Origin of the sequence: Pedobacter mendelii (genome assembly GCF_014635725.1) — a bacterium.
Classification (GTDB): domain Bacteria; phylum Bacteroidota; class Bacteroidia; order Sphingobacteriales; family Sphingobacteriaceae; genus Pedobacter; species Pedobacter mendelii.
Map to the genome: position 1 here is coordinate 1 of NZ_BMDJ01000009.1, position 57,671 is coordinate 57,671.

The 57,671-nt window shown below is 35.4% G+C and carries 59 protein-coding genes (1 of these 59 running past the window's edge); 26 read left to right on the top strand and 33 right to left on the bottom strand.

Annotation, left to right across the window (positions count from 1 at the left end):
- Positions 1-165: 165 nt before the first annotated feature.
- From tssD (IEV50_RS14445) to IEV50_RS14485, 9 genes are all read right to left on the bottom strand, one after another.
- Complete coding sequence (gene tssD, locus IEV50_RS14445; protein WP_025141859.1) at positions 166-561, bottom strand: type VI secretion system tube protein TssD; 396 nt, start codon at positions 559-561, stop codon at positions 166-168.
- A gap of 312 nt (positions 562-873) precedes the next feature.
- On the bottom strand, positions 874-1,446 hold the full coding sequence (locus IEV50_RS14450; protein WP_188415631.1) for an NAD(P)H-dependent oxidoreductase: 573 nt from the start codon (positions 1,444-1,446) through the stop codon (positions 874-876).
- Between the two features lie 120 nt (positions 1,447-1,566).
- Complete coding sequence (locus IEV50_RS14455; RefSeq protein WP_188415634.1) at positions 1,567-2,955, bottom strand: DUF5458 family protein; 1,389 nt, start codon at positions 2,953-2,955, stop codon at positions 1,567-1,569.
- 24 nt (positions 2,956-2,979) lie between these two features.
- Positions 2,980-3,426 (bottom strand): hypothetical protein, encoded by a 447-nt coding sequence (locus IEV50_RS14460; protein WP_188415636.1) that lies wholly within the window; start codon positions 3,424-3,426, stop codon positions 2,980-2,982.
- Between the two features lie 56 nt (positions 3,427-3,482).
- Positions 3,483-5,999: an ATP-dependent Clp protease ATP-binding subunit gene (locus tag IEV50_RS14465; RefSeq protein ID WP_188415639.1), complete on the bottom strand. Its 2,517-nt coding sequence runs from the start codon at positions 5,997-5,999 to the stop codon at positions 3,483-3,485.
- A 6-nt stretch (positions 6,000-6,005) separates the two neighbouring features.
- Positions 6,006-8,381: a type VI secretion system protein TssR domain-containing protein gene (gene tssR / locus IEV50_RS14470; protein WP_188415641.1), complete on the bottom strand. Its 2,376-nt coding sequence runs from the start codon at positions 8,379-8,381 to the stop codon at positions 6,006-6,008.
- 25 nt (positions 8,382-8,406) lie between these two features.
- Positions 8,407-9,372 carry a PKD domain-containing protein gene (locus IEV50_RS14475; protein ID WP_188415643.1) on the bottom strand — a complete coding sequence of 322 codons (966 nt, stop codon included), beginning with the start codon at positions 9,370-9,372 and terminating at the stop codon, positions 8,407-8,409.
- Between the two features lie 36 nt (positions 9,373-9,408).
- On the bottom strand, positions 9,409-9,894 hold the full coding sequence (locus tag IEV50_RS14480) for a type VI secretion system transmembrane protein TssO (protein ID WP_188415645.1): 486 nt from the start codon (positions 9,892-9,894) through the stop codon (positions 9,409-9,411).
- Positions 9,895-9,911: 17 nt separating this feature from the next.
- Positions 9,912-10,427: a hypothetical protein gene (locus IEV50_RS14485; protein ID WP_188415646.1), complete on the bottom strand. Its 516-nt coding sequence runs from the start codon at positions 10,425-10,427 to the stop codon at positions 9,912-9,914.
- Between the two features lie 173 nt (positions 10,428-10,600).
- Between IEV50_RS14485 and IEV50_RS14490 the strand changes: the two genes are divergently transcribed.
- Together IEV50_RS14490 and IEV50_RS14495 are read left to right on the top strand one after the other, a co-directional pair.
- Entirely contained in the window at positions 10,601-11,035 is a 435-nt protein-coding gene (locus tag IEV50_RS14490; RefSeq protein WP_188415648.1) for a GPW/gp25 family protein, read from the top strand.
- Positions 11,036-11,062: 27 nt separating this feature from the next.
- Entirely contained in the window at positions 11,063-12,934 is a 1,872-nt protein-coding gene (locus tag IEV50_RS14495) for a type VI secretion system baseplate subunit TssF (RefSeq protein WP_188415656.1), read from the top strand.
- A gap of 68 nt (positions 12,935-13,002) precedes the next feature.
- On the opposite strand, the gene IEV50_RS14500 is transcribed toward IEV50_RS14495, so the two are convergent.
- The gene (locus IEV50_RS14500; RefSeq protein WP_188415663.1) at positions 13,003-13,941 is read right to left on the bottom strand and encodes a type VI secretion system baseplate subunit TssG; all 939 of its coding nucleotides are present in this window, start codon (positions 13,939-13,941) and stop codon (positions 13,003-13,005) included.
- A gap of 116 nt (positions 13,942-14,057) precedes the next feature.
- Between IEV50_RS14500 and IEV50_RS14505 the strand changes: the two genes are divergently transcribed.
- Positions 14,058-14,951: a TssN family type VI secretion system protein gene (locus IEV50_RS14505; RefSeq protein ID WP_188415665.1), complete on the top strand. Its 894-nt coding sequence runs from the start codon at positions 14,058-14,060 to the stop codon at positions 14,949-14,951.
- Between the two features lie 23 nt (positions 14,952-14,974).
- Entirely contained in the window at positions 14,975-16,114 is a 1,140-nt protein-coding gene (locus tag IEV50_RS14510; RefSeq protein ID WP_188415667.1) for a hypothetical protein, read from the top strand.
- 262 nt (positions 16,115-16,376) lie between these two features.
- On the opposite strand, the gene IEV50_RS14515 is transcribed toward IEV50_RS14510, so the two are convergent.
- Both IEV50_RS14515 and IEV50_RS14520 read right to left on the bottom strand, forming a co-directional pair.
- Positions 16,377-16,775 carry a hypothetical protein gene (locus IEV50_RS14515; protein ID WP_188415669.1) on the bottom strand — a complete coding sequence of 133 codons (399 nt, stop codon included), beginning with the start codon at positions 16,773-16,775 and terminating at the stop codon, positions 16,377-16,379.
- A 209-nt stretch (positions 16,776-16,984) separates the two neighbouring features.
- Positions 16,985-17,500: a DinB family protein gene (locus IEV50_RS14520; protein WP_188415671.1), complete on the bottom strand. Its 516-nt coding sequence runs from the start codon at positions 17,498-17,500 to the stop codon at positions 16,985-16,987.
- A 377-nt stretch (positions 17,501-17,877) separates the two neighbouring features.
- On the opposite strand from IEV50_RS14520, the gene IEV50_RS14525 reads away from it, so the two are divergent.
- Positions 17,878-18,756: an alpha/beta fold hydrolase gene (locus tag IEV50_RS14525; RefSeq protein WP_229746747.1), complete on the top strand. Its 879-nt coding sequence runs from the start codon at positions 17,878-17,880 to the stop codon at positions 18,754-18,756.
- A 74-nt stretch (positions 18,757-18,830) separates the two neighbouring features.
- On the opposite strand, the gene IEV50_RS14530 is transcribed toward IEV50_RS14525, so the two are convergent.
- Positions 18,831-19,403, bottom strand: a complete 573-nt coding sequence (locus IEV50_RS14530) for a hypothetical protein (protein ID WP_188415673.1) — start codon at positions 19,401-19,403, stop codon at positions 18,831-18,833.
- Positions 19,404-19,636: 233 nt separating this feature from the next.
- On the opposite strand from IEV50_RS14530, the gene IEV50_RS14535 reads away from it, so the two are divergent.
- Positions 19,637-22,147: a zinc-dependent metalloprotease gene (locus IEV50_RS14535; RefSeq protein WP_188415675.1), complete on the top strand. Its 2,511-nt coding sequence runs from the start codon at positions 19,637-19,639 to the stop codon at positions 22,145-22,147.
- A 69-nt stretch (positions 22,148-22,216) separates the two neighbouring features.
- Here the strand turns inward: IEV50_RS14535 and tssD (IEV50_RS14540) are convergent, their stop codons facing one another.
- Complete coding sequence (tssD, locus tag IEV50_RS14540; RefSeq protein ID WP_188415677.1) at positions 22,217-22,714, bottom strand: type VI secretion system tube protein TssD; 498 nt, start codon at positions 22,712-22,714, stop codon at positions 22,217-22,219.
- A gap of 176 nt (positions 22,715-22,890) precedes the next feature.
- Here tssD (IEV50_RS14540) and IEV50_RS14545 point away from each other — a divergent pair, with 176 nt between their 5' ends.
- Positions 22,891-23,115 carry a CDGSH iron-sulfur domain-containing protein gene (locus IEV50_RS14545; RefSeq protein WP_188415679.1) on the top strand — a complete coding sequence of 75 codons (225 nt, stop codon included), beginning with the start codon at positions 22,891-22,893 and terminating at the stop codon, positions 23,113-23,115.
- Positions 23,116-23,190: 75 nt separating this feature from the next.
- Here the strand turns inward: IEV50_RS14545 and IEV50_RS14550 are convergent, their stop codons facing one another.
- The 3 genes from IEV50_RS14550 to IEV50_RS14560 form a co-directional block, all read right to left on the bottom strand.
- On the bottom strand, positions 23,191-23,487 hold the full coding sequence (locus tag IEV50_RS14550; RefSeq protein WP_188415681.1) for a Dabb family protein: 297 nt from the start codon (positions 23,485-23,487) through the stop codon (positions 23,191-23,193).
- 150 nt (positions 23,488-23,637) lie between these two features.
- Positions 23,638-24,441, bottom strand: coding sequence for an AraC family transcriptional regulator (locus IEV50_RS14555; RefSeq protein WP_188415683.1), 804 nt, complete (start codon positions 24,439-24,441; stop codon positions 23,638-23,640).
- 162 nt (positions 24,442-24,603) lie between these two features.
- Positions 24,604-25,479 carry an oxidoreductase gene (locus tag IEV50_RS14560; protein WP_188415685.1) on the bottom strand — a complete coding sequence of 292 codons (876 nt, stop codon included), beginning with the start codon at positions 25,477-25,479 and terminating at the stop codon, positions 24,604-24,606.
- A 145-nt stretch (positions 25,480-25,624) separates the two neighbouring features.
- On the opposite strand from IEV50_RS14560, the gene IEV50_RS14565 reads away from it, so the two are divergent.
- Complete coding sequence (locus IEV50_RS14565) at positions 25,625-25,819, top strand: hypothetical protein (RefSeq protein ID WP_188415687.1); 195 nt, start codon at positions 25,625-25,627, stop codon at positions 25,817-25,819.
- Between the two features lie 8 nt (positions 25,820-25,827).
- On the opposite strand, the gene IEV50_RS14570 is transcribed toward IEV50_RS14565, so the two are convergent.
- From IEV50_RS14570 to IEV50_RS14580, 3 genes are all read right to left on the bottom strand, one after another.
- Positions 25,828-26,382 carry an NUDIX domain-containing protein gene (locus IEV50_RS14570; protein WP_188415689.1) on the bottom strand — a complete coding sequence of 185 codons (555 nt, stop codon included), beginning with the start codon at positions 26,380-26,382 and terminating at the stop codon, positions 25,828-25,830.
- A gap of 41 nt (positions 26,383-26,423) precedes the next feature.
- Entirely contained in the window at positions 26,424-28,841 is a 2,418-nt protein-coding gene (locus IEV50_RS14575; RefSeq protein ID WP_188415691.1) for a TonB-dependent receptor, read from the bottom strand.
- A 63-nt stretch (positions 28,842-28,904) separates the two neighbouring features.
- Entirely contained in the window at positions 28,905-31,394 is a 2,490-nt protein-coding gene (locus tag IEV50_RS14580; RefSeq protein WP_188415693.1) for a TonB-dependent receptor, read from the bottom strand.
- Positions 31,395-31,611: 217 nt separating this feature from the next.
- Between IEV50_RS14580 and IEV50_RS14585 the strand changes: the two genes are divergently transcribed.
- On the top strand, positions 31,612-32,541 hold the full coding sequence (locus IEV50_RS14585) for an NAD(P)-dependent oxidoreductase (RefSeq protein ID WP_188415695.1): 930 nt from the start codon (positions 31,612-31,614) through the stop codon (positions 32,539-32,541).
- Positions 32,542-32,554: 13 nt separating this feature from the next.
- Positions 32,555-32,779: a hypothetical protein gene (locus tag IEV50_RS14590; RefSeq protein ID WP_188415697.1), complete on the top strand. Its 225-nt coding sequence runs from the start codon at positions 32,555-32,557 to the stop codon at positions 32,777-32,779.
- Between the two features lie 66 nt (positions 32,780-32,845).
- On the opposite strand, the gene IEV50_RS14595 is transcribed toward IEV50_RS14590, so the two are convergent.
- From IEV50_RS14595 to IEV50_RS14605, 3 genes are all read right to left on the bottom strand, one after another.
- A complete protein-coding gene (locus tag IEV50_RS14595; protein WP_188415699.1) occupies positions 32,846-33,163 on the bottom strand; it encodes a hypothetical protein in 318 nt (105 codons plus the stop codon).
- Positions 33,164-33,398: 235 nt separating this feature from the next.
- Entirely contained in the window at positions 33,399-34,223 is an 825-nt protein-coding gene (locus IEV50_RS14600) for a DUF8758 domain-containing protein (protein ID WP_188415702.1), read from the bottom strand.
- Positions 34,224-34,928: a DUF488 domain-containing protein gene (locus tag IEV50_RS14605; protein WP_229746748.1), complete on the bottom strand. Its 705-nt coding sequence runs from the start codon at positions 34,926-34,928 to the stop codon at positions 34,224-34,226.
- A gap of 449 nt (positions 34,929-35,377) precedes the next feature.
- On the opposite strand from IEV50_RS14605, the gene IEV50_RS14610 reads away from it, so the two are divergent.
- On the top strand, positions 35,378-35,854 hold the full coding sequence (locus tag IEV50_RS14610; RefSeq protein ID WP_188415706.1) for an OsmC family protein: 477 nt from the start codon (positions 35,378-35,380) through the stop codon (positions 35,852-35,854).
- A gap of 59 nt (positions 35,855-35,913) precedes the next feature.
- Here IEV50_RS14610 and IEV50_RS14615 read toward each other — a convergent pair whose 3' ends face one another.
- Positions 35,914-37,791 carry a M1 family metallopeptidase gene (locus IEV50_RS14615; protein ID WP_188415708.1) on the bottom strand — a complete coding sequence of 626 codons (1,878 nt, stop codon included), beginning with the start codon at positions 37,789-37,791 and terminating at the stop codon, positions 35,914-35,916.
- A 298-nt stretch (positions 37,792-38,089) separates the two neighbouring features.
- Here IEV50_RS14615 and greA point away from each other — a divergent pair, with 298 nt between their 5' ends.
- Positions 38,090-38,563 (top strand): transcription elongation factor GreA, encoded by a 474-nt coding sequence (greA, locus tag IEV50_RS14620; RefSeq protein WP_188415710.1) that lies wholly within the window; start codon positions 38,090-38,092, stop codon positions 38,561-38,563.
- 83 nt (positions 38,564-38,646) lie between these two features.
- On the top strand, positions 38,647-39,045 hold the full coding sequence (locus tag IEV50_RS14625; RefSeq protein WP_188415712.1) for an HIT family protein: 399 nt from the start codon (positions 38,647-38,649) through the stop codon (positions 39,043-39,045).
- A gap of 63 nt (positions 39,046-39,108) precedes the next feature.
- Here the strand turns inward: IEV50_RS14625 and IEV50_RS14630 are convergent, their stop codons facing one another.
- Positions 39,109-39,954 (bottom strand): hypothetical protein, encoded by an 846-nt coding sequence (locus tag IEV50_RS14630; RefSeq protein WP_188415714.1) that lies wholly within the window; start codon positions 39,952-39,954, stop codon positions 39,109-39,111.
- Between the two features lie 182 nt (positions 39,955-40,136).
- On the opposite strand from IEV50_RS14630, the gene IEV50_RS14635 reads away from it, so the two are divergent.
- Positions 40,137-40,757 carry an RNA polymerase sigma factor gene (locus IEV50_RS14635; protein ID WP_229746749.1) on the top strand — a complete coding sequence of 207 codons (621 nt, stop codon included), beginning with the start codon at positions 40,137-40,139 and terminating at the stop codon, positions 40,755-40,757.
- Complete coding sequence (locus tag IEV50_RS14640; RefSeq protein WP_188415716.1) at positions 40,754-41,956, top strand: porin family protein; 1,203 nt, start codon at positions 40,754-40,756, stop codon at positions 41,954-41,956. Before IEV50_RS14635 ends, IEV50_RS14640 begins: the two co-directional genes overlap by 4 nt.
- Here IEV50_RS14640 and IEV50_RS14645 read toward each other — a convergent pair.
- From IEV50_RS14645 to IEV50_RS14670, 6 genes are all read right to left on the bottom strand, one after another.
- A complete protein-coding gene (locus IEV50_RS14645) occupies positions 41,953-42,840 on the bottom strand; it encodes a pirin family protein (RefSeq protein ID WP_188415718.1) in 888 nt (295 codons plus the stop codon). The two genes, IEV50_RS14640 and IEV50_RS14645, sit on opposite strands and share 4 nt — an antisense overlap.
- Positions 42,841-42,943: 103 nt before the next feature.
- Positions 42,944-44,044: an NADH:flavin oxidoreductase gene (locus IEV50_RS14650; RefSeq protein WP_188415720.1), complete on the bottom strand. Its 1,101-nt coding sequence runs from the start codon at positions 44,042-44,044 to the stop codon at positions 42,944-42,946.
- A gap of 13 nt (positions 44,045-44,057) precedes the next feature.
- A complete protein-coding gene (locus IEV50_RS14655; protein WP_443094344.1) occupies positions 44,058-44,306 on the bottom strand; it encodes an ArsR/SmtB family transcription factor in 249 nt (82 codons plus the stop codon).
- 286 nt (positions 44,307-44,592) lie between these two features.
- Positions 44,593-45,183 carry a hypothetical protein gene (locus IEV50_RS14660; RefSeq protein WP_188415724.1) on the bottom strand — a complete coding sequence of 197 codons (591 nt, stop codon included), beginning with the start codon at positions 45,181-45,183 and terminating at the stop codon, positions 44,593-44,595.
- A gap of 146 nt (positions 45,184-45,329) precedes the next feature.
- Entirely contained in the window at positions 45,330-46,589 is a 1,260-nt protein-coding gene (locus IEV50_RS14665; protein ID WP_188415725.1) for an MFS transporter, read from the bottom strand.
- A 17-nt stretch (positions 46,590-46,606) separates the two neighbouring features.
- A complete protein-coding gene (locus tag IEV50_RS14670) occupies positions 46,607-47,041 on the bottom strand; it encodes a MarR family winged helix-turn-helix transcriptional regulator (protein WP_188415727.1) in 435 nt (144 codons plus the stop codon).
- Between the two features lie 214 nt (positions 47,042-47,255).
- On the opposite strand from IEV50_RS14670, the gene IEV50_RS14675 reads away from it, so the two are divergent.
- On the top strand, positions 47,256-48,014 hold the full coding sequence (locus IEV50_RS14675) for a lysophospholipid acyltransferase family protein (protein ID WP_188415729.1): 759 nt from the start codon (positions 47,256-47,258) through the stop codon (positions 48,012-48,014).
- Positions 48,015-48,024: 10 nt separating this feature from the next.
- On the opposite strand, the gene IEV50_RS14680 is transcribed toward IEV50_RS14675, so the two are convergent.
- Together IEV50_RS14680 and IEV50_RS14685 are read right to left on the bottom strand one after the other, a co-directional pair.
- Positions 48,025-48,774 (bottom strand): LytR/AlgR family response regulator transcription factor, encoded by a 750-nt coding sequence (locus IEV50_RS14680; RefSeq protein WP_188415731.1) that lies wholly within the window; start codon positions 48,772-48,774, stop codon positions 48,025-48,027.
- Between the two features lie 60 nt (positions 48,775-48,834).
- A complete protein-coding gene (locus IEV50_RS14685; RefSeq protein ID WP_188415733.1) occupies positions 48,835-49,866 on the bottom strand; it encodes a sensor histidine kinase in 1,032 nt (343 codons plus the stop codon).
- 245 nt (positions 49,867-50,111) lie between these two features.
- Between IEV50_RS14685 and IEV50_RS14690 the strand changes: the two genes are divergently transcribed.
- The 10 genes from IEV50_RS14690 to IEV50_RS14735 form a co-directional block, all read left to right on the top strand.
- Positions 50,112-50,372, top strand: a complete 261-nt coding sequence (locus IEV50_RS14690) for a hypothetical protein (protein WP_188415734.1) — start codon at positions 50,112-50,114, stop codon at positions 50,370-50,372.
- A gap of 1 nt (position 50,373) precedes the next feature.
- Positions 50,374-51,282 carry an ABC transporter ATP-binding protein gene (locus tag IEV50_RS14695; protein WP_188415736.1) on the top strand — a complete coding sequence of 303 codons (909 nt, stop codon included), beginning with the start codon at positions 50,374-50,376 and terminating at the stop codon, positions 51,280-51,282.
- A 2-nt stretch (positions 51,283-51,284) separates the two neighbouring features.
- Positions 51,285-52,085 carry an ABC transporter permease gene (locus IEV50_RS14700; RefSeq protein WP_188415737.1) on the top strand — a complete coding sequence of 267 codons (801 nt, stop codon included), beginning with the start codon at positions 51,285-51,287 and terminating at the stop codon, positions 52,083-52,085.
- A 268-nt stretch (positions 52,086-52,353) separates the two neighbouring features.
- Positions 52,354-53,946 carry a M28 family metallopeptidase gene (locus IEV50_RS14705; protein WP_188415738.1) on the top strand — a complete coding sequence of 531 codons (1,593 nt, stop codon included), beginning with the start codon at positions 52,354-52,356 and terminating at the stop codon, positions 53,944-53,946.
- 598 nt (positions 53,947-54,544) lie between these two features.
- Positions 54,545-55,030, top strand: coding sequence for a hypothetical protein (locus IEV50_RS14710; RefSeq protein ID WP_188415739.1), 486 nt, complete (start codon positions 54,545-54,547; stop codon positions 55,028-55,030).
- 30 nt (positions 55,031-55,060) lie between these two features.
- Positions 55,061-55,711, top strand: coding sequence for a hypothetical protein (locus tag IEV50_RS14715; RefSeq protein WP_188415741.1), 651 nt, complete (start codon positions 55,061-55,063; stop codon positions 55,709-55,711).
- A 104-nt stretch (positions 55,712-55,815) separates the two neighbouring features.
- The gene (locus IEV50_RS14720; protein WP_188415742.1) at positions 55,816-56,469 is read left to right on the top strand and encodes a sensor histidine kinase; all 654 of its coding nucleotides are present in this window, start codon (positions 55,816-55,818) and stop codon (positions 56,467-56,469) included.
- A 3-nt stretch (positions 56,470-56,472) separates the two neighbouring features.
- On the top strand, positions 56,473-57,114 hold the full coding sequence (locus IEV50_RS14725) for a response regulator transcription factor (protein WP_188415743.1): 642 nt from the start codon (positions 56,473-56,475) through the stop codon (positions 57,112-57,114).
- Positions 57,115-57,226: 112 nt separating this feature from the next.
- A complete protein-coding gene (locus tag IEV50_RS14730; RefSeq protein WP_188415744.1) occupies positions 57,227-57,604 on the top strand; it encodes a BlaI/MecI/CopY family transcriptional regulator in 378 nt (125 codons plus the stop codon).
- Positions 57,601-57,671, top strand: partial view of a M56 family metallopeptidase gene (locus IEV50_RS14735; protein ID WP_188415745.1) — the 5' portion only. It continues 1,456 nt past the right edge of the window; only the first 71 of its 1,527 coding nucleotides appear in the window; its start codon is at positions 57,601-57,603; its stop codon lies beyond the right edge, outside the window. Before IEV50_RS14730 ends, IEV50_RS14735 begins: the two co-directional genes overlap by 4 nt.

Consider the following 57,671-nt stretch of genomic DNA (forward strand, 5'->3'; position numbering starts at 1 on the left):
TAATGAAAAGCTGCACTGAAGTACATCAAATTCTTTTGCGCCTAAATTTAATCGGGTTTTAAATGCCATGATAATTTTTTTTAATGTTGAAAGATGAATAATTGTGATTGGCGCATAGCGCTAAGTATTATGGTTTAGTTAAAGCACTGCGCTTTGAACCAAAACTTAAGCTTTAGGCCAATCGTTAAGGTGCTCTGCATTTCCTAATTTGAGCTTTCTGGCCGAAATTTGGAATTTAAGCGTCATCGGGTGGTCGCCAACAATGTTTATCCCTTCGGAATATTTAACAATGTAGCCATCCTCGAAATTAACTTCTTTCATTTTGGCATCTTCTTCTGTTTTCTTAATCAGAAGGGTTCCTGTAATGGGTTTGTACTGGTTATTCACCATCGCCTCGATAATTGAAGTGTCTTCAGTTGATTCGATCTCAATGTCGATGGTACCGCCGTAAACTCCGGAAGAAGGTCTTCCTTTAGCATCTACATCACGGTTTAACGCATAGGCGCAATGAAGTACATCGTACTCCTTGCCCGAAAAATTTAATCTAGCTTTGAAAGCCATAGTTTTAAAATTTAAAGGTTAATAATTGGATAGTTGTAGCCTTCGCTACAATACCACAACTACCAAATATCAAGCCAATTGTAGTCTATATTGCTCATAACTAACAGATAACAATGTGCAGAAATATCAAAAATAAATTTAAAAACTTGTTTAAAACATTGCAAACAAAGGATTATAAATAATTTCTTTTAAAAATTTGTTGAAAAAAAGCTATTGTTCCATTAGAAAACAGTTAAACTTCCTGTAGTTTTTAAGTACAATTTGTAGCTTTTTTATACTACATTCCTAAAAAGGGTTATTATTTTTAAAAATCTAAATTAGCTGAGCCCCAAATTTTTCCATTTTTGCCAGCCACTTTTGACTGTAGTGATTTTCTAAAGAATGTAATTCGCCAATCGTATTGGTAAGTACCGGACTTACACGACATTTCTCGAAAACTAATTTTTTGATGGAGAGATAGGTTGTTTTTTTATTTGCCTTCCATTCTTTAAAAGTAGTTTCATCTAAAATAGATACTATTCTTGCCGATCTGCCGCTAAAATTATTATTTACGTTTTGTTGCTGAGTAGTAAAAATCTGGTCTGGCATAAAAAGCCTATCAAAAAAGCCTTTAATTTTTGCTGGAATATGATCTACATACACAGGGCAAAAAAGCACAATATGATTACTCTGCCTAATCATTGTTAAGGCTTTTTGCAAATCAGGTTCCAACTCGGCAATTTGCCTGTTGTTGAATAATTTGTTCGAGTTGAAGATAAGGTCGATTATGGATATCTCCCGAACTATTGCTCCCGCACTTTCCGCACCTTTTTTATAGGCATTAATCAGGAAATTTGTAGATGCAGTTTTTTCAATATCTCCATTCAGAATAAGTACTTGCTTCATTTTTTTGATTAATCTGATCTGGTAGATGCGTTACAAAATTATAAAGAATTTGTTAAGTGTTATGCATATCCCAAAAAAAAACCCAACACTAAGGTTGGGTTTTTATTTTCAGTTATCAAATTATTGCTGATTATACTCTGTATTCCAGGTGGTATTTTCGTCTTCACCTTTATGCCCGTCTAATTTTACAACAAAACTTTTGGCTGGAAAGTATGGTGTAATGTGAATATCCAGATGGATTCTGTCTTTTTGAACTTCGTCTCTCTCAAAACGCATAATTTTAAATCTTTCAATTAAGCGGTCTGCACCCTGAATACCATCCAAAAATTTAACAATCTGGCCTCTAAGATCTTGTTCTGTTTTTGATGTCCAGTTTTCGAAGGCTCTTCTGTTTAAGAAATCGAATAATACTTTGGTAATATAATCGAAAACGCGAACTACAGAATAGGTTTGTAGCCCTATATTATCGCCATTGAATAGCGTTTTGGCTGAAAAGGCCATTACTTTTCCATATTCGTTTACCATAGGTACTAAACCTACTTTTTCTAAATGAGATATTTCGCTTTTCTTTAAATCGAATTTTACCCCATCTACTTCGTTTATAGCACCGTGTTTTTTACCAGCAGTAACTTGCGACATCAATGTGTAGTACATTTTACCGGCAAGTGCTGCCGATCCTGGAACCGTTAAATCATCTTCTTCTCCAACTTCGGCTACTTTTCCGCGGCCTACTAACCAGTTACAGGTCATGATTACGTTCGATCTAAATGCATCGCCACCAGTAAAGTTTGCGGCGGTAAACAGGTCAAGCACGTCATCCGGCTGATCAAGATCAGCAAAATCTGTTACCAGCATCGCTTTATTATTATGGGCTATTTTGCCCCATCTTTCCAAAACTTTATTAGAACCCATGTAACCAGGAACAACCATTAAAGAATAGTTTTTACGAAGATCTAAACGATCGTAGTTTTGTTTTAATTCATCATCAACGTATTCAATAAAACGCGGATTATCCAGATCTTTAATCTGATCCATTGAAGCATTTAAAAGCACTACGTTTTTAAGTTTATCAGATTCCGTATTTTTGTAGAATAAGTGTACAGATCTATAAGCTTGCTCTAGTTCGCGGCTGCTTTTAAGGGCAGTACCTATGTTCATTTTTAAGTTTTCTTCTGCAGCACTTAGTTTTTCGGTGCTTTTTTCAACCATTTCTGATACAGAATCTGATGACTGAAGAACATCTATCCAAAGCTGGATTTTCTTTTTCAGTTCTTCACGTTCTTTTTTCTTTTCATCGCCAGTTAAAAAGATTTGTTTACGAGCTTTTCTTTCAGGATTTAGATTTTGAAGGCCGTCTACGGTAGCTTCAAGCAAGTCGAAACCACCCACGCGAGCAAGTTTTTCCAAATTTTCTTTTAGCGATACTTGCTCAACAGTTTTTGTATCGGCCGGTTTAAACCCCGGCTGGCTTGTATTTTGATCTGATTTTAGTTCTTGAGGACTTGACATATTTTTAGGAAAATTAGATGGTAATTATTTATTTTGCTCAAGCTCATCGACAAAATTCTTCAATGCGCTTATAAATGCAGCTTTGGTTTCAGCGTCATCTAGCGTAGTTTTTAACGCTTTGTTTGACTTCAGCTGTTTAATCACATTAAGCGATAATTCTCTTTCTATGTTAACATTACTGAGGTAATTGCTCTGATTAATGATGTTTTTAACACTAAAATCGCCCATATCCTTAAAGTTTAAGGTTTCTAGCACATTTGAGCCATCCTCTTTTTCGAAGGCTACTTTTACATTTGGTTTATAATGTTCAAATACTTCTCCTACTGTTTTCAATCCCTCTACCTTTTCCGGTTTGATGGGATCATTGTCTGTAAGCTTTTGAACAAAAAGCGTTTTGTTGTGAGCAATTTCTGCGAAAGCTTCTGATGTGTCGATCTTCCTTTCGTTACCACCAATTTCATAATTAAACATAGTATGTAGTTTTAGGTTTATAGTAAAATTTATATAAGATTATAATAGTTAACATTTTAACTCAATTTTTGTTCCAATTTAACAATTTCTGGTTGAATGATCGTCCATTCCAGTTTTTCTGCATCAACTTGCTTAGTTACTTTAATTTTCGATCCTTTTTTTAGTTCACCAGAGATAATATATTTAGAAATAGGTCGGCGCAATAAATTTCGAATCACGGCAGACAATTGCCTTGCTCCATATTTTGGGGTGAAACCATCAAGAGCAATCATTTTCTTTGCATCTTCTTCAATTTCGAATTCGATTCCTAAGCGATTAAGAGAATCAACAAGACTTTTCAGCTGAATTTCAAATATGCGAACCACATTTCTTTCATCAATAGGAGCGAAAGGAACAATTTCTGAAATACGAGCCAAAAACTCTGGGCGGAAATGTCCTGCCATTACTTCCATAAGCTGATTGGATGCCGGAATAACTCCTTTGCCAATCTGTTCTGCAATCCACTCACTCCCAATATTAGAAGTAAAAAGAATCAGTGCATTGCTAAAATCACCCTCTTTACCAAGTCTATCATGCATATGTCCTTCATCCAGAATTTGTAGAAAGGTGTCAAAAACTGATGGATGTGCTTTTTCTATCTCATCAAAAAGTAAAACTGAATATGGCTGTTGCCTGATTTTGTTTACCAGCAGGCCACCTTCTTCATAACCAACATAGCCTGGAGGCGCACCATATAATAGGGCTGCACTATGCTCTTCCTTAAACTCAGACATATCAAAGCGGATCATCGCTCTTTCATCATTGAATAAAAATTCGGCAATAGATTTGGCTAATTCTGTTTTTCCTGTTCCGGTTGGTCCTAGAAGGAAAAAGGAGCCAATTGGCTGGCCTTTTTTATTGAGTCCGCTTCTCGATTCGAGAATAGCATCTGAAACAGCCTTTAAAGCCTGATCCTGACCAACTACCCGTTTTTTTAAATATTGCTCCATATTGAGCAATTTTTCCTTTTCTCCAGCTTGCAATTTTCCCATGGGGATGCCGGTTTTGTAAGCTACTATAGAAGCAATATCCTGTTTGGTAATGCGATCGCTTTTTTGTGAAGCATAATTTTTAAGCTCTTCTAGGCTTTTTTTGATATAAGCATCGTATTCCTCGCTTGTTTCAAAACTATCGGTCTGAGTTTCATCAGTTAAACGCCCAAGCAATACCGGGCTAAGTTTGTTTTGCAATAACGAAAACAGCCATTTATAATCGGCAAGTTGTTCAGTTGAATTAGTTTCATCGGCGGTTTGCAAAGTACCAAGCTCTGCCTGTAACCCTTCAATTACATTATCCGAAGTATCATTCATCATTTTCATTGCAGCCATTGTACGGTCAAGTAAATCGAAAGCAGAATCTGGCAGTCTGCGATCTTTCATATACCGTTTGGCCAGACGTACACATTCTCCAAGTGCATCGGGCTCAATAGTCAGTAGGTGATGCTCTTCGTATTTTACTGAAAGTTTCTGAAGCATCTTTATGGTACTCTCTTCGTTGGGTTCGTTAACCTGCAATACTTCGAACCTCCTGCTAAAAGCCTGTTCAGGGTCGATGATTTTCCTATACTCATCTATTGTAGTAGCACCGATAACGGTAATTTCACCTCTTGCCAGCTCGGGTTTTAGCAAATTGCCTATTCCGGCACCAATTGGCCCTTTGTTATCTAAAAGCGTATGGATTTCATCGATAAAAAGCACAGCCTTATCAAATTTTTTAATTTCTGCGATGATGTTTTTCAAGCGATCTTCGATCTCTCCCTTGTACGAGGCACCTGCAATAAGGGAGCCTAAATCGAGTTCGAAAAGCTGTACAGCCTTAAGACTGTCGGGTACATGCTGGTCTACAATATCCATGGCGAAACCATCAACTAAGGCTGTTTTTCCAACACCTGCATCACCAGTAAGAATAACATTAGGCTTAGTTCTGCGGCAGAGAATTTCCATCATCATCCTGGTTTCCTTATCTCGGCCAATTATGGCATCTGTTTTACCCTCCCTTACCATTTGCAGCCTATCTATACAATATTTATGCAGGGCATTACCTGTACTTTTTTGTGTTTGATCGGTAGGAGCAGCCTCTGGAGAGAGCGCTCTAGATATCTCCTCATCCTTAACATAAAGATCAAGGATTTCCCTTTCTTTAATCGGGAATGACTTTAGCTGATCGGGCTGAAAACCAATACCTGGTTTTGAAAGTGCTGTTAACACACATATAGGTGTAATGAGATCTAGGCCTAGCTTAATGCGGACATTATCGGCCTCCTCAAAAACAACAGCAATTTCTGGCGAACCTGCTATTGTTTCGCTAAAGCCCGAATTTTTTTCAAGCTCATCAATGCGCACTTCAGCCCATTCGCTAATATATTCTTCATCTTTGCCGATGGAAGTTAAAAAAGCCCGTAGGCCAACTTCCTTGTGCATGAGGCCTTTTAGCAAATGAGCTGGTGAAAATACTTTGTTCCGGTATTCTTTTGCAATCGACTGGGCAACATGCAGGGCTGTTTTTACCGATTCGCTTAAGTTTGTAATTGCCATAATACCCTAATTGGTTTTAGGCAGAACTGCCTGATTAAAATTATTTTCTGTGATGTAATAATATATTTTGCCGTTGGAAAGAAATTGTTGCTCAATCTGGGTTGAGCGTTTAATTTGCTGTACAGACTGGGTAAGTAATTTTATATAAGTTTCGAACTGCTCAAGTGGCATTTTTGAGTTGTCTTTCAAATCTTCTACCTTGTATTGCGATAAAAAATCATTATTAACCGGAAGCCCGGTAACTAGTTTGATATAGCTGGCCAAAGTCATTGCTTTCAGTTCACTTGTAGAGATTTTGATATCCAGCAGCTGCTTAGGCATTCTGGTGTAATTCTTTACCAGTTTACTTCTAAATGAAGATTGATCAGCCTGAAGATTTTCACCCAGCATTATTGAAAAAATATCTACAATTTGCTTGTATTCCATATTATTTAAAACGATTGCATATTGTAGGCTGGTACGATTATTTTTGACTAAATCTGTGTTAATCTCAGCCGCAGAATAATATTTAAAAGCATTATGCGGCATGTGGTCTGCAACTTCATTGCCAACAGGTTGTGGTAATAAAGCCTCCACCTGTGCAGATAAATTTTGTCTAGAAATACCTGTTAAACGGAAGGCACTATCTAAAGAACTTATTTGGGTAATAATATCCGTATTCGTTTCCTTTACAAAGCGGCGAAGTGCAATTGTCATGCTCTGATTAGTATTTACCGTTCCTTTTGTTGGGAAAACTACACCACCCTGTATTAAACTGTTTTTAGGATAATCAAGATAGTAAGAAATAGAATCCTGTAGGCTTGTGTTGTATGGCTGGAAACTTTTAAGACCTTCTCCTTTCACCATTGTGCTTTTTCTGTATTCTGCCGAGCGGATAGCTGATTCGGAAACCAGTTTACGAGATTGAATAACAAAGTTATTGAATGATTGGTTAAAGTCGCTATATACCTGCAAAGCTAAAATCCTCGAATCTGTTAAGGCAACCTGCTCACTAAGAGCATTAACCAGGCTATTTTCCATACCATCTATATTCCCAGTACTGCCTACTAAAATAATTAAGTTGGTTTCGTACTTTTTCCCTTTAAAAAGATTTAATCCAGATTTGAGTGCTTCAAAAACTGGCTGATCTGAAATCTCTCCATTACATTTTTCAGTATTTTTTGCTTGGTTGGAGAGAAAAGTCATCAGTTTACGATAATCATCCTGTATTGGGCTGGCGAAAAGACCAGGTACGGAGCATCCCGTATTTCCACGGTAAACGATGCCTCCATAACTTACTTTAGTGCCTTTGCCAAAATCGTTCATAATGTTTTCGAACGACGAGATGGTATTTGTCATTCCGGAAAAATATTTGGTCATAGCACTTCCGCCATCTACCACAAAAACTACATTGATTTTGTTTTTATTTTTTCTTAGTTGAATATAATCCTGATAAGAAAGTGCTGAACCATTTATTGTTAAAAGCTTATTGTCTTTTTTATTATAAACATCTTTTGCTAATCCAACTGAATAATTGCCATCATTTTCGGCTACCACAGGTAGGCTACGCAGAATGATATTATCGCGCTGCAACAGTGGATCTACAACGAAAGTTGAACCTGTACTTATTCCAGTTCCAACTGCTACAGTAGTAGAATCGTCAACATCATAGTTGCCTGGCTTTGCAGCGGTAATGTACAATCTATCGCCCCAACTGTGAATTGCATCAGCAGAAACCCACCCGTAAATGCTTTTTAAAGCAGTGTCCGCTACCAGCTGATCATCAGAACCGACAAGGTATTTTTTACCATCCTCGGATTTTTTATAGATGTAAGCAATTTCATTCAATCGTATTTTTGAACGACGATCTTTCAGCTCGGGTGTATTGTATACTAAGATAGAATCTGTCGTATCAAAATAAAACTTTGGTTCGGTCAAAGGGTTTTTTCCATTGATTATACCAATCGCTTTTTCTGCATAACCGTTTTTTTGATTGGAAAATGATCTTTGCCAAAGTAATAATTTAGACTTAGCAATCCAGCCGTAACTTATTGCACTTTTTTTATCTGTAATCTTTCTTCCCCTTATCATACCAGCTCGATATTTGATAAGCTTCAGGTAACCATTTTCTTCTTTTGATATGTAAAATGGCTCCATGAAATTGAGTTTTTTCATAATCAGACTTCCGCCGGGTGCTGTAGTTGTATAATTGTCGCTACGATCTGAAAACACGATCCACGGCAAACTGCTGCCGCTAGTTGATTCATTTACATTAATGCTTTCGGCAGGGCGAGCATATGCTTTGGGCATATATTTTACTTTTTTGCCAAAAGATGCTGGTGATTGTGCTTGGACAAAAGCGCTAACCAGTATTAAAATAGAGAGGAAATAATATTTTTTCATAAGAATATGTATGAGCTTTAACAGATTATTGAGTTTTTGCAGCAGCTTCGGTTGCAGGCTGAGCAGCACCTGAATGTTGTTTAATATTTAATAAACTGGCACACGATGAATTCGGTTTGATGGTGAGCTGGGCTTCATCTATCGCAATTTCACCGCCAAAAGTTAGTCCCATGCAATAGGAATAAATGTCGGTTTGCTTTTTCTTACCATTCATTTCTACATTTACACTAACCTTTTCGTTGTTGCACATATATTTATTTATCAGGTAATAATAATTGGAATTAAAATCGGCTCCATTGGCAATCGCCTGCAAACGTGCTCGGATATCATCAATGGTTTTTCGTTCGCCATCGCCTGGTGCAACAAGATCCTCAACAATTTCTGAATTTGGGTCGGTTACAAAAATAGTATGGTAAACTGGTCTGCGACTTTTATCTGTACGAAGCCTCACGATATATTTTCCAGGAGCCCTATATGTGTACAAAGCTGTTTTTCCTTTTACATCTACACGTCCGGTTTCACCAAACGACCACTCAAAGTCTTTGCCGTTACCGTCGCCTTCGAGTCTTACCTCCTCGTTAACCACCCCGGCCGTTGGTCCGCTTATGGTAAGAACACTGTCTACAATGTTACGTACTGTATCTCTTACATTTACCGGAAACTGCTCACGCAGTTCGCCATCAACAGTAAGGCGTACAATATATGCGCCCGGTTTGTTATAGTGATAGGATCCATTTTGTGTACTGGCTTTTTCGCCATTTCCAAATTCCCATATCCATTTTGATGATTTTGGCGTGTTATCAGTGTAAACCAAATCTTCGTTGAGGTATATTTCATCTTTAAGGATTCGTGCCGCGATAGCTCTTTTTTCAAAAAGAGAACTTTTAAAGAGAAAAATAAGGCCCGTTAAAAGCAGTACAGCCAAGAGGATGTATAAGATAACGTAGCCCTGCGAATTTGAACTGACTTGTTTTGTATTGTTATCAGACATAGGTAGCGTTTTTAAAAGGTTTTTTTTAAGGTTTTTTTATTTTGATGATAAAGTTTGCTGTAATTGTCGCCTGCTAATAACGCAGTCGTCTAAAGATTTTTTGAGCTGGTCTACATCTCTTAGGTTACCCTTTAACTCTTGCTTATCGTAAAATAAAATGTTGTAGAGCTGTGCTGTTTGAACAAATGTTTTATACCTTGAATCTGAAGCTTTTCTATCGTATGCGGCCTTAATGGATCCCAAAGAGTTAAGGATGTCGCTTTTTAAGAAAACAGCTTGAACATTTGGGTCGAATCGTACAATTTGTTTATAGGTTGTATCTATTGTTGGCATGGTTTCTTTAACCATATCTTCATAGGCTTCATCTTGTGCAATCTTTAATTCTAGTGCTTGTTTTGAAATTTCATAGCGAGAAGTAGAACTGTAAAAAATGCCGAAACTTAATAAGCCCAATGTGAAAATAAATAGGGCTGTAAAAAAAAGAAACTGCTCACGCCTTTCCTTTATGCTTAGTTTTATCATGGTTTAAGTTTTTAAGTTTAATAACGCCCTCCACGAATCTTTTTTACTGCAGATCGGTTCACCCTCAAACAATCATTTAATTGGTCGCGGTAACTTTCTATACTGTATCTGGAAGTAAAAAGCGAATCCTGAAGATTAGCCATTGCGCCTATGTTGTTGTTTAGTTTCTCATAAAGATCAAAGCTGAGACTAGCTTTGGGTTTTTTGTCAATAAGATCTTTTATCTTATAATTGGCTGATTGAATATCTTCAAGCAAAATACCTTGTTTGCTTAATTCATCAGAATTATAGCTGCGATACTTCGACAATTCTTTAAATCGCAATAATACGAGGTCGAAATTGGTGTTAATCTCTTTCCTTAAAAAGGATAATTTTTCTGTTTCTTTTACTTTTTTGTCCAACAATGCGTACTCATAATCAGACGCTACAAAAAACAAATAAATACAGGAGATAGAGAACAGCGTTAAAAAAACAAAGCTGAGAATAAAACGGGTATAAGATTTTCTAATCTCGAGGGCATTAATCGGTTTCATAGTTGGTTTTGGTTATTTTTTAAGAACTTATAATTAATTTGAATATTTCAAACCCTCTAAAATCACCTAAACCTTTTCAAATTAATCCTGTTCTATAACAATTCGTTTTATTTGTTGTTTGATTTATAAATCGAATTAATACTATATTTAACAAACTTTAAGCCAAAGTACTTATGTCTGATAATTTTTTACAAAAACCTTTTCGTTTTGGTTCGGTTTTTTCAGGTGCTGGTCTTCAGGCAACTGACTTGGGCAACTCCATTTCTAATCATATCGAACTGATTATTTTTACTCGATATGGCGAACATAGGCATAACAGTAACTTTGGATGCGAAATTTGGGAGCTTGATTTTGAATTAATCGTGAGTGAAAGCTTATGGGAAGAAAAATTCCGCCGCTCGCTACTTAAATCTATCAGTGCCTATGAGTCTAGGATAGATAGAGTAGACGTAGAAATACACATTACAGAAGTAGAAAATGTTTACCCCCTCAGAAGGATTACTGAAATAAAAAAAAAGGTAGACATCAGCGTACGAGGAATTATTAAAACAACAGGAGAAAAATATTTTTTTAATATTGCTCTATTCCTAAGTCCATTGTCTACTTAAAAATATAATGACCAAAATATTCTACACATGAAGCCAGTTTTTTATTCGTCTAAAGAAGAGATCCGTAACAGAATTTTAAAGAATGCAGAAGATTTTTGGAATATAAAAGATAACCAAGATTTCGATCCTTTGGTAAAACTGATTATTGAGGCATTAAGCAACGAACTGTTTAATGTAACTAACGATGTTAAAAACCTCGAAAACAGAATCTTTGATAAAATTAGCCGCATCCTTGCTCCTGAGCATTTGACATCAGCGCTACCTGCCCATGCCATTATGCATGCACGGCCGGTTGAGCATCAGGATATTATTTCGCCATTTACCCAGTTTGCTTTTAAGAAAGAGATTCAGCAAATTAATGAAAAAGAAAAGGCAAAAAAAACAGACATTATTTTTAGTCCGCTGCATCATGTAAAATTACAAAAAACAAAGATCAAGTATATTGCAACTGGTCACAGCCTATTCCTCATTGAGGATCTTCGCCGGCAGCCTCTGCTCAATACATCACCAGGTCATTCTTTCGAAAAAAACGTTTTTTACATTGGCTTCTCTGGTTTGGAAAACTGGATGGATTTCAATAGACTAAATATTTTTTTCGACTGGAAAAATTTTGCTGTACCTGAAAATGCTTATGATCTGCTTTCGCTTGGCAAGTGGTTTTATCAAAATAATGAAATTACTGCATATACAGAACGTTTTATGGAAGAGCCTGTTACCGGGAAAGACCAGGCACCTTTTTACCACAAACAGTTACTCAACTTAATACGCGAAGATGTAATGCAATATTACAGCAATCGTTTTATTACACTTGGCGATTTGAATGACTTTACCATTTCAGAAAATGAACAATTACCTGAAGATTTTAAAAGCATATTTCCTCCAGGCAGTTTAAATCAGATTGATGCTAAAGTAAAGTGGTTAAAAGTTGTTTTTCCTGCAGCCATCACCGCGGAAATGTTGCTTGAGTTACAGGTTTATATCAATGCTTTTCCGGTGGTTAACAAAAAACTTAATCAGGTAAAGCATCGGCTGAAAACCATGAGTAATGTAGTGCCAATTAAAACTGAAACGCTTGAGCAGATATTAGCTGTTGAGAGCCTGAATGATAATAAAGGAAAGAGTTATAATGAAATACCCTATACCAATGAGAACGAAAAGGGAGACGGATCTTTCTCTATACGATATGGAGGAACAGAAAGGTTTGATACGCGTAACGCTAAAGAACTGGTTGATTATCTTTTTGAACTTTTACGTGATGAAAAAGCCGCTTTTTCTGCGTATGGGCCTGATTTTTTAAATACAGCACTTAAAAACCTTGAACAGAATATTGCTTTAATTGAACAAAAAAGTCGTTCTGCTTTGAAAGCGGTTAAAGAATTACCAAGTTATATTGTAGTTAAACCAATTGATGACGCAGATATTGTTTTTCTTGATATTTGGGTAACTCAAGCAGAGGAGGCCAATAACATTCATGCCGGCAGTAAACTAATATTATACGATAATAGCCGTATCCAGGCTGAAAGTGTATTTCTTTTGAGTCAGAGCAAGGGAGGCCGTTCTAAACTAAATGCCACTAATCGAGTTCAGGCCTATAAATACGGCCTAACCACAGCCGATAGGATTATCACTAAAGCTGATATAATTAATTTCTGCCGATACGAACTAGGGGACAAGGTGCAGGGTATTATACTAACCAATGGAATTATAATGGATCATAAACCGAATTCAGGCTTTATACGTACAACTGATATTATGATAGAACCTGCAGACCGACTTAAATTAAACAAGCAGGATTGGGATGAGTTACTTGATTTAACGCTATCTAAGCTAAAATTGCGGAGTAAAATGAATGTACATTATAGAATATTTTTGAAATCTTCAAATCAAGTTCGTATTTAACAGAAAAGTTCGATTTTAATATTTGTTCTTTTTTATCGACTCAAAAACTCAATATCATGAAATTGGTTTTACAAATATACGGTATATCCGAGAAATGCACTTTCTCCATCTGGGCTCAATATACTTTCCTGATAATCTTTTGCTGTAATCAATTCCACTTCAATTTCAGCATCAAAGGGCATTAAGTAACTTATCGCCATATCCAGTATAATTCTATTTTGCTGCCCAGGAATAAATTTAATCAAATCCTGAGGGGTTACCGGGCCTATGTTAATGTTAAACATTTCCTGTTCGGGTAAAAACCGATCGCCAATAATGGTATCAATTCCTAGGGCACTTTTGCCCAGTTGCATTTGCAGCTCGTTCGCTATAGGAAGTGGTTTCAAAGCTGCGGCATTATCTACTACTGTTATGGGTAGGTTAAATAATGCTGTAAGTACTTTTGATACGAATACAATGTCTCTCCTTTTTTGCTGAATCTCGGGTAATAGATGCATCCAGATGATGCTTTGTTCTTTATTAAGCAGGCTAAATTCATCCCAACCCATTTCAAAAATCTGATTGAATTCGGTATAGGTAGTTTTTTTATCGAGTCTATTTTCATATAACTCTGTCATGATGCGAACATGGTTCAGTTCTACATCAAAAGGACTAAAAAAAAGCCTTGCTTGTTTTTCTTCTTCTCTACGTTCGCGGATGTCTTTAATCATCCCTTCTTCATTCATTCCTGAACTACCTCTTGGTGGTTTATGGAAAAGGCCTTCAGGTAAAATATCATACAAACCTTCTCTATTGGTGTTTATCAGAATTCGGTTCTGCCTTCTTCGTTCGGAATAATAAGTTGTAGTACTTTCAATATCTTTAGCGAATGCTCTTTTTTCTGCTCCAATAGGAATAATTTCTATCTGGTCTGCTTCTGTTATTTTGCGTTCGATAAGATCGGCTGCATAAGCAATTGCTTTATAGTCAGTAAACAACTCGTTATTTATCAATTTTCTTTTTTCCATTAAACTTTAAGCACGTTTATTTGTTGAAGATTAAATGTTATTTTTGAAAAAATAATGGTCATAATCAAATAATAAAGATACTATATTTGTAATACATCATACCGATTTTTTTTTGCATGGACGTTCAATCATTTTTTATTCGTTTTCTTTTATTCCCGCTGGTTTTTTTGGTCTCCGCGGCAATACTTTCAATTGTTAATAAAAAGAACCAGTTCCTCAATAACAAAAAACTTATCGTAAGTGTTCTAATAGTTGGTATCATTTTGGCAATTCCGGGTTTTCTTGGTTTTCTAGATTTCAATTTTATGCCTTGGGGCTATATCATTTGCTGTATCTTCTACGTATCTATGGGTATTATCTTCGTCTATTTACTTACGAAATACCATGCAGAAGCCTTGCTTGAGCGTAAGGTTTTTATCTTCTTTGCCACTTTGATATCATCGATTTTATCAGTTTATTTATATCAACTGGCCTTTAACTGGTTAAGTAATATCAATTTTGGCTGGCTGGGTGCCGGCAGTATTGCCTGGTTCTTTGTGCCACTCATATTTTGGTGGGCCTATGTTGCTTTGTTAAGTATCCCTTCAGAAATTTATAAAATTTGGCAATATCCAGATACTCCGCTAGACATCAATATGGATCATGTTGATTTCAACCGATTATTAGTATTAGAGTTAGAACTTTATAAAAAAAGTACAGACCCGGAACCCCTGAAAGTAAAAGTAAAGGCGGTAGAAAACATGAATTTCGGATTATGGTTTCATAAGTTTATAGATGACTATAACCTTAAGTTTGCCAACAGTCCTGTAGCCTTTCGTGCCAATGATCAAGAAGGGTATAAATGGATTTTCTTTATAAAAACCTCATTTTTTAAACGTAATATTTTTATTGATCCTGACCTGGATATAATCGAAAATGGAATTTCTGAAAAGATGACGATTTATGCCAAACGCGTATCCGAAAATGTTAACCGTCCACATGAAGTGGGCGAAAGTGCTATCTTTATCTAAATCTACACTAAAAAAATAGTCTAATGATCAAGCCTTTAAGATATAAATCTATAAACTGGATCAATGGAATGAAGCTTTCCAGTGATCATTTCACCCTAAGCGATCTGTATATTCAAGATTTCGTACGTGATGCAGTATCTATTAATCTAAACAATAGCAACTACGGATTTTTACCTCCATTTGTTGGTTATAAAAGTTCACACGACATAGAGATCGTAGAAAAGGCAACCAATCATCTTGAAATTCGTATTAAGTATTGTAATGCAGTTACGCCTGAGGGTTGCCATATCGATATTCCGCAAAGTGATAATATGGATTCGCTAATACATAACCATTATTTTGGTCAGAGTGAACCTCGAAATTATGTGATTCTGCTTGTGGTAAGCCCATTTAACCGTGTTCCATCCGGAACGCCGGACCCTGAAGAAAATCCAATTAGATACCCTGAACTTACTAAATCTTATTCTATCGCCGTATTGCCGGAGAGCGAAATGAGTACGCAAGCACCAGATAGTTATTTTTTAACAATAGGACAGGTATACTATGAAAACGGCAGGCTTACGGTAAATAGGGATTACATTCCACCGAGTGCTACAGTAACCAGCCATCCGGCTTTAATTAGATATTACGAATCATTTAGCCTATTGTTAAACGATATGCAACTTGCTTGTTTTAAAATTATCGATAAAACTGGCGGTCGTGATAACATTACACCCCTGGGTAAGAATATACGCCTTATTTCGGAAAAAATCGTTGATTTTATTGCGGGTATTTTTTATGAATATCGAAATATTGCCCACCGCGAATCGCCTGTAGTACTGGCCGGTTATTTTTCTAGCTTAGCACATGTATTTTTTACTGCTATAAAACTCGTAGATACCCGCGAACGAGAGGAACTTTTAAAGTATTTTTACGAGTGGAAAGATGTAACACCTGGCAACTTCGAAGAGCTTCTTGCAAAAACAATTGAGCTGGTTTATGAACACAGGCAGATAAACAATAGCATGGTTACTGCAAACGAATTTATGAGTGTTATGGTTGCTTTATGGAATAAATTGAGCGGTTTAGAATACATTGGACAACGTAAAGAAAACATTGTAGTAGCTGAACAACAGATTGTGCAACAGGTGCAGGCACGTAAAAGCTGGACACTTCTGGATTAATTAAGATTTATAAGACAGCAACGTTTAAAAAGATAATTGTTAAACACAAGGGTGTTTAAACGCCTTTGGTATTAGCAACATAAAAGCAAAGTGTAGGAAATATTTAAACGGATTAAAGTACAGTAGTATTAAATCTTTAAAAATTTATATTGCTAAGTATTCGTTAACAATACTTGGAAATTATAATAGCTTATAGCGAAAAATATTATTCTTGCTATAAGCTATTAAATAATTATTACTTGCTTAGATTTTACTGCATTAGTTACAACCCAAATGATGCCGATGCACTTAAAATGCTTCCACTGGAAGTGCCTTCTCCTTTTAATTCCCCATCTACAAAAATCTGTGCTTTTAAGGTAGAGTTAGCATTGGCACCTGTTGCACTGGCTGCTACATTTAAAGAAGCTGTACCTGCCGGAACGGTAATTTCTTGGCTGCTCCAAGTGGTGCCGCTAATATTTGTTGCCGTTGTAATTTGCGAGTCGTAGCCATAAACAACGGCACTGATGCTGCTACCAGCAGATGCTTCAAGCTTAAATATTACCTTGTGCGAAGTTTTTGATGATGTTTCGCCTTCATCTTTTTTGCACGACATTAAGCCAGCAAAAAGCATTAATGCGAAAAAAGAAACTACAATTGTTTTAATTTTAATGTTTTTCATAATTAGATTTTATAAATAGAATTACAAATAAACACAAGAATGTTTTGCTTAACAATGCCCATAAAGCACCATTTTTTTATACCTGTTTTCAGGTACAAGATTTATTGTTTTGTGCAAAAAAATAATTTTAAGAAAATGTGGAGCTAAGAATATTTAGAGATGGTTACATAAAGTATCAAATAAAAAAGGAAGATAATTTTTTGGGCTTTTTAAATCCCTCTATTTTTTACCACCGCTACTGTTACCATCAATTGCCCAACATGGCGCATGGTATGTTCAGCGGCATGGAAAAGTAATCCAATAACTGTAGATGGAAGACCTGCACGACCAACGCCTCTAAAATCTGATAAGGTAGATTCATCAGTTACTTTAAGTTGTTGCAGTGCCAAATCTACCTGTTCACTGAAACGGTTTACCAAATCTTCAGCTTTATATCCACTTGCGGAATCTTTGCCTTCTTCAGCTAGTTGTTCAAACTGAAAATCAGATAGTTTTTCGGCTTTGGCATAAGTAAATACACGATCTAAAACACCACTCAAGTGTTGAAGATGAAAACCGGTTGAAGCCATTCCAGCGGGGCGTAACCAAAGTAGTTCTATGGGGAATTCAAACATATATTCATTAATTTCCTCACGAGCCTGTGATAGTGCGTGTGCTATTGGCTGCAAAACAGCAATAAATTCAGGTAGTGGACCTCGTTGCCAAACTTCTAACTTTTGCGACATTCTATCTTCAAATTTTGTTTTAAAGATATGTATTAACAGATAAAAAAATGAAGGTTCAAAAGGATTGTTTCTACCCAAAAATCAAGGTTATTGATAGCACCAAACCTAGCCACGCAACTAGGCAAGCAACATACGCAGGTTTTATCATCGTTTTGCTTTTCTTGCCACCAAATACAGAGGTTAATCCAAATAAGAATTCTAAAGCCAAATCTATCATAACTATATTTGTTGTTAAGATACTAAAAATGAACAATTTGTTACAACAATATATGAATATTGTCTCATTCCATCCCATACTTTGTCCTAACCTAACCGATATTAATTAAGTGGTATCAATTATATTTGTTTATCAGCTTTAACAATTAAATGCTTTTATAATGAACAAATTATTTCACCAAATAACTATTTTTATGTTAGTAGAATCGCTTTTATTTATATGGTCTACACCGGCAAATGCCCAGCAATATAATGATATGGAAACACATAAAATAGCAGCTTATGCACCTATAAATGGAATTAAAATGTTTTATGAGGTTTATGGTGATGGTGAAATTCCTCTAATTTTAATTCACGGCGGTGGTTCGACTATCGAAACGTCTTTCGGGAATTTGATACCCTTACTTGCGGATTACGGGAAAATAATAGCAGTGGAACTTCAGGCACACGGAAGAACAAGCGATAGAGATGCCCCTGAAACTTTTGAACAAGATGCAGATGATGTTGCAGCATTAATTAAATACCTCAAAATAGAAAAAGCGAATATTTTAGGATTTAGTAATGGGGGCACAACCACCCTGCGAATTGCAATAAGACATCCCGAGATCGTTAATAAAATTGTGGCAATTTCTGCAGCTTACAAAAGAGATGGTTTGATTTCTGGTTTCTTCGAAGAGATGCAACATGCATCGCTGGATAATATGCCTGAGCCCTTAAAAAAAGCTTACTTGAAGGTTAATCCAAATCAAAATGGTTTGAAAACTATGTTCGAGAAAGATAAAAACCGGATGATTAATTTCAAGGATTATTCAAACGAAAGCATCAAATCAATCAAAGCTAAAACTTTATTTATTGTTGCTAATAAAGATGTTATCACAGTTGAGCATACCGTAAAGATGTCGCAATTAATTCCAAATGCACAATTAACCGTTCTACCGGGAATTCATGGCTCATGCATCGGCGAAGTTTGTACGGCCGTTAAAGGAAGCAAAATGCCTGAAGCAACATCCATATTAATTAAAGAGTTTTTAAAGGAATAACTGAGAATTCTCAAAAAGATAAAGGCATCAATTCGAATCGAACGATGCCTTTTACTAATTCCGGGACATTATTATTATTGAATTTTAACCAATTTTACTAAATAGCCATTGCTTCGGTTATTGGGATCGTGTATTACGGTTGCATCTATTAAAACCTGGGCTGCATACTGGGAATCTGTTTGAAACTTTGAACGTAAAGCCAAAACATCTTCCAGTTGCTTTTTAACAGCATCGTTCTCTGGTCTCAGAATATAACTACCATAATAAAAAATCTGATTTTCTAATCGAACAGCAATTGTTGTAGAGAAGATGCTACTGGTTTTTAGTGAAATGTTAAAGGACTCGGTTCCTGTGTAAACTGCTTTACTGATAACTTTTACAAATTTATACCATCTACTGGGGCCATCCTGAGGAGGTACTTCGGGTATATAAACTTCAGCTTTTACTTTATAAGTATTTCCTAATTCCCTTTCATCGAATCCCTCTAAATAAGTTGTAATAAGTGTTTTTTTGGGCAATGTGTAAATCATTTGTCCGCCTGAATCAGCATAATGATCAACGAATAATTCTATAACTTGTCCATTTTCAGAATCTTTTTTGCATCCGAAAGATAATATCATCAGCAATAACAAAGGGAGATAGCGCATAATATAATTGTTAGGTGGTTTATAAATGTTAAACGATGCCACATTTAAAAACGCTACTCTAAAATTAGTTATTTATTAAAGTAATTCTGTCGAAATTAAATTTCTTCGTTATTAAAAAGTTACGCAGTCAGGTAATTGTTAGTCATGCTTTAAAATTATATTTGCTAAGCAACAGAATTGTGTCCTCCACATTACTGAATGCGCTTCTTAGAACCAAACTAAAACTATTCCACATGATTAAAAAATTTTACGCTTTAGCCGTGCTTGTGCCCTTATTTGCCTGCGAACCACTGCATGCACAAACTGCACCTGCAGGCGGACGAACGCAGTCGACAGTTCCCGCAACCAGTATTTCTGCTTTTACAAAAGACTTTAAGAAGCAGGAGGGTTATTTTAATTTTTATTACGATGAAAAAACAGGAAAAGTCTTTTTAGAAATTTCTCAGTTTGATAAAGATTTTCTGTATTTCAGTTCGCTAACAGATGGCGCAGGTAGAAATGCAGAACGTGGTGGTGCTGCTGCAAATGTTGCCCGTTTTATAAAAGTTGGGCCGAAAGTCTTTTTAATGGAACCAAATTTTGCCTATCGTGCGGGCAATGGTAATCCTGATGAAGTTAAAACTGTTGAAGGCTCCTTTGCAAAATCTATAATTTGGGGTTTTGCGCCAGTAGCGATAGAAGGTGGCAAGGCTTTAATAGATCTTACGCCGTTTATTATTCGCGATAGCCAGAATATTGGTGCAACAATTGGCGCTCCCGCGTCATCTGGAGGCGCAGGCGGAAGAGGGGCAGCAACAGGAGGAGGAACTTATCGTGTAGATGAAAGCCGTTCTGCAGTTTATTTGCAAAATACTAAAAACTTCCCGAAAAACACGGAGTTTGAAGCCATGCTTACTTTTACTGGCGGTGCGCCAAGTGGTCGGGGCAATATAGCGCCAGATGCCAATGCGGTTACCGTTAGGATGCATCAGTCTTTTGTTGAATTGCCCGATGATAATTTCAAACAGCGCAAATTCGATCCTCGTTCAAGCTATCAGTTATTTAGTTATACCGATTTTTCTGCGCCAATGTCTGAACCTTTGGTTAAGCGCTTTACACGCAGGCATCGATTAGAAAAAAAAGATCCAAATGCCAAAATTGGCGAAGCGGTTAAACCTATTGTTTATTACATTGATAGGGGTGCGCCTGCTCCAATTAAGAAGGCATTAATAGAAGGTGGTGCATTTTGGAATGAAGCTTTCGAAGCTGCGGGTTATAAAAATGCTTTTCAGGTAAAAGAATTGCCTGAAGGTGCCGATCCAATGGATATTCGCTATAATGTTGTTAACTGGATTACCCGTGCGGGAAGTCCGCGGGCATTTTCTTATGGCTCATCTTATAGCGACCCAAGAACTGGCGAAATTATTAAAGGCGTAGTAACCTTAGGTTCCGATCGCCATCGCCAGGATTATTTAATTGCCGAAGGTTTATTGCAGCCTTATACAGATGGAAAACCTATTAGTAAAGTGATGGAGGAAATGGCTATTTCTCGGATAAGACAACTATCAGCTCATGAAATTGGCCATACATTAGGCTTAAACCATAACTTTGCGGCAAGTCCGAAAGAACGTGCTTCTGTAATGGATTATCCATTTCCACGAATTAAGCAGAAAGCTGATGGCAGCATAGATCTTTCTGATGCTTATGCAAAAGGTATAGGTAGCTGGGATAAAAGAGCCATTATGTGGGGTTACAGCGATTTCCCGAAAGGGGCTGATGAAAATGCCGAATTGGATAAGATCATGAATGAAACTTTAAAGCAAGGTTTTCAATACATTCCTGATATCGGCGGCTATACGCATCCAAATGCAAATCAGTGGGAAGATGGTGAAAATACGATAACAGAACTGAATCGGTTGATGAAAATCCGCAGGCAGGTTTTGGATAATTTCTCGGAAAAAGCAATCGTTAAAGATGCGCCAATGGCGACTATCGAAGAAGTTTTGGTGCCGATTTATTTGCTGCATCGCTATGAGATTGAAGCTGTGGCCAAAAATATCGGCGGACTATATTTCACCCATGCCGTTAAAAATGATGGTCAGAAGCCAACTAAAATGGTTGAGCCTGCACAACAATGGGCTGCGTTTGATGCTTTAATGGCAACAGTGAGTCCTGAAGCTTTAGCTTTACCCGAAAGTTTAATTCAAAAAATACCACCTCGTCCATCAGGTTATCCTGCCTCAGCAGAAACGTTTAGTGGTTACACCGGGCCAACTTTCGACCCAATTGCAACTGCCGAAGCTGCTGCGAACGAAACCATTTCTTCCTTGCTAAATCCTGAACGTGCCTCGCGTTTGGTAGAATATAATTCACGCGATTCGGAGCAGCCTGGTTTAATGGCGGTAATAGAAAAACTGCTTGCAAAAACCTGGAAAGCAGAATCTGTATTAGGTTATAAAGGGCAATTGCAGGTAATGGTAAATAACCTTACTTTAAAATATTTATTGCAACTTGCGGCAAATTCTCGTTCAGGAGAAAATGTTAGAGGCGAGGCTTTACTTGAGATTTCTGAATTAAAATCGTGGATGATTGGGAAATTGAGTGGCGCTGCTCCAAAACAAAAAGCAAATATTTTATATGGCTTATCTCAAATAAAAGAATTCGAAGAATCGCCTTCAAAATTCCAGCCTGAACCTGCACAGGTAATGCCCCCGGGTGCACCAATTGGTATGGGTGGAATGGATTTTATAGATGACTGGAAGTAAGAAATTAATTTAAAAATTAAAGCATCAATCAGAAATGGTTGATGCTTTTTTATGCCCAATAATTTCAAATCAAATATCCTTTATGTTATCCGTAGCTGTAATTCCTCCATCAACCCAAGTCCATTCTATAGTTTCGTATGCGAAAGATACCTCTTCATACTCTACATATTTTGCCAAATCTGGGTCTTTCACGTTAGGCATAACAAATTTGATATTGATAATACGGGCATTTGTAAGTTTTACAGTATATTTTTGTGTTTCGGCTCCGCTACCAATTGCTGTCTTTATTTGTGTTCCCCAAAATTCAAGTTTCCATTCAGTTATGCTGTCGTTGCTTGCTAAAATATTGTATAATAAAGGTGATGATTTATCGAGCTCTTTAGTGATGATGAAGGGTGAATGAATTTTTCGGCCAACAGCCATTGCAGTTGACGGATTTGAAGGTGTACTCAATTGATGAGAAGCTGCTATGACTAAAATTTTACCTTCTCTACCTTTTTGAACTACCGATCCTTTTATTTCTCCGTTTCTTTTGCCTTTAAGCGTTAAATATGCGTTAAGTGCCATAATGTTTTTTTGTTTAAGGTTTACAGCGTGATTAGTTAATTTTAAATATACTGATTATTAATGTTTTACATCATAAAAATATCTTTTTTGAACATGCAAAGAGAACGTTTCTAAATTAAAATGAAATTGTGTTCTCAATGGCCAATTTTTTAATTTTGTAGTAAACAAAACATAATATGTCCAAGACAAAACTTACAATTAATAATAACGGATCAGTTAAAATAGAGGGCGATTTTGAAATCGTAGATAGAAGTGGTAACGAATATGGTTTGCAAGGCAGAACAGTTCTTTCGATTTGCAGATGCGGATTATCTAAAAACAAACCTTTTTGCGATGGTGCACACAATGGCCATTTTGAACATGAAGCAATAGCTTTCGATCTTCCTCCGAAGAAAGTTTAAAATGCTGTAATTCTTAGTCTGTCGAAATACTATTATGAAGAACTTCGACAGTCTAAATTTTACCAATTACATAATTTATTCAGCATCGTAAATAATTACCTTTTCAAACAAACCTCTGAATTCATCCAGGAACGCTTTATGGATTTGGTGAACCTGATAAACATCGTGGGCAGCTAAATCTTCAAAAAATAAAACCAAGCTAAAAGTATAAGTCGTGTCTACAACTGCTCTTTCTATTGGAGCAGGCATACCGATGTGAAGGGTTTTAACAACTTCTATATTTTCGAGGCTTTCCAAGCCTTTGCGGAAAGCAGTTTTGTGTTCTTCAGTGGTATCGGTTTTTAGCCAGAATAAAACGTGGTGTGCTATCATGAATTTAATTTTTTTTCAAATATAATGATAAGCTATAATCGAGTGGTTTCTATTTGTAAAATTATGCCCTAACTATCCATAAAGACATAAATTAAATAAGAATTTTATAGTGGTTTTTATCGAACAGAGTCAGAAATGATTGGTGCTTTTTTATGCGCTCAGCTTAGAAGGTGTAATGCCGTAAGCTTTTTTAAAGGCGAAAGAAAAATGCGATAAATCTTTAAAGCCAACTTCAATATATACATCTGATGATTTCCATCCTTTTTCTTTTAGAAGGTAATGTGCATCTTCCAATCTTTTTTGCTGTATCCAGCGATTAGGAGAAGTTCCATAAATCTTCTCAAAATCTCTTTTAAATGTTGCCAAACTTCTTCCTGTGAGGTAAGCAAAACGGTTAATATCTACATTAAATTTATAATGCTCATTCATATATGCTTCTAAATCTATTTTGCCTGGTTCTGTGAAATCAAATAAAATATCTTTTAGTTCGGGATTTGTTTGTAATAAAATTAAAATAGCTTCCTTTACTTTTAAAGTTGTGAGCACTCTATTCAACTCACCATTATTATCCAGATAAGGTTTAACCGATTCCATATAATTGATTAATAACCTTTTCGGTTCGAGTTCTAATCCAAAAATTTTGTTGTTTGGTTTCTGCATGTGTAAATCATACTCACCGCTAACTGCTTTCAAAGTATCCTGATCTAAAATTATTGAAATCGATTTATATTCACCACCTGGAGGAGGAAATTTCGTGTATTTTGCCAATTGATTTCTTCTGAAAAACCTAAAATCACCATCGTTAAAAACATATTTTTTACCGCCGATAAATATTTCTGATGATCCTGAAATTACATATCCAAACGTATGATTGGGAATAAAGTGCTCACCTTCACTGCTCTTTCTATGGTAGAAAGAAAAAAGAATGCCCTTTTGTTCTGTATGATTTGCCATACTTTAAAATTAGTGTATAAATTTTACTTGTGTGCCTGATAATTTTAAGAAAAACAAGTTTTATGGATTGTCAAGTTGGGCTTGCCGAAATTTTTACGCTATGTTTTATAGAGCTTCGACAAGCTCAGCCTGACAATTTTCATTGAGATTTTGAATTCCCTTTTAACGTTTAGTAAAAGATTTTCCTAATTCGGTATCAAGAAAATTGGTAGCTTCTATATGGTCGGTTGATAAACTAACCTCCATCCATTTTTCCATTTCTTCAGTTCTTGTAGCATCGGCAAACTTTAACATTCCGATTGCCTCGCTCCCTAACACTAAATGTATTGGTGGCTCCGGGTTTTCTACTAAATCTAAAATTACTTTGGCAGCTTTTTCGGGGTCTCCCGTTGGGATGAAATTGCCGCTTTGAAAAAAATCACTTCTTTGATCTACTAGTTCATAACCTTTTATTTTTGGTGCATAAGTCATTGAATTTCCAGCCCAATCGGCACGAAAGCCACCAGGTTCTACACTTGTAACTAAAATTCCTAGAGCAGAAACTTCTTTTGCTAAAGACTCGCTAAATCCACTAAGCCCAAATTTTGCTGCCTGATATATGCTTACACCTGCATTCCCAACGCGACCACCAACTGATGAAATTTGCAAAATCCGACCTGATCCTTGTTTGCGCATGTAAGGTAAAACTGCTCTCGTAATTTCTATCGGAGCATATAAATTTGTTTCCAGCTGACTGCGAACTTGCTCATCAGTAAAAGCTTCGGCGGCACCAACAATTCCAAAACCTGCATTATTTACCAACACATCAATTTTTCCGAAATGTTCTGTGGCAGATTTAACTGCTAAATAAATCTGCTCGTAATTTGTTACATCTAACTTTATTGGTAAAACCTGTTTAGGGTATTTTTCTACTAAATTTTTTAATGCATCGGTGTTTCTGGCTGTGGCGGCCAGTTTATCTCCTTTTGCTAAAACAGCTTCAGCAATGCTTCTTCCCAATCCTCGGGAACTTCCTGTAATAAACCAAACTTTTTCCATTTTCTTAATTTTTGTTTAGGTCAAAGTTATGGTTATACCAAAGCTAGCGTTTTGCTAAAAGGCTCAAATTGTTTTGTTTAAAAGCTCAAGTTATTTATCGAACTATTTTGATTTTGCAATGTTAGACATAGATAATTATACATTTATGGAAAAGAATAAGAAAAAGGGCAAAAATAAAAAAGGTAAAAAGAAAGGGGCTAAGAAAAATAAGCTTGGTGTTAAAAACTCACTTGTAAACAATATCAATGCCCGCAAAAAGAAAGGGAAATCGAGATCAAAAAAGAAATCCAAAATCAGCAAAAAGGCTTATAAGAAAATGCAAAGTGGATGGAAAAAATAGTATGATGATTAAATTAACCCTTCTATTATCATCAGCTTTGCTTTTAAAATAGCTGCAACGCTCATCGAATCGGTAATTTCTCCTTTTAAAACCATTTGATAAGCCTCTTCGAAAGGGAGTTTTTTTACGATAAGTTGCTCTGTTTCTTCTGGCATGGAAATGCCCTGAATTAAGCCTGAGGCAATATAAACAATGCTCAGTTCATCACTAACTGAGTTGGATAAATGCATGCGTTGAATCTCTTTCCAGTTCTTGGCGCTCATGCCTGTTTCTTCCAATAACTCTCTTCTGGCACTTTCAATAGGCTCTTTGTTTAAAGAGCCACCACCTTCAGGAATTTCCCAGCTATAAGCTTTTAAAGGATAACGATACTGACCAACCAGCCATGTGTTATAATCTTCATCTAATGGTAAAATCCCAATTGCAAAGTTTTTAAAATGAACCTCACCATAAATTCCACTCCCACCTGATGGATTTATAACCTGATGTTCGGTTAATCGAATCCAATTGTTATCGTATTTTACTTCACTTTCGAGCGTTTGCCATGGGTTGTTTTCTTCCATGCTGCAAGATAGAAAATCAATTTATAAAATAACTGCAGGCATTATTTTTTCGGTGGTGGCGGAATATTGTTTCTAGCTACTTTTGTAAAGCGATAATTGAGGCTTAAAATAAAGTTCTGGGTATTGTTGGTTGAAAAATTATTTGAACGAAAGTTTTCGCCTTCGCTATAAAATGTATTGTTTCTGTTGCCCAAAACATCATTAATACTAAGTCTTAAATTAAGTTTATTATTGAGGAAGGTTTTTCTGGCTGAAAGATTTGATGTAATATTGCCCTTACTTCTTCCTTGTGCATTCGCATTGTTGGCATAATTTAAGTTCGATTCTACAGCTGTTTTAAATGGCAATTGCATGGAGAAACCAAAATTAGCTCTGAAACTTAAACCATCCCGGTTTAGCGAACTATTCAAATTAGAAGTGTATTTATTTTGAATTACACTAAAGTTTCCATTCGTTGATATTTTATCTGTTGGTCTGTAATTTCCAATCAGCATAAAAGCTAATGAATTATTCGTGCCAATATTATCAAATGTACTTTCAGATCTTGCATTATTCGTTCCAGGGATTAAAGTTACGGTTCGGTAACGCTCTATAACACCTTGACTTGTTGAATAAGATAACCTAGGCGTAAAAGACCATTGCTGGCCAAAAGCACCAAAGCTAATATCTATTTGATGTGTGTATGATGGCAATAAGTTTGGATTACCGTAAGAAATATTAAGTGTATCTACATTATTAATTTGTGGATTTAAGTTGTTTTCCCTTGGTCTGTTAACCCTAATGCTGTAGCTCGCTCCAAAATTGTATCGTTTCCTGAAAAACTTGTTAACTGAAATATTCGGGAATAAACTCCAATAGGGTTTTAAATCATAGTTGCCACCATTAGAAAGATCGAATTTTACATCGGTAATTTCAGTTCTTAAACCTGTTCTTATTCCCCAGCCATTATTTCGATAATTGTATGATGCATAACCTGCAAAAATATTTTCGTTGTAATAAAATTGATTGGTGAGCTTACTATTTAAGAGATATTGCAGCGTCGAAAAATCGTAATTCTGAACCATTTGGTCGTTATCATTTTTGCGGAAATTAAAAGCCAAACCAAGTTCTACTCGATCGCGTTTTTTGAAAACAGGTTTATCGTAATCCAGGTTAAAATTTATACCCTCGTTACCATTATTGTTATTGTTTTTTTGCAGGGTTTGTGGCGATGAAGTAACAGGCATATAAGTTGTGTTATAAGCCCGTTCATCATAGCTTTTATTGGTGTTAAAGGTTAATCCTACAGATAGCTTTCCACCACTTGTATCAGTTTGTAAATTGTAATCGGCATTAATTACAAAATTTCTGCTTTTTCCATTTCCGGTATTTAGTTGGTTTCTTAATCTGCTTTCAAGCAAATCTTCTCCCAGGTAATGTAATTCATTTACTGAATAATTATCGCTGAGGTTATTGTTGTAATTTGCCGAAAGGCGAAGTTGTTGTTTAGGCGTAATATCCCAATCCAAACCTGCTCTATAATTGCCTCCGTTATTTTTGTTCTTATAGTTTCCGAATTGGTCGTAATAAAAAGTAGTATCAGGGAAAAAGTTTTCGCGATAGTTATGACTTTCTCCTTTGTTGATGTTATAACGGTAAGAACCGCTTGCATTTAGTGAATAGGTTTTTGCTTTGTATGATGCATTGGCATTCGTATTTACGTTGCCTTGCAAGCCTGCAGAAATACCTGCATTTCCGTTAAATCCAATTTTAAAACCTTTTTTTAAAACAATATTGATAATACCTTCGCCATCTCCGCTGTATTTTGCAGGTGGATTGGTAAGCACTTCTATTTTATCAATTGCATCTGATGGAAGCACGTTTAACAAATCTGCGATATTCGATGACATGTAATCAGATGGTTTTCCATCGATAAATATTCGGGTACTTTTTTTACCAGCAATAGTTGCGTTTCCGTCAATATCTACCTGAACCATTGGAACATTTTTTAATATGTCATTTGCCGTGCTACCTTCTGCTAAAAGTGAAGAACCCACATTAAAAGTTACGCCATCTGCACCAAACTCTATTGCTGGTTTTTTAACGGTAATAGTTACCTCTTGTAAAGCATTTTGTTCAGAACTCAATTTTAATGAGCCAAGATTTTTATCGAAATCTTTTTCCGTAATCACGATTCCATTTACAATTAGGGCAGCGTAACCTACATAGCTAATCTTAATTTTGTAATTGCCCGCCTTTAAATTTTTGATGATAAAGAAACCATTTTCATCTGTAGCCGATGTGCTGATGGCTTGCTCAGAAGTATCGAGGTAAACTGAAACAATGGCAGAAGGAATAGAAAGCCCACCAACCTCTTCCACAACCTTACCGCTAATATTTCCTTTATCTACAGCTAAAACGTTTAAGGCATTTAGCACAAAAAAAGAAGTTATTAAAAAGATTAGTAAATGTTTTTTCAAAGGCTTAGATTTTTTAAAAAAAAGGCATTTTGAAAATATTCAAAATGCCTTTATAGTTTTATTTTAGAACGAGCCTTCATCAGGTCTGTTTTCCTGCTGATCCTCTTTCTTAGGTTTTTTAGTATTGTTAAATAAAGTTTTTCCAAAACGATATGAGAACGTTAAATTCCCCATTGTGCCTTGCATTCTGCGTTCGAAATCAACAATTGTAGATGCGTCTTCAGTTGTCATGCTCCATCTTCGGGTATTAAATACATCTCTAACATTGAAACTAAGTGAAGCTTTTTTGTTAGGGAAATCGTATTTCGCACCACCATCTATTCCGTACATCGCATTCCGTTTTCCTTGAGCCATTACTTCAGCCGCACGGTAATCGCCACGTACCTGTACCGATAAATTTTTAACTACTGTTAGGTTTCCTGTTAAATTTGCATTCCAGCTAAATCCACTCGTAGTGGCAATATTAAAACGATCGTCACCAAAAAACTTACTTTGGTATAAGTTTACATTTGTTGTAAAATTTAATGCTTTAATCAAATCAAAACGGCCAATTAATTCTAAACCACTGTTAATTTGACGTGATAAATTTTGTGGTGTTGAGGTAATGATTCCGTTAACAGGTGTGCTTCTTATCCTTTGAATCACATCATTAGTTTGACGGTAGTATAAACTAGAGGTTAAAGTTACCTTTTTAAAATATTTGCTATAACCCAATTCAAATGAATGTACATCTTCGGGTAATAAATTAGGGTTACCACCTCGGTAGTTTAAAGGATCTGAAACATCTAAGAATGGATTTGTATCCCATGGTCTTGGACGATTAACACGACGTGTATAGCTTAACTGAACGGTATTATCACCACTAAGTTTCTGTGTTAAAAACACACTTGGATATAATCTTTTGTAATGAATATTTCCTGCACTAGAAGTTAATACATTATTCGTGTAGCCGTCTAAATGAGTATCTAAGCGTGCGTCTTCAGCTCTCAAGCCCAACTGGTAGCCAAAATCTTTAATCTGATTTTGGTAATTTAAATAAATGGCATGAACCTGATCTTTACTATCAAAATTATTAATCAGTTTGTTATTTTGAATATAAACATCTGTTGCGGTTAAAATTGAATCTGCGTATTGGCCATTATCGCCTAAACGAATCTGACTACGATAACCGGCTTCAATTTTTCCTGCTTTTCCAACGGGCAGGCTGTAGTCTGCCTGTATATTATAATTTGTATTGTCACCCCTGTTAAATGTACGCTGCAAGCTTGGGTTTAAGTTTACCGCCGATCCATTTAGGTTAGTAATGGTCGTATTATAAGTTTGGTCGTTATCATTTGTTCCGTAAGAATAACCAAAATTAAACGTTAATTCCTCTTTCGGTTTTTTAAACTTCTGGTTATAATCAAGGTTCAAATCATAGCTGTTTCCAGTACCGGTTGTTGCATTATTTCTATTGCTCGTTAAAACCGGATTTAAAGAAGCACCCAATTGTCTGATACTGATAACTTCATTACGATCGTTTTCCCTGGCATTAAAACCTCCCGATAAACTAATTATGCTTTTAGGCGCTAAGTAATAATCTATACCGGCTTTAGCATTGTGGCCTTTATCTAGAGAACTAGAAGCCGTGTTTTGATTTGCAAAGAATGTAGAACTTGTTGAGTTTTTGTAGGTAATATCTTGGAAACCACCACCTATACGATTACCATAACGGTAGCTGTAATTTCCATAAACATTTACCTTGCTATTTTGGAAACTTAAATTAGTATTAGCATTATAATTGTCGCGATTACCAGCGGTTACAGCTGCAGAACCGTTAAAGCCTAGCTTTGTGTTTTTCTTTAACACAATGTTTATAATACCCGACTGTCCTTCTGCATCATATTTAGCAGATGGATTGGTAATTACCTCAACACTTTCAATTGAACTTGCAGGAATTGATTGCAGAATTTGAGCAACATTTCCACCGGCAATTAATGACGGTTTACCATCAATTAAAACTTTTACACCAGTTGAACCACGCAAACTCACGTTTCCATCTATATCAGTTGATACTGAAGGAACGTTTTGCAATAAATCTCCGGCAGAGCCGCCTTCACTAACTAAACTTTGATCTACAGAAAAAACTTTTTTATCGATACCCATTTGTATCGCCGCTTTTTGTGCAGTTATGGTAACATCTTTAAGTACATTTCCTGCTGCGGTATTCATTTTAATTTCACCAAAGCTTAATGTGCCTGTTGTGGCAGTTATAGTTACGTTATCTCTAACCATGGTTTGGTAACCAACAAAACTTATTTTAAATGTGAATGTTCCTGCAGGTAAATCGGCCATAACAAAAGCGCCATTAATATCTGTTTGTGCCACTTTAACATTTGCCTTTGTTTCCTTATTAATTAAAACAGCTGTTGCAAATGGTATTGTTTCCTGCGTTTTGGCATCTTTTAATACACCTGTGATTTTGGCTTTACCACCAGTTTGAGCAAATAAACTAAAGGATAGGAAAAGTAAGAACGTAGTGATTTTTATTGTTTTTGATTGTAAAAGTCTCATTAAATTTTAAAAGTTTTATTAGTTTTCGTAAAGAGTGACAAAGAAACGGCACGGAAGTTTAAAATAAGTGCCGTAACTATTTTATTACAGCCGTTTTACAGTAATATTTTTGTTGGTATTCCCCATCATTTTTAGTTGCTTTAGATTAATGATTTTTGCGCCACAATCAAACATTATTACAATTGATAAATTATGAAAATGTTACTTTTGCTTTACCATGAGTAAAAGAATATTAATTGTTGATGATTTGCATCCTGCCTTTAAAGAAGAAGCCACTAAACTAGGTTACGAAGTAGACGATGAGCCGAAAATTACCCGTCAGGAAACTTTAAGCAGAATTGCAGATTATGAAGGTATTGCCGTTAGAACTAAATTCAGGATTGATGCCGAAATTTTCGACGCTGCACCAAATTTAAAGTTTGTTGCCCGTGCAGGTGCAGGTTTGGATAATATCGACGAAAAAATTGCTTTTGAGCGAAATATTCTACTGATAAATGCGCCAGAAGGCAATTGCGATGCCGTTGGTGAACATGCAATGGGTTTGCTTTTGTCGTTGATGAATAATTTCCGCAGTGCGGATATGGAAATTAGAAATGGTATTTGGGATAGAGAAGGCAGCCGTGGTTACGAATTAAAAGGTAAAAAAGTTGGTATTGTTGGTTACGGTTTTATGGGACAAAGTTTCGCCAAAAAACTGGCAGGTTTTGAGGTTGATGTAATGGCTTATGATAAATATAAAACCGGTTTTAGTGATGCCTTTGCACGCGAGGTGAGCATGGAAGAAATAGTTAAACATAGCGATGTTTTAAGTTTACATATTCCTTTAACTACAGAAACCAGGCAAATGATTGATGATGAATATTTCTTTCACTTTAAAAAACCAATATTCTTTATTAACACCGCCAGGGGCGAAATTGTGAATACAAAGGCAGTGCTGAACAATTTAAAATCGGGCAAAATTTTAGGCGCAGGCTTAGATGTTCTGGAAACTGAAAAATTCCCTGCTTTAAGTGAACAAACCTGGTATAATGATTTGATAACAAATGATAAGGTTATCTTGACACCGCATGTTGGCGGCTGGACATTTGATTCTTACCGCAAAATATCGGAGGTGTTGGCAGGTAAGTTGGGCAACTTACCTGAATAAAATACGGCGCTAAATGCGCTGTATAAATGTTGCAGTTAGCAGTTTTAAACTTTCAGTTGACGATTTTATACTTTCAGTTCGTAATTCTGAACTTGCAGTAAGCAGTTTTGAATTTGCAGTTAATAGTTCTATACTTGCAGTTGACATTTTTAAGTTTGCAGTGAACGGTTTGATACTTGCAGTTATTAGTTTTAAACTTTCAGTAAGTAGTTTTGAACTTTCAGTAAGTAGTTTTTAATTTGCAGTAGGCAATATTAAACTTTCAGTAAGTAGTTTTGAAATTGCTGTAAATAGTTTTAAACTTTCAGATACGGCGGCCTTCTTTCCAGATAATTTTTACAGCCGACATTTTTTCGTTTTCCAACCTCATTTCAGGGTAAACCATGAAGCCATTTTTTAAGTAAAAGTTTAAGGGCGATTTATAGATTTCGCCGTTTTGCTTTATGGCTTCTTCTTTATCGATAACCCAGGCATTTAAAACGGTTTCATTTTCTTTTAGTGCACTTAATAGCGCTGTTCCTTTCCCCATTCCGTGGATTTTTTCATCCAAAAAATCTGGCAAACCATTTTTCGTTATCTCTGATAAATTTGCAAGCCCAAGCCAATATTTCGCCGTTTTCATTTTCGAGTAAATAATGGATCGGTTGTGCTAAAGTTGCCAGGTAATCGTCAAAACCTTTTGTATCAGAAAAGTTTAATGATTTTGGATATTCATTATTCCAGATGGCGGAGATTTGTGTTTTTTCGGTGGGCGTGAGGGAGGGAGTGTGGAGCATTGAGCAATAATTTTGAGACACAATGCTAATACATTGAGACTTGTGTAATTTGTTGTATTGGAATGGCTCCTTGGATACATTTCAGAATAAAGATGTCTGAATAATTTTTTTAGGGTGAAATGTTCCAATGATTACAAAAGGATTTGGCGCAATTAGGTGAAACTCCCTAGTTGTTCCCAAAAACAAATAAAGGTCTTTCATTTTAGCAAAATCGTCAAAGTATTTCTTTTTAACATCTTCGCACGCTCTAGCTTCAATACCCTTTTGTCTTTTTAAACAATTCCAATACAGTTGACCAATTTCCCAATCTTCTATCATCATTGTTCTTTCGATACCGTCATCACTTGTAAACTTATAAGAAAACTTATAAGGAAGTTTTGGAACAACTTCAAATGGGTTTTCTGAATTTTGGAAAAGGTTAGTTTGTTGGGCTCTAGCTTTGAGTGCATCAAGTTTTTTCTTGTCCCATTCTCTATCAACCTTTTCTATTTTGAAATCTAAAATTTCTTTTGGCTTAAAAACCGAAAGGGAAGTATATTTTGTTGTATCCTTTGCCTGAGAAATAAGTTCGGTCATATTGGTGTGAACATTTTTAAGAACAACTTTTCTTCTATTATCCCATGAACCACCATCAGCCTTTATTTCATCAATTTTTTTAAAATTATTTTCAATTGATTTTGGTTTATGGCTTTCTAAACGAAAGTCTGAACTATTCTTTTCAAGGTCAACTTCAATCCAATCATATTTGCTGTATTGCTTATCGTATTCAAGTTTGCGAAATGGTATTGGGTAAATTCTTATCCAACTTCCATCTTCAAGAAATCCTGCTGTACATACAAGTTCGTCATACTTGCTTGAAAGCGTAGGATATGTTTTAACAGCAATTAGAACTTTGGTCAACGCCATTTAAATATGTTTTAATTCATAATTCCATTTAGGTAGTGCTATAATTGCTTCTGCAAGGTGTTTTCTATGGCATTGGCAAATATTCGCTTCAAAACAAGTTAATGCAATTCTTTTTCTATTTATTAATAGATTCAAGATTTGTTCTTGCTGGCTTGCTGTTTTCTTTAAGTTTTGCTTTTTATAAATATCAAAAAGATTGTCGTAATCTTTCTGTGTTTTTAGTTCCTTTCTTTGCTTCGATTGAATACCAACTTCTGGAATATGTAAATATTCAATGTTCAAGCTGGCGCAAAATGTTTTCAATTGATTTTTTGAAAAACCAAACTTCATACTTAAAGCATTGTTTCTAACATCCACTAAAACCTTCACATCATTTTTAATCAACCGATTTAAGTACACTTCCAAAGAAATTCCTTCATAACCAATTGTATAAAGGATCGTATTATTATTTATTGGTTTTGAATTTAAAACTTTATCATATTGCTCATCATTTAAAATTTCCTTTGCCATAATACTATTGATTGCGTAATAATGATAATTCAAGTAAGTCAACTTCATTAAAGAAGTTGTTGATAACTTACCATAAGTATTTTTAATATCGATTAAGATTTTTTTGTCCTTCTCATCAAGCACTTTTATGTAGTCAACAGAACCAATTTTTGTAAAACTCGATTTGTCTTCTGATAATTGATCATGTTTAACCATTGCTTTAAGGTCAGCATTGGCCGAAAACGAGTAGCAGCCATATTTATAGGGAACAAAATCATAATCAGGTTTTAATTGTCTTTTAGTAAACAAAAAAAGCAATTTTTGCAAGGAAATTTTTGGTAGATTGCCAGCAAATGCTTGCATCAATGCTAAAATAATTTTTCTTCTGTAAAACATTTTATAAAGGTAAAGAAATACTAGATAGGGTTACATTGAAAGATGAACTTTCTTAGTCAAATTATGGCAGTCTTTAAGGATGTTGTAAAGTATATCAAAGAAACCCTCTTGAGTTTCTATTTTGATTAATCATATTCTCTAAAAAATTTAAACCTTATTAACATTTATTTACAACATCAGTTAATTTCTCCCCAACCTTTCCTCAAAAAACCTGCCTCAAATCAATCTTAATTTCTTAAATTGGCAATACAATTCTAACTAATTATATCATGCCGAAAGATCACCTATACAAAACCACTGTAACCTGGACGGGCAATAAAGGCTCGGGTACAATGGATTACCGCTCATACGATCGCGATTATTTAATTTCTGTAAAAGGTAAAGCCGATGTTTCAGGTTCATCAGATTCTGCTTTTTTAGGCGATAAATCTAAATACAATCCAGAAGATTTATTATTGTCGTCTATTTCGAGTTGCCACATGCTTTGGTATTTACATTTGTGTTCGAAAAACGAAATTGTGGTAATCGATTATAAAGATGAGGCCGTTGGTACAATGGAAGAATCGGCAGATGGAAGTGGTAAATTTAGAGAAGTAACTTTGCATCCGCAGGTTTTAATAGCTGATAAGGCACATTTTGAATTGGCAGAAACCTTGCATAAAGAGGCTAACAAAATGTGTTTCATCGCAAATTCGCTTAATTTTCCTGTTAAGCACGAAGCAAGCTGTAAGGCAGAGAATGGGTAATATTTGGCAGTTTTCAGTTGACGGTTCTTACTACTGAAAACCGCCAACTGAAAATCCAACTACTTTACTTCGTAAACATTATCTGTTGGTGTAGCATCCATGAAGATGCCTCCATCCAGTTTAATTGATTTTATTTTATGGTTGGTATTAATCGTCATGGTCATTTCCTTTTGATTCACTTTCCAAACCGCTGGCGTTTTGTGAATGGTTTCGGTTTTACCTTCTGTATCGGTTACCAAAATATCAAATGGAATTGCAAAACCGCCTTCATTTTTAATTACAAAAGTTGCTTTACCGTTAGAAATTTGAGGCTTTGTTAGCACTAAATCGATGTAATTATTGGTAAAAAACCAGTTCTGGAAAAACCAGTTTAAATTCTGACCAGAACCTGTATTCATCGAGTTAAAATAGTCCCAAGGAATAGGGTGTTTGCCATTCCAGTTATCCATATAGTGATGAAGCGACTTTTTAAATAAATCATCACCCAGCATATCTTTCAAAGCGATGTAAGAAAGTGAAGCTTTTCCGTAAGAGTTGTTTCCATAACCGGCACCCGAAACTTGGTCAGACATCGAAATTATCGGTTGATCTTCTTCGGCAGATTTATCGTTAATGTAACGCTGAACCCTAAAGGTTTTATAAAATTTATCGGCTGCTTCTTTACCATGTTCGGCAATGCCGATTAAATATTCTAAAGTTGTTGCCCAACCTTCATCCATATATGCGTAACGGGTTTCGTTAATGCCCATGTAAAAAGGGAAGTAGGTGTGTGCTACCTCATGGTCTTGAACCAATTGAGCAAAAACCGGGTCACCGCTATCAGAATCGTTAACCATCATTGGATACTCCATATCCGCAAAACCCTGAAAAGCGGTCATTTTTGAAAAGGGATAAGGAACGCCAGGCCAGTTATTTGAAAACCAGTTAAGTGCATATAAATTGTTTTTCACTGAGTTTGGGAAATCTTTCGATTTTACATTATAAGCTGCCTGAGTGCTCACCCTTCTATTGGCTTTTGCATCAACAACAACACTTGCTGCATCCCACAAATAGGTGCTGCTTAAACCAAAGCAAACATCGGTAATGTGGTTGGCAGTAAACTTCCAGGTATTCCAGTCCTTTTGCAAAGTAACTTTTCCATCTTTCAATTCCTGTTCATTAGCAATATGCTGAATCTCATCTTTTAAATAAGATTTTTTCAATCTCGAAGCAATTTCGGGTTGCAAAACTTCATCGGGATTTAATAAATCGCCTGTGGCGTAAACTATATAATTTTTTGGTGCTTTAACCGAAAAGGTATAGTCATTAAAATCGTTATAAAATTCTGCCCGGTCGGTATGTGGAATTCTGTCCCAACCGTTGTAATCGTCATAAACTGAAATTCTTGGATAGCTGTATGCCACATAAAACGTAGTCGGGTCAATTTGTCCTTCTCTGCCGCTTTCTTTTGATAATGGATAATCCCAATCTATTTTAACGGTAGTTTTAGATTTTGGAGCCAATGGTTTTTTCAACCTTACGTTACCAACCGTACCCCAATCTTTCGTATTTACTGCAATGGTTTTTCCATCAACAGAAAAAGCCGAAATGTTTAAGCCTGCACTTAAAAAATCCTGACTAACACTGCCACCTCTGGGTGCGGTAGGTTTATGTAAATTGTTTACAAAACGAATGGTAAGCGTTCTTAAAGTGTCTGTACTGTTGTTGCTGTACACAATATCTTCAGTTCCGCTCACAACTTTTGTATTGGCATCAACTTTAATTTCCATAGTGTATTTGCCATGGTTCTGCCAATAATTTGGGCCAGGCTTGCCGTTCATGGTACGCGTACCTTTTGCATAAGCTGCTTTAATGTTTCTGGGCATATAAAGTTCTTGTGCTGATGTGGCATAAGTTCCTAAACAAGTCAAGATGGCTATTGATAATAACTTTTTCATTTTTCTTAATAATTTTACTAATCTAAAAATAATGGATGAATTTTAGGTGAAGTGGAAGGCTGGTTTTATTAAATGGTTGATGTAATTCGCATTAGATCCAGCCATAATAAGCAAAATCTGTTTGAGGTTGATACGCCTTAAATTCCTGTAAACCCTTAAATCATAAAAATCCTGCTTATTTATTTGCTTTTGTAATTTCCACAATTTATCTTCGTTATAATTGAAGCAAGACTATGTAGCAAACCAACTATATAGTCTTGTTTGTTTTTTATAGTGTTTGAATAAAATTAATAGAGCAATGACAGATGTAACGTACTATACACAAGAGGGGTTAGATAAATTAAAAGAGGAAGTTCATTATCTAACAACAACGGGGCGTCAGCTAATATCTAAAGCAATTGCTGAGGCTAGGGATAAAGGTGATTTATCGGAAAATGCAGAATATGATGCTGCGAAAGAAGCGCAGGGTTTGCATGAAGCCAAAATATCTAAACTAAAAAATACTTTGGCAAATGCCCGTTTAATTGATGAATCAAAAATGGATTTATCAAAAGTTTTAGCTTTATCGATAGTTAAAATTAAAAATGTTAAAAACGGCGCTACAATGACATACCAGTTGGTTGCAGAGACTGAAGCCGATTTAAAAACCGGAAAAATTTCTGTTAAATCGCCAATTGCTCAAGGCTTGCTTGGTAAATCGGTCGGCGAATTTGCCGAAATTGAAGTGCCGGCAGGTAAAATGCAATTCGAAGTTTTAGAAATCTCCAGATAAGGTAGAGGTTGGAAGGTAGATGGCGTAAGGCTAACTTTCCACTCTCAAACCCAATACCCTTAACCTTTTAACCTTCCATCTTTATGACTATCTTTTCGAAAATTGTTGCTGGAGAAATTAGCGCACACGTTGTAGCTGAAACTGTAGAATATTTAGCTTTTTTAGATGTTCAGCCTTTAACTGCCGGCCACGTTTTAGTAATCCCCAAAGTTGAAAGAGATTACATTTTCGATATGGAAGAAGATCTATATGTAGGCCTTTGGATGTTCGCAAAGATTGTTGCAAAAGGCCTTAAAACAGCTTTCCCTTGTAAGAAAGTTGGTGTTTCGGTAATTGGACTTGAAGTTCCTCATGCGCATATTCACTTAATCCCGATGAATAATGTTAGCGATATGAATTTCAGCAAAGAAAAATTAAAGCCAACTCAGGAAGAACTTGCAGAAGCTGCTGAAAAAATTAGGCAGGCTTTGTCGGAAGAATAAAAAAAAGCCGACTATCTTAAAATCAGTCGGCCCGTCTACCCTGTCGATCAACCCATCGTGTCTTTATGGTGCAGGTGCAACTATTGATGTTGCATTCAACATTGGCCAAAAACCTGGTGCAGGACCAACGCTAGATCCTTTATTGTCGCCACGTTTTGTATCTTGTCCGAAATAATATAACGGCCATCCTTTATAAGTCATTTGTTTTTTACCGAAAACATCTATTATTGAAATCATATCTTTTGAGATAATAGATGGCAAACTCTTTAGTTCAGCCTCATAAACTGGCCAAATGGTATTGTTGGTTAAATCAGCCTTGGTAAAAGTATTTTTATTGTTTTTATCAGGAGAAAAGGAATAAAGCGCTCTTCCACTAGCATCCGTAAAGTATTTTGTTAAGCCTGTTCCTTCAGCGTAAGTACTTGTATACAATTTTCCGTTTAAACCCGTCATTTGTGTGTTGGCCAGCATTAGCGAATAATCGGGTTTTGCAACAAACCAGATTCCTCCAATGCCATCACCTTTGGTTTCGCCAACAGCTGCATCACTTTGGTAGTAATACAATGGGTAGCCTTTAAAAGTACTTTGTTTGCGGCCATCGGCTCTGGTAATTTCACCAACATCCGCAGGATTAATGTTCATATCCGTACTAATATCTACAGAATAATAAAGCGGCCAAACGGTTTCGCATCCACCAATACAGGTTGGTGTTCCGGCAACATCATTAGAGAATATATAAAGTGTTTTGCCTGAATTATCGGTAATTATGGTGCCGAATTTAACATCTACGGCTAGTTGGATGCCTTTTTTAGAAATGATTTCATCTGTGTTACTTTTCTTACAAGCAACGGTAAATAGCAAAGCAACACATAGCATCACTAATAGGTTTTTTTTTAAGTAGATTAGCATAACAATTTTATTTAATGTTTAGTTATGCCTATTACGTTCACTAGCTTTAAAAGGTTGCTTTAATTAATCTTATATTCTAATATCTATTGCTTCAAAAAAAATTGTTCATTAAGGATAAAAAATATTCTGTCGGGGCAACCTTTTACTTTTTTAACCGTATAGTGTTTTAGAAAGGAGAATTAGTGATTCCTAATCGCGACAATGAACATGCTTTAGAAAATTACATTAACGGATGTATTAGAAATGAAAGAGAAGGCCAGCAAGCACTCTATAAACATTTCTATGGCTTTGCTATGGGCATTTGTTTGCGTTATGCTAATAATAGATTGGATGCTGCGGGAATACTAAACGACGGGTTTTTTAAAGTTTTTAAAAATATTGAGAAATATGAGTCTGATAAGCCATTTAAAGCCTGGATTGGACGAATAATTACCAATACAGCTATAGATCATTATCGTGCGAATTTAAAATTTGCAGATCATACCGATATTTCTGAGCATGATGAAGTTGCCAATGATCAATCTGTGTATGCAAAGCTGGCATACGAAGATTTATTAGCATTGGTTCAGAAACTATCGCCTGCCTACAGAACCGTTTTTAACCTTTTTGCAATAGATGGCTATTCGCATGAGGAAATTTCAGAAATGCTTTCTATTTCTGTAGGGACTTCTAAATCTAATTTATTTAAAGCAAGGCAAAAACTTCAGGATATGCTAAAAACTCCTGTAACCGTTTACGAGCGAAAAATGGTGCCGGTACAGTCGGAAACCATGCAGGTGAATTTTAATACGAATACAAAATGAAAAAAGGGAACGATATAGATAATTTATTTAAAAACGGATTGGAGCATCCCGATATTCCCTTCAACGATGCCGATTGGCAGGCGATGGAGAAGCGCTTACATCCAAAACCCAAACGCAGAATTGCGCCTATCATATGGTTTTCTGCATTAAGCGGATTAGCGGCAATGCTTTTAATTGTGTTTTTTGTGATGAAACCTGCTGCAGAAAAATCTGATGATTTAGCAAAAACAAAGCTGCTAAAAATTAAAAAATTAAATAAAAATTTATCTGACAAAAACGGTGTAAAAGATAATTTAAAGGATAAGTCAATAACTGAAGAACTTGGAAACAATAAATCGATATACTTTAATAATTTCGAGGCAACTACGAATTCAAGTCATTCAAAAACGAATTTATTAACAAATATTAAAGCTGGAAATATGGTTGAGGGTAACAGTATTTTAGGTTTATCGAATACGGCCCTGTTGAGTAATAACTTATATGGAGGCAGTTTAATTGAATCACCAAATTACAGCGATTTGGCTATGTTTAGCCCTGGCACAAACTATAAGCCTAAGGTTGGCAAGCCCGATAACAAAATTGAAATTAAAAATTTTAGTAATAAACCAAGAATGGTTTTGAGTATTTTGGCTGCGCCTGATTTAACATCTGTTCAATATTCGGGGAAAAGTAGTGTAAGTGGAAGTTTTGGCGCTGAATTAACAGTTTTCCTGACTAAAAGATTAAGCGTTACAACTGGGGCTGCTTATGCTAAAAAGATTTACAATTCTGAATTTAGTTTGTATAATCCTAATTCAACATATGTGTTTAAAAATCAGCCAATAAATATCCACGCCAATTGCGATGTAATAGATATTCCATTAAATGTGAATTATAAAATTTTCGAGAAACGCAAAAATTCGCTAACGTTAAGCACAGGTTTATCGAGTTATTTGATGCTTAAGGAAAAGTATAGTTACACCTATGCAGAAAATGCACAGGGAAGAAAGGAATATGAGGTCAAAAATCAAAATAAGCATTATTTAGGAATCGCAAATATCGGTGTAGAGTTTCAACACAAAATAAACAATAAGTTTAGTATAAGCGCTCGCCCGTTTATGAAACTGCCTTTAACCGATATTGGTTATGGCAATATGAAATTATCTTCTACAGGGGTTGCCGTTTCAGTAAATATGAATTTGTTTAAGAAAGTAAATTAGTGTTTACGAAGATTTTGGTCGGGCAGGGGTACAAAATCTGTTTCGCCTGGAACAGGTTTATAGCTTTGGTTTAACCATTTGGTTTTTGCTTCTTCTATTAGTGCTTTATCGGTGGCAACAAAGTTCCAATAAATGAAACGTTCTTCAGGGAATGGTTCTCCACCAAAAATATAAACTGTTGTGTTTTCATGCATTTCAAATTCACAAAGCTTGGCATTGTTGGCAATTAAAATGTGTTTCGGCTCAAAAATATTGCCCTCGCTTTCAACAGCGCCATCTAAAATATAAAGTGCGCTTTCTCCAAACAAATCATCCCCAATATTTAATTTTTGCCTAGATGAACTTTTTATCTCGATAAAATAAAGCGGACTATAAACCGGTACCGGAGATTTTTTCCCAAATGCTTCACCTGCTATTAATTTAAACTTCAATCCATTTTCTTCCCAATGAGGAATTTCTTGTTCTTCGACATGGAAGAACTCAGGTTTCATTTGCTCTAAATGCTTTGGTAAAGCAACCCAAATTTGCAAACCATGAAGCATCTTATCTGTGGTTCTTAAATAATCTGGAGTACGTTCGGAATGTACAATTCCACTACCTGAAGTCATCCAATTGACTTGCCCGGGTTTGATAACAACATTATTGCCCAAGCTATCTTTATGTGTTATTTCTCCTTCAAATAAGAATGTTAAAGTTGATAAACCAATATGTGGGTGCGGTGGAACATCCAGGTTTTCGTGGTCGCTCATTGCCGCCGGACCCATGTGGTCGATAAAAGAAAATGGCCCAACCATTCGCTTTTCTCTAAAAGGCAATAATCTACCAACCATAAAGTTGCCAATATTGGCTGGGCGTTCATCTATAATAAGCGAAATATTCGACATGGGATTTACTTTTTAACAAAGTGAATTTAAGGAAAAACTTATCAAGTTGATAATCAAAAAAAAAGGCATCTCTTTCGAAATGCCTTTTACAATTATGTGATTTCTAAACCAATTCTGCTAAAGCCTCTTTGCTAAAGCCTTTTAATTGGTCAAGGTGGTTATTTTTAATTTTTTCTACCCATTGTGGATCAGATAAAAGTACACGACCAACAGCAATTAAATCAAAATCGCCTCTGTCCATTCTGCGTACCAACTCATCTAAAGAACTTGGTTGAGAACTTTGTCCGGCAAAAGCGCCAAAGAAATCGCCATCTAGACCTACTGAACCAACAGAAATGGTTGCTTTACCAGTGATTTTTTTAGCCCAGCCTGCAAAATTCAAATCAGAGCCTTCAAATTCTGGCTCCCAAAACCGACGTTGAGAACAGTGGAAAATATCGATACCAGCATCAGCCATTGGCGTTAACCATTGTTCCATTTCATGTTCGTTTTTAGCCAATTTAAAATCGTATGCAGCTGGTTTAAATTGCGATAAACGAATGATTAAAGCAAAATCTTCGCCAACTCTTTTACGCACTTCTTTAATTACTTCAACCACAAAGCGGGTACGCTCAGCCAAAGTTTTACCACCCCAAATATCAGTACGATTATTAGTCGCATCCCAAAAAAACTGGTCAATCAAGTATTGATGAGCGCCATGAATTTCAACTGTATCGAAACCTAAAGCTTTCGCGTCGGCAGCTGCTTGTCCAAATGCCGCAATTGTATCAGCAATCGCTGCATCAGTCATGGCAACACCATTTTCAAAACCCGGACTGTTAAAACTAGATGGACCTTCAAAAGGTGTGCTTGGCAACCATCCTGAAGCATGATTTGCAGATATACCCTGGTGCCAGATTTGTGGCCCCATTTGACTGCCTTTTGCGTGAACATCATTAATTACTTTTTGCCAGCCGGCTAATGCTTTTTCGCCATAGAAATGCGGAATGTTTGGATCGGCAGATGATGATGGCCTATTTATTACCGTGCCTTCTGATAAGATTAATCCAACTTCGCCCGCGGCTCTTTTTGCGTAATATTCTGCAACATTCGTAGTAGGTACACCATGGGGAGAAAACGAACGCGTCATTGGTGCCATTACAATTCTATTTTTAATATTTAATGTTTTCAGATTAAATGGTCTGAATAAACTATCTGTGTTCATATTGTTTTAAATTTTATAATTCGGAATTAATGATTTTACTTAATTTTTCTATACCTTCTTTATTGCGTTTGTAATAAGTCCACTGGCCAACTCGGGTTGCCGAAACTAAATCCGCACGCTGTAAAATAGAAAGGTATTCAGAAATTGTACTTTGAGATAAACCTGCTTTGATTTGAATTTGCCCAACACAAACGCCAATATTTTCGAAATCGGCATTTGCTTGATCCGGAAAATTTTCTGCAGGTTCTTTGAGCCAGTTCAAAATTTGTAGACGGGTTTTATTAGCAAGAGCTTTAAAAATTTCTACTTGATTCATGCAGCAAATATATATCGACTTTTCCCGATATACCAATATTATTTAGCAAGTTGACAATAATATGTAAATTAAGGCTAGATTTAGTTAGAAGCGGATGAGTGTAGCATATCGAAATTTATGCAAAAAAAGAACGGGGATAAATCATACCGACCTATCCCCGTCATCTAAATTAACGCTCTCGTATATATAAACACCAAAAATTGTTATTTATTATCTCGAGCTGAATTTTTTTTTATTTTTTTACAGCTGGCTTTTTAGCAACTGCTTTTGGCTTCTTCTCTACCAATGTTAAATCTTCTGTTGCTTCAGTTTTTTTCTTTGCTGGTGCTTTAACTTTTTTGGGTTCTGCTACAGCTGCTGCTTTAACTTCAACTTTTTTCTTTGCCGATGCTTTAGCTTTTTTTGGCTCCGCTACAACTTCTTCTTCAACCTCAACTTTTTTCTTTGCCGGTGCTTTAGCTTTTTTTGGCTCAACTACAACTTCTTCTTCAACATCAACCTTTTTCTTCGCTGATGCTTTAGCCTTTTTTGGTTCGATTACTACTGGGGCTTCAATAGCAAGCTCTTCTTTAGCTTTAGGGGCATCAACCTGATTTAAGTAATTTGCTAAAACTTGTTTCAAATAAATTTCGGGTTTTGGCATGTTAATTACCGTTCCTGGTTCTTTATCCTGAGATTGTTTAATATATGCTGATTTAATTTTGCCCCAATCTTTTGAGTATAATTTGATAAACATCTCTACGAATTGTTCATCTGTATATTTTTTAGACAGCCTGCCCAGCACTGCCTGAATTTTTTCTTCCTTTTTATGTAATACCGCCATCGTTTTAATTTTGCACAAAGATAACCGATAATCATGTAAATAGCGCATGTAAACTTTTTACCAGTTTGCTCTCATCGTTTTTTGTAGTATAATCAACTTTTTTCACAAACAACAATTTTTCAAAAAGATAAATAAGCATAAATAATTTAAATTTTTTCTAACGTAAGTCCTTCCATTGGTGTAGCAGATTTATTGCTTTTAATTTCGCTTTGGTGCAGCTTTCTGTAAGAGAAACAGCCGATTAATACCGCAATCGCTCCCTGGAATAAAACTGTGTTTGGTGTACCAACAAGTTGCGAAATACTGCCGATTAATAAACCGCCCAGTGGTTGCATACCAAAGAAAGCCATGGCATAAAAGCTGATAACTCTTCCTCTCATATTTGGATCAACTGTGGTTTGAATTAAGGTGTTGCTAATTGTAATTTGCGACATCATCCCAAAGCCAGAAATTGTTGCAAAAACCAATGCAATAGGATAATAGGTGGTATGAGAAAATAAAGCCAATCCGGCACCAAAAACTAAAGTATTTATTGCCAAAATTTTCCGGAGGTTTTTACCAGGTTTTAAGGATGCCAAAAACATAGCTCCCGAAAAAGCACCTAAGCCTATCACGCTATCAATAACGCCAAAAGTTGAAGCCGTTCCTTTAAAAATGTCTTTAGCATAAACCGGAATTAATGTACTAAAAGGCAAAACAAATAAACTTATCAACGCCAGCATAATTAAAACAGATGCAATAGATGGTGTAGCTTTTATGTAGGCAAAACCTTCTTTCAACTCACCAACTATGTTTTTTGTATGCGGTTTAGAAACATACTTTGGCAACTTCATCATTAGTAGTGAGCCAATAACGGCTATAAAACTTACTGCGTTTAAGCCAAAACAAATATCATCTCCCAATTTTTCTAAAGCTAAACCTGCCAAACCAGGCCCAATTAACCTCGAAAGATTTACCATCGAAGAATTTAATGCCAAAGCGTTTGGTAAATCTGCTTTATCATCAACCATTTCATAAACCAATGATTGTCTGGCTGGTACATCGAAAGCATTAATTAAGCCTAATAAAGCACTTAAGGCTATAATTTGCCATATATCATAATGCTTTGTAAAAATCAAAACCGTCATTAGTATGGCTTGAACCATCGAGGCGATTTGCGTAAATAACAATAGCTTGTACCTATCATATCTATCGGATGCAACCCCGCCAATAAATGAAAAAATGAAAGAAGGAAAAAGACTTGCGAAAAGCGTTAATCCGAGCATAAAGTTAGAATGTGTTTGCTCGTAAACTACCCAGCTTACGGCTGTTTTTTGCATCCAGGTTCCGATTAGGGAAATGGACTGGCCGCCAAAGTAGAGGCGGTAATTACGGCTTTTAAATGCATTAAATGTACTGATGTTCATAATTCAAGGCCATCTGATTAGAAATTAACCAGCTTTGTTAAAGGACCTATAGCTTCTTTTAAAATTAATTGTTCTTGTTCCGTGCAAACTTCTGCAATAGCTTTACTTAACCATTCATCTCGCTCATGTCTAACCTGCTCCAGCATTTCTTTTCCTGCTGATGAAAGCGAAATATGAATTTTCCTTTTATCTGTTTTAGATGCAGTTTTAGAGATTAAATTTAAATCTGAAAGGTGATTTAGCAGTTGCCCCATTGATTGAGGCGTAATTTTTTCAAGCACAGCTAATTCTGCAGAAAGCAAATAATCATGCTGCTCCAATAAAACCAGAATGGAACGTTCCGTTTGAGATAGAACCGTATTTGATGGAGAAAGCTTGCGCATTTTACGGTTTAGTCTTGCTAAAACTGGACGAAGTGCCGAAGCGATTGAATTACTATTTTCTATGCTCATTATTGTAAGTAGAACTTATAAGTTTACCTTACAAATATAGTACGAACTTAGAAGCTCCGTTAGTTTCTGAAATTAATTGACATAAAAAAGATGATTAAAAAATGATTTAATAAAACTGCACGCTTAAAATGAAAAAGACCATTCATAGCAAAGATTTAACAGATGCATTTATCAAACAGTCAAATTTCTATCTTTGTACAATTAAAATAATCAAATGAGTAAATTTTTCGGGTACATTTTAACGCCAGTATTTTATTTTTTCTTCGGTTTAATGCTTTGCATTTTCCATCCCATTCAATGGGTTTGTTTTAAGTTTTTCGGTTATAAAGCTCATAAAATTTCGGTAGATGCGCTAAACTTCTTCTTAACCTCTTGCCAAATCTTTTTGGTAAACTCAATTAATTTTAAAAACGATTTTGATTTACCAACAGATAGGCCAATTATTTTTGCTTCAAACCATCAAAGTATGTATGATATTCCTTCTTTGATTTGGTTTTTACGCAAGCATCATGCAAAATTTATTTCAAAAATTGAGCTAACTAAAGGTATTCCATCCATTTCAATAAATTTGCGTTTAGGTGGCGGTGCCAATATTAACAGAAAAGATAATAAACAGGCAATTTCAGAAATCATAAAGCTTGGGCGTAGAATGAAAGATAATAACTGGAGCACCGTAATTTTTCCTGAAGGTACGCGAGCCAAAGACGGGCAGTTAAAAACCTTTCAGTTTGGTGGTGTGGCAACCTTGTTAAAAGTTGTCCCAAATGCATTGGTTGTTCCTGTGGCTATAGAAAATTCATGGAAAATTGTTCAATATGGTATGTTTCCTTTAACAACAGGCCACGCTTTAAAATGGACGGTATTAAAACCCATCGAGCCTGCTGGAAAAGCACCAGAAGAAATTACTTTAGAAATTGAAACAGAGATTAGAAAGGTTTTGAAGCAACCCATAAATTACCCTTCAATCGTATAGATTGGATTTTTTAAATGTTCTTATTTCCAATAACTTTGAAAAATTCATCCCGGTAAGTATCTCCCACAGGAATAATTTTTTTGTTTATAGTAATTCGGCTACGCTCTATGCTTTCAATTTTATCAACAGCAACAATGTAAGATTTGTGTACCCTGATAAACTGACTTTGAGGCAAAGCTTCTTCCATTTTTTTCATGCTCTGCAAAGTAATGATTCGCTCGTCCTTAGTAAAAATGGAGATGTAATCTTTCAATCCTTCGATGTACAAAACATCATGTAAATAGATTTTTTGGATTTTATGTTCCGTTTTAACAAAAATAAAATCCTGAACAGGATTTGGCGAACCCGAAAAAGGTGCGGCTGTTATTATCGGTTGAATTTGTGGAGGAGGTACATCAGCTGGTTTGCTTTGATTGTGCACTTTTTCTACAGCCTTGTAAAAACGATCGAAAGCAATGGGTTTTAGCAGATAATCAGACACATTTAAATCATAACTTTCTAATGCATATTGCGGATAAGCTGTAGTTAAAATATAGTGGCATTTATTACCTGCAATTTTTAAAAACTGTATGCCCGTAAGTTCCGGCATCTGAATATCTAAAAAAACCAAATCAATACCACCGACCTGAACAATTTGTAAAGCTTCGATAGGGTTTTCGCATCTTTTAACCATTGTTAAAAAGGGTACTTTAGATATATAATCTTCCAAAATATCAAGCGCTAATGGCTCATCATCAACAACAATACAGTTTAAATTCATTTTAGGTATCTATAATTTTAATTCAATATGATAAATAAATCGGTTTAAATTTAACGCAGTTTATATATCAATCATTAACTCGCAAGTATAATGAGTAGCCGAATTTACAACATTTAATTTATATCTGTCAGGATATACGAGTTGCAAACGTCGTTCAACATTAGGTAAGCCAACGCCACCTTGTGCATCTTTATTTTGGGTATTTTTTTTGTTTATTACACTAAAATGCAGAATTTTCTGATTGGCAATAATATCAATTTTAACAGGCTCAGCAGGGTCTGTAACTACGCCATGTTTAAAAGCATTTTCTACGAAAGAGATTAACATTAAAGGCACAATTTTCTGGTCATCAATCTCGCCGCTTAAAGTCATTTCAACGTATGCGCCATCTTTAAACCTGATTTTTTGCAGTTCAATATAGCTTTTCAAATAATCCACTTCTTTGCTTAATGATACCGTTGGTGTATTGCTTTCATAAATCATGTAACGCATAATTTCAGAAAGTTTCATTATTGCATCGGCAGTTTTATCAGATTTTTGATATGCTAAGGAATAAATATTGTTCAACGAATTGAATAAAAAATGAGGGTTTAATTGCGATTTAAGAAATTGAAGTTCCATTTCCCGGCGTTCACTTTCCAGGTTACGCTGAATGCGTTCTGTGGCGAACCAGTCAATAACAAAGCTAATAATAGAACTGCTGACCAAGAAAAATCCGTTTGAAAAAACAGTATTTATTGCATACCTATTAACAGAGAATTCACCAACTTTACCATCCATTTTATACTTTAATAGTTCTTCAGGATTAAGTACTGCTATAACTGTTTTAATTAATGTAGCAGCTGCTATCAATAATATGAATGACATTAAGAACAACCAATATTTTTTATTTTTCTTTATAAATTCTGGTATCAGAATGATGTAATTAATATAAAAAATAGAAACATTAATTACTCCTATAACTCCAAAGGATAAAAAATAATCTTTCAATGAATGTGGCTCTGCATCGAAGAATACTACCATACCAATAATCAACAAAACTAAAAACCAAAAAATGGTATGTAATATTAGAGGCCCTTTACTTTTTTTCATATTTACAACTATAGGAATGTAGGTTTTTACTCTACAACAAATGATGCAACCAAAATAAATAAAGAAACTTGTATTTAACTATACAATCTACCAACGGGCATTTTTTTTCTACGAACGGCTCATCGGGCAAAATTTATCGACAAACGCCTAAAATGCCCGTTTATCTATAATCTTTAACACTTGGTATAATAGATTTTAGCAGGATTGTTTTCTTGTGTTTCTTTGAACTATCAAAACAAAACGATATGAACACTTCAGCAGTAAATACATCAAATAATAATTTTTCACTTACTGTTGAAAGCTCTATAGCAATTAACCTAACTCAACCAATCATGAAAAAATTAGCAAACACTTCGCCATTTTTACTTTTATTATTACCTGTATTTATGATGATTGTATTAACGCTTACCGTAAATACAAACCAAAATAAAAACGATGAGATGGTAGTTAAACCTGCCAAAGCTTCGACTTCAATTGTAAAACAAGCAACTGCTATTTTTAAATAGGATGAGCAATTTTGCAATCGAAACTGTAGGGTTAAATTATAATTTCGGTAATCAAACCGTAGTAAAAAATTTATCTTTACAAGTGCCTTACGGAAGTATTTATGGATTTTTAGGTCCGAATGGCGCCGGTAAAACCACTACAATAAAAATCTTACTAAACCTGCTTCAGTCACCTGCCGATCAGGTTTTTGTTTTTGGTAAAGAAATTAACCGAAATCGCATTGCAACTTTAAAACGTGTTGGTGCTTTGGTAGAGCAACCTGCTATATATGGTCATTTAAGTGGCAGAGAAAACCTGATAAATCGTTGCATTTTATTAGGTATTAAAAAAAGTAAAGCTGATGAAATGCTAGCTTTGGTAGGTTTAACAGAGGCTGCTAATAAAAAATCGAGCAAATATTCATTAGGAATGAAGCAAAGATTGGGTATTGCCTTAGCGTTGGTTTCAGACCCTGAATTGTTATTGTTAGATGAACCAACAAATGGTTTAGACCCAAATGGAATTATTGAAGTTCGAAATTTGATGATAGAACTTGCAACTAAGCACAATAAAACCATACTGGTTTCAAGTCATTTGTTAGCCGAGATAGAGCGAACAGCAACCCATGTTGGCATCATTAATAAAGGGCAATTGTTATTTCAAGGTACAATAGACGAGCTTCATCAATTAAGCAAACCCATGTTAGAAATTGATGTAAATAATGTTGAACAAGCATCTGCCTTTCTGCTACAATCGGGTTATGAAATTGCAGAACAAATCAATACTAAAATTATCATCCCGTTTAAAAACGCAAAAGAAAGCGGCCAAATAAATACATTATTAGTTCAAAACGGTTTTACAGTTTCCAGCCTTCATCAAAAAAGAAAAGACTTAGAAAATCTGTTTCTTGATATCACTAAAAACAACTAATCATGCGCTCGTTATATATTTCTTTAGTCTCCGAATTTTATAAATCGAGAAAAACACTTGCTTTTTGGGCAGCCATTTTATTGCCACTTGTAATTTGCGGCTTAATTTCTTTTGGCTTTTACAGTGGCTCAGATAAGATATTAAAAATGCATTATCCAGCGCTAATATTGTGGATGCGGTACATTGGGGCTGCATTAGGTGTTATGGGTGTTTTAATTATGCCTTTCTACGTAATTTTTATGGCTTTTTCAGTAAATAACATAGAACATAAAAACGATACCTGGAAAATGCTTTTCGCTCAGCCGCTCAACAAACTTTCTATTTATGCAGCTAAATATATTTATGCAGTTGTACTAATCTTTATCTGCTTGCTGTTATTTGCACTTTTCACTTTCCTTTTTGGTCATTTACTACAAATTCTGGTTCCAGACTATAACTTTTCAGGCTACGATCCATCCATGCTATTGGTTAAATTTTATTTTAAACTGTTTTTAGCTTCGCTTGGTATTCTCTCTATACAATTCATATTAAGTCTTATCTGGTCTGATTTTTTAAAACCTATGGGTATCGGCTTTATTGGTACAATTATGGGCATTATAGCTGGAAATGTTGGCTGGAAATATGCGTATCTAATTCCTTACAGCCATCCTTCAATTGTTTTAAACAGCAGTACTTCATCAAAAAAATCAGTAAACATTAGCGATTTTCCTATTTTCACACAAGAAATAATTACCAGTTTGATTTATGCTATTGTACTTTTCATAATAGGCTATTTCATTGTATCTAAAAAAAGCATAAAATAAATAAGGAATAGATTTTTTTGGAAAGCAATTTCATTTTTTCAATTAAGGTTAGTCCTTCTTTACACTACAAGTCCGCTCCCGATGAAAAATCGGGATTGCGGGCTTTTCGTTTCAATAAGGTTTAGGTTACACAGGTATATTGGTAAATACTTAATTCCTACCGCTCAAAATTCAACTTTGTTGTTGTGTAAAAATCTCATTGTAAAGTCATTAAAAGCGGTATAAAGTGTATTTTTAAATTCTAATAATCAAACCTAACTAAAAAGAAATGATAAAAAGATTTACTACCACCGCATTTGCTCTGGGCTTATGTATGTACGCTTTTGCTCAGGAAGTCCCAGACGCAGCAATTGTATCAAAGATTAGAAAAGAAGGACTTGAAAACTCAAAAGTAATGGATATTTCATTTAACCTTACCGATGCTAATGGCCCTCGTCTATCAAACTCTCCGGGTTTAAAAAGAGCTCAGGAATGGGCAATGAAACAATTAACAGAATGGGGTTTAAAAAATGCGCACCTCGAAGCCTGGGGCAATTTTGGTAAAGGTTGGCAGGTAGATAAATATTATGCCGCCACAACACTGCCGTATTATCATGCAATTATCGCATCGCCAAAGGCATGGACACCAGGTACCAACGGGCCAATAAAATCAAATGTGGTTTTAATTAAAGCAGATAGTGTTGCAGATTTGGCTAAATATAAGGGTAAACTAGCAGGTAAAATTGTAATGATGGATGCTGGTGCGCCGCTAGCGAGTGGTATTAAACCAGATTTTATACGTTATGCTGATAGTACTTTATCCAAAATGGCAGAAGCAAAACCTGCAGCAGCTGGACCTAGAGGGCCACGCCCGGGTGGAGCAAATAACGCGATGGCACAAATGGTGAAGATGCGTGAAGTTCGTGCAGCTATGGGTGCAATGCTTGTTGAAGAAAAAGTTGGCTTAATTTTGACTTATGCCCGTGGCGGACAAGGTACTTTCTTTACAAGCAATGGTGCTTCTTACGCAATAGATGCAAAGCCTGTATCCCCTGAATTAGAAGTTGCTGCGGAAGATTATTTACATATTTTGCGTTTGCTGCGTGCAGGTAAGCCCGTAGAAATTGAAGCCGAGGTGAAAACTTCATTCTATGATCAAGATCCTCAAGGATATAACGTAATTGCAGAAATTCCTGGTACGGATAAAAAGCTTAAAGATGAATTGGTGATGATCGGTGGTCACTTCGATTCATGGCATGCAGGCACAGGTGCAACAGATAATGCCGCAGGTTCTGCCGTGATGATGGAAGCTATGCGCATTTTAAAAACATTAGATTTTAAACCAAAACGGACCATCCGTATCGCTCTCTGGAGTTCGGAAGAGCAAGGTTTATTCGGTTCAAGAGGTTATGTTGCAAAACACTTCGGCGACCCGAAAACTATGGTTTTAACACCTGATCAGAAAAAAATATCTGCTTATTACAATTTAGATAACGGAACAGGTAAAATTCGTGGCGTTTATTTACAAGGAAACGTTGCAGCCGGCCCAATTTTTCAAAGTTGGCTAATCCCATTTGCAGATTTGGGTGCTACAACAATTACTGCAAGTAATACAGGCGGAACCGACCATCAGGCCTTTGATGCGGTAGGTATTCCTGGCTTCCAGTTTATTCAAGATCCTATGGATTACAACACACGTACACATCATAGCAATATGGATACCTACGATAGACTGGTTGAAGATGATTTAAAACAAGCAGCTACGATTGTTGCTTCTTTTGTTTACAATACCTCTCAGCGTGATACACAAATTCCGAGAAAAGAATTGCCAACTGTTCCCGCAGCTGCTGCAGCCGGAACTACGGCACCTGCCCGTAACTAAATTTAAAATTAATATAAAATCAAAAAAGGCCTCCGTATTTACAACGGTAGGCCTTTTTTCGGGATTGTTTAATAATCCTAACTACATCTAAAAAGTTTTAGAGGTCGAGCCCGTTGTTATCCAAGCACCAACGTTATTTAGAGAGTTAATAATTAAGTTGTTTTGAGAGGCGTGCTGAGGCAGCAATATTTTATTAAGGGGTACAAATAAATGTTTGTAATAACTATTGTGAAATAAAAAATAATTCAATAAGCGTTGAAATAGATACAAATAACTTTTTTTCCAAACCGATTTTTGCAGTTTCGAAATTTCATCTTTGAGAGTGCCAGAGTTTATTTGTTTGAAACTTAACATTGGGATGTTCGATTTTTTCCAGTTTGTTTAAATGATTATCTCATTAAAATTTAAACTATCCTCCACACCGATATCATTTTAATTTTTTCTTAATTCAAATTTAGAAGGAAATAATAATAGGTTTAAGGCTTGAATTACCCTTTTTTTGCAGGGTGTTTTTACGGTATTATGTAAGGCAATTTAACGGTTGATTGTTTGCGTATTTATCGCCAATTTTAAAGAAATAAATTCCCCCAAGCAAATTATGATAAGAAACCTACTTAAAGGAGATGGTATAGACAATACCATTCCAATAGATATTGCAAAAAAAATGACGGCCGCGTTTAGAGAAAGTCAAAAAGCTGATAAAGGAAGTTACACGGAAGCAGCATGGTTTCCAACTAAGCAAATCACTCAGCTTGCCGAAAAAGTTAATAAATTAGGTGGAGATGGTGTTCGGGTGTATTTCGCAAGGTATACACAAGAAATAATTGATGCAATTAACAAGTTAGATTATGGCGATAAGATACCCGATAATTATGTAGAAATGAATACTATATTATTCGTAGTTACAAAAGTTATTAATGGCGTACCAAAAACAGATTATTTTACAGATAATGTAGGCCATGGGCACCACCATAAAAAAGGAAAACATCCTATTTGCGACCCACCATTGCCAACAGACCCTGATAATAGAGGAAGTTTATGCCCCACAATGTGCGATAATGAAAGTGATTTAATGAATCTTTAAATCAATTAAGATAATCAACACCATACCTGAATGTCATACTTTTTAAACTGGGTTACAATTACAGAATTAACAAGTCTGTTATTTGGAATTATATTTCTGATTAGAGATAAATCTTCTTTCTGGAGAATTTTAATACTTTATATTTTTTTATCAGCCGGAACAGAAGTATTAGGGAAATATTGGGGAAGAATTTACCACACCAATCTTGCAATTTATAACATATTTATTTTTATTGAATTAAGTTTTATTACATATGGATTCTACAACTTTCTAAAAGACTATGTCAATATAAAACTATGGATACTTGTAATCTATATAGCTACCTTAATCATCTATTTGGGATATTTTTTTATTTACGGAATAAATAGCTACAATGCATTTACTGTAAGCATTATGTCGGTAGTGTTTGTGGTATATGGCTTGTTATACTTCTTCGTTCTCTTAAAAGATGAGAATTATGTTGATTTAAAATATCATGCTGCCTTTTGGTGGGTTGGCGGTGTTATAATTTATTATTTTGGCGGAACAATTGCCAATTTTTTCGACAATATCATACAACAAAAATTCTTAGGAAAGTATATTACCAGAATGATTATATACAACACACTCAACCTTATCTTACACTGTTTTTGGATTTACTCTTTTATATGCAGAGCTCGTCAGCGGAAAATATGTCAATAATTTTATTGGCCTCGCTAGTTTTTCTACTCATGCCAATATTCTTACTACTGTATGTCAGATCCTACAACCGCCATAAAAAAAATCATTTTGTAGAGAAAGAAAATATGCGTCAGAAATTTGAAGCAGAAATTTTAAAAACGCATATCGAAGTTCAGGAACAAACTATGCAGACTATTGCTACCGAATTACACGATAACATTGGTCAAATATTAAGTTTAACAACACTAACATTAAATTCAATTCATATTCCTGAAAATGAAAAGGTATCCGAAAAGATTGGCAACTCGCTTTCGCTGCTAAACAAATCGATAAAAGAAATTAGAGGACTAGCCAAGATATTACACGGCGAACAGATTGTAGAATCCGGTATTGGCAATGCAATTGACCAAGAAATTAATTGGCTGAAAAGAGTAGGCGGTTACGAACTTCAAATAAATAATGATTTACTTGATTTAAAAGTTTCATCGCCAGATAAAGATTTAATCATTTTGAGGCTTTTGCAAGAAATCATTAACAACATAATTAAACATGCACAAGCTACTTCCATTCAAATAGATGCATTTATAAAAAATGAAATTCTTTTATTAACGGTAAAAGAAAATGGCATTGGTTTTAACTATGAAGAAGCTAAAATTAAAAAAGTAGGAATTGGTTTAGCTTCTATTCACAAAAGAATTGAGATGATAAAAGGGAAAATTGATGTAAATTCAACACTTGAAAAGGGCACATCCATTTTTATAGAAATTCCATATCCTTAAGTTATGCAAACACAATCTATATCAATCGCTATTGTTGATGATCATACACTTTTTCGTTCGGGTTTGGCTAATTTATTATCTGAATTTGAAGAAATTAATGTCGTATTTCAGGCTACAAATGGAATAGATATGCAAAAGCAGATAAAACTTTATCCTGATGTGAAACTAATTCTCATGGATATCAATATGCCTTTAATGGATGGTTATGCGGCAACCCAATACATTAAAAAAGAATATCCTGAAGTGAATGTATTGGCCTTAAGTATGTTTGAAGAAGAAAAGGCCATAATTGGAATGTTGAAAGCAGGTGCTGGTGGTTATATGCTAAAAGAATCTACTCCTCATGATTTGGTTGTAGCCATTAAAGCGGTAGTTGAAAAAGGTTTTTACATTAACGAAATGGTTTCAGGCCGGTTACTATTCTCATTAAAGCAAGGTGATCCAAAACCGCTTATAACCGAAAAGGAGCATACATTTTTACAACATTGCAGTACCGAATTTACTTATAAAGAAATTGCAGATTTAATGAATATCAGTCCGCGTACGGTTGATAATTATCGAGAATCGTTATTTGCAAAGCTTAATATCAAAACCAGGACTGGTCTTGTAGTTTATGGAATTAAGCATAATCTTATTAAAATTTAAGCTATAAAAATAATAATAAAATTATTTCAGGAAAAACTTGCGTAACTAATTAATTAGTTTTAACTTTAAAGTTAAGGACGTATTAGTTCCATTCCTATAATCAATAAATAAAATGAATATTAAAGATTTAACCAAAGCCGAAGAGCAAATAATGCAAGTTTTATGGCAATTGGAAAAAGCATTTGTTAAAGAAGTAATCGACGAATTGCCGCTTCCGAAACCAGCTTATAATACGGTTTCAACAATCATCAGAATTTTAGAAACAAAAGGCTTTATTGGTCACAATGCTTTTGGAAAAGCCCACCAGTATTACCCATTAGTTAGCAAAGAAGAGTATAAGCGCCATGCTACAGAAAAATTATTGGGTAATTATTTTGAAAACTCAGTAGAAAGTATGTTTTCTTTTTTCGTGAAAGAAGAAAAGTTAGATTTAAGTGATGTGGATGAGATTTTAAAAATGATTAACAAAATTAAACACAGACCAAGATGAGTTTTGCCCATTACCTTCTACAGGTAAACTTATATCTGATTGTTTTTTATGGCTTCTATAAATTGCT

What these genes read in the sequence shown, in the direction of transcription:
- tssD (WP_025141859.1), bottom strand. Translation starts at nt 561, where the DNA reads ATGGCTTTCAAAGCTAGATTAAATTTTTCGGGCAAGGAGTACGATGTA.
- IEV50_RS14450 (WP_188415631.1), bottom strand. Translation starts at nt 1,446, where the DNA reads ATGAAGCAAGTACTTATTCTGAATGGAGATATTGAAAAAACTGCATCT.
- IEV50_RS14455 (WP_188415634.1), bottom strand. Translation starts at nt 2,955, where the DNA reads ATGTCAAGTCCTCAAGAACTAAAATCAGATCAAAATACAAGCCAGCCG.
- IEV50_RS14460 (WP_188415636.1), bottom strand. Translation starts at nt 3,426, where the DNA reads ATGTTTAATTATGAAATTGGTGGTAACGAAAGGAAGATCGACACATCA.
- IEV50_RS14465 (WP_188415639.1), bottom strand. Translation starts at nt 5,999, where the DNA reads ATGGCAATTACAAACTTAAGCGAATCGGTAAAAACAGCCCTGCATGTT.
- tssR (WP_188415641.1), bottom strand. Translation starts at nt 8,381, where the DNA reads ATGAAAAAATATTATTTCCTCTCTATTTTAATACTGGTTAGCGCTTTT.
- IEV50_RS14475 (WP_188415643.1), bottom strand. Translation starts at nt 9,372, where the DNA reads ATGTCTGATAACAATACAAAACAAGTCAGTTCAAATTCGCAGGGCTAC.
- IEV50_RS14480 (WP_188415645.1), bottom strand. Translation starts at nt 9,894, where the DNA reads ATGATAAAACTAAGCATAAAGGAAAGGCGTGAGCAGTTTCTTTTTTTT.
- IEV50_RS14485 (WP_188415646.1), bottom strand. Translation starts at nt 10,427, where the DNA reads ATGAAACCGATTAATGCCCTCGAGATTAGAAAATCTTATACCCGTTTT.
- IEV50_RS14490 (WP_188415648.1), top strand. Translation starts at nt 10,601, where the DNA reads ATGTCTGATAATTTTTTACAAAAACCTTTTCGTTTTGGTTCGGTTTTT.
- IEV50_RS14495 (WP_188415656.1), top strand. Translation starts at nt 11,063, where the DNA reads ATGAAGCCAGTTTTTTATTCGTCTAAAGAAGAGATCCGTAACAGAATT.
- IEV50_RS14500 (WP_188415663.1), bottom strand. Translation starts at nt 13,941, where the DNA reads ATGGAAAAAAGAAAATTGATAAATAACGAGTTGTTTACTGACTATAAA.
- IEV50_RS14505 (WP_188415665.1), top strand. Translation starts at nt 14,058, where the DNA reads ATGGACGTTCAATCATTTTTTATTCGTTTTCTTTTATTCCCGCTGGTT.
- IEV50_RS14510 (WP_188415667.1), top strand. Translation starts at nt 14,975, where the DNA reads ATGATCAAGCCTTTAAGATATAAATCTATAAACTGGATCAATGGAATG.
- IEV50_RS14515 (WP_188415669.1), bottom strand. Translation starts at nt 16,775, where the DNA reads ATGAAAAACATTAAAATTAAAACAATTGTAGTTTCTTTTTTCGCATTA.
- IEV50_RS14520 (WP_188415671.1), bottom strand. Translation starts at nt 17,500, where the DNA reads ATGTCGCAAAAGTTAGAAGTTTGGCAACGAGGTCCACTACCTGAATTT.
- IEV50_RS14525 (WP_229746747.1), top strand. Translation starts at nt 17,878, where the DNA reads ATGAACAAATTATTTCACCAAATAACTATTTTTATGTTAGTAGAATCG.
- IEV50_RS14530 (WP_188415673.1), bottom strand. Translation starts at nt 19,403, where the DNA reads ATGCGCTATCTCCCTTTGTTATTGCTGATGATATTATCTTTCGGATGC.
- IEV50_RS14535 (WP_188415675.1), top strand. Translation starts at nt 19,637, where the DNA reads ATGATTAAAAAATTTTACGCTTTAGCCGTGCTTGTGCCCTTATTTGCC.
- tssD (WP_188415677.1), bottom strand. Translation starts at nt 22,714, where the DNA reads ATGGCACTTAACGCATATTTAACGCTTAAAGGCAAAAGAAACGGAGAA.
- IEV50_RS14545 (WP_188415679.1), top strand. Translation starts at nt 22,891, where the DNA reads ATGTCCAAGACAAAACTTACAATTAATAATAACGGATCAGTTAAAATA.
- IEV50_RS14550 (WP_188415681.1), bottom strand. Translation starts at nt 23,487, where the DNA reads ATGATAGCACACCACGTTTTATTCTGGCTAAAAACCGATACCACTGAA.
- IEV50_RS14555 (WP_188415683.1), bottom strand. Translation starts at nt 24,441, where the DNA reads ATGGCAAATCATACAGAACAAAAGGGCATTCTTTTTTCTTTCTACCAT.
- IEV50_RS14560 (WP_188415685.1), bottom strand. Translation starts at nt 25,479, where the DNA reads ATGGAAAAAGTTTGGTTTATTACAGGAAGTTCCCGAGGATTGGGAAGA.
- IEV50_RS14565 (WP_188415687.1), top strand. Translation starts at nt 25,625, where the DNA reads ATGGAAAAGAATAAGAAAAAGGGCAAAAATAAAAAAGGTAAAAAGAAA.
- IEV50_RS14570 (WP_188415689.1), bottom strand. Translation starts at nt 26,382, where the DNA reads ATGGAAGAAAACAACCCATGGCAAACGCTCGAAAGTGAAGTAAAATAC.
- IEV50_RS14580 (WP_188415693.1), bottom strand. Translation starts at nt 31,394, where the DNA reads ATGAGACTTTTACAATCAAAAACAATAAAAATCACTACGTTCTTACTT.
- IEV50_RS14585 (WP_188415695.1), top strand. Translation starts at nt 31,612, where the DNA reads ATGAGTAAAAGAATATTAATTGTTGATGATTTGCATCCTGCCTTTAAA.
- IEV50_RS14590 (WP_188415697.1), top strand. Translation starts at nt 32,555, where the DNA reads ATGCGCTGTATAAATGTTGCAGTTAGCAGTTTTAAACTTTCAGTTGAC.
- IEV50_RS14595 (WP_188415699.1), bottom strand. Translation starts at nt 33,163, where the DNA reads ATGAAAACGGCGAAATATTGGCTTGGGCTTGCAAATTTATCAGAGATA.
- IEV50_RS14600 (WP_188415702.1), bottom strand. Translation starts at nt 34,223, where the DNA reads ATGGCGTTGACCAAAGTTCTAATTGCTGTTAAAACATATCCTACGCTT.
- IEV50_RS14605 (WP_229746748.1), bottom strand. Translation starts at nt 34,928, where the DNA reads ATGGTTAAACATGATCAATTATCAGAAGACAAATCGAGTTTTACAAAA.
- IEV50_RS14610 (WP_188415706.1), top strand. Translation starts at nt 35,378, where the DNA reads ATGCCGAAAGATCACCTATACAAAACCACTGTAACCTGGACGGGCAAT.
- IEV50_RS14615 (WP_188415708.1), bottom strand. Translation starts at nt 37,791, where the DNA reads ATGAAAAAGTTATTATCAATAGCCATCTTGACTTGTTTAGGAACTTAT.
- greA (WP_188415710.1), top strand. Translation starts at nt 38,090, where the DNA reads ATGACAGATGTAACGTACTATACACAAGAGGGGTTAGATAAATTAAAA.
- IEV50_RS14625 (WP_188415712.1), top strand. Translation starts at nt 38,647, where the DNA reads ATGACTATCTTTTCGAAAATTGTTGCTGGAGAAATTAGCGCACACGTT.
- IEV50_RS14630 (WP_188415714.1), bottom strand. Translation starts at nt 39,954, where the DNA reads ATGCTAATCTACTTAAAAAAAAACCTATTAGTGATGCTATGTGTTGCT.
- IEV50_RS14640 (WP_188415716.1), top strand. Translation starts at nt 40,754, where the DNA reads ATGAAAAAAGGGAACGATATAGATAATTTATTTAAAAACGGATTGGAG.
- IEV50_RS14645 (WP_188415718.1), bottom strand. Translation starts at nt 42,840, where the DNA reads ATGTCGAATATTTCGCTTATTATAGATGAACGCCCAGCCAATATTGGC.
- IEV50_RS14650 (WP_188415720.1), bottom strand. Translation starts at nt 44,044, where the DNA reads ATGAACACAGATAGTTTATTCAGACCATTTAATCTGAAAACATTAAAT.
- IEV50_RS14660 (WP_188415724.1), bottom strand. Translation starts at nt 45,183, where the DNA reads ATGGCGGTATTACATAAAAAGGAAGAAAAAATTCAGGCAGTGCTGGGC.
- IEV50_RS14665 (WP_188415725.1), bottom strand. Translation starts at nt 46,589, where the DNA reads ATGAACATCAGTACATTTAATGCATTTAAAAGCCGTAATTACCGCCTC.
- IEV50_RS14670 (WP_188415727.1), bottom strand. Translation starts at nt 47,041, where the DNA reads ATGAGCATAGAAAATAGTAATTCAATCGCTTCGGCACTTCGTCCAGTT.
- IEV50_RS14675 (WP_188415729.1), top strand. Translation starts at nt 47,256, where the DNA reads ATGAGTAAATTTTTCGGGTACATTTTAACGCCAGTATTTTATTTTTTC.
- IEV50_RS14680 (WP_188415731.1), bottom strand. Translation starts at nt 48,774, where the DNA reads ATGAATTTAAACTGTATTGTTGTTGATGATGAGCCATTAGCGCTTGAT.
- IEV50_RS14685 (WP_188415733.1), bottom strand. Translation starts at nt 49,866, where the DNA reads ATGAAAAAAAGTAAAGGGCCTCTAATATTACATACCATTTTTTGGTTT.
- IEV50_RS14690 (WP_188415734.1), top strand. Translation starts at nt 50,112, where the DNA reads ATGAACACTTCAGCAGTAAATACATCAAATAATAATTTTTCACTTACT.
- IEV50_RS14695 (WP_188415736.1), top strand. Translation starts at nt 50,374, where the DNA reads ATGAGCAATTTTGCAATCGAAACTGTAGGGTTAAATTATAATTTCGGT.
- IEV50_RS14700 (WP_188415737.1), top strand. Translation starts at nt 51,285, where the DNA reads ATGCGCTCGTTATATATTTCTTTAGTCTCCGAATTTTATAAATCGAGA.
- IEV50_RS14705 (WP_188415738.1), top strand. Translation starts at nt 52,354, where the DNA reads ATGATAAAAAGATTTACTACCACCGCATTTGCTCTGGGCTTATGTATG.
- IEV50_RS14710 (WP_188415739.1), top strand. Translation starts at nt 54,545, where the DNA reads ATGATAAGAAACCTACTTAAAGGAGATGGTATAGACAATACCATTCCA.
- IEV50_RS14715 (WP_188415741.1), top strand. Translation starts at nt 55,061, where the DNA reads ATGTCATACTTTTTAAACTGGGTTACAATTACAGAATTAACAAGTCTG.
- IEV50_RS14720 (WP_188415742.1), top strand. Translation starts at nt 55,816, where the DNA reads ATGCGTCAGAAATTTGAAGCAGAAATTTTAAAAACGCATATCGAAGTT.
- IEV50_RS14725 (WP_188415743.1), top strand. Translation starts at nt 56,473, where the DNA reads ATGCAAACACAATCTATATCAATCGCTATTGTTGATGATCATACACTT.
- IEV50_RS14730 (WP_188415744.1), top strand. Translation starts at nt 57,227, where the DNA reads ATGAATATTAAAGATTTAACCAAAGCCGAAGAGCAAATAATGCAAGTT.